Annotated in this window: 51 protein-coding genes and 3 tRNA genes (2 of these 54 only partly in view); 18 read left to right on the forward strand and 36 right to left on the reverse strand. The window is 56.9% G+C overall.

Features of this window, described 5'->3' with window-relative positions:
- Positions 1-393: the 3' portion of a 3-hydroxyisobutyrate dehydrogenase gene (mmsB, locus tag AC3Y7R_RS04525; RefSeq protein WP_490040813.1), read on the forward strand. It extends 480 nt beyond the left edge of the window; 393 of the gene's 873 nt are visible here — the last part of the coding sequence; the start codon falls outside the window, past its left edge; its stop codon occupies positions 391-393.
- A gap of 131 nt (positions 394-524) precedes the next feature.
- Here the strand turns inward: mmsB and AC3Y7R_RS04530 are convergent.
- From AC3Y7R_RS04530 to AC3Y7R_RS04540, 3 genes are all read right to left on the reverse strand, one after another.
- Positions 525-601 (reverse strand) — tRNA-Asp (locus AC3Y7R_RS04530).
- A gap of 35 nt (positions 602-636) precedes the next feature.
- Positions 637-713: transfer RNA gene (locus tag AC3Y7R_RS04535), tRNA-Asp, on the reverse strand.
- Positions 714-750: 37 nt separating this feature from the next.
- On the reverse strand, positions 751-1353 hold the full coding sequence (locus AC3Y7R_RS04540) for a GNAT family N-acetyltransferase (protein ID WP_490040814.1): 603 nt from the start codon (positions 1351-1353) through the stop codon (positions 751-753).
- 172 nt (positions 1354-1525) lie between these two features.
- Here AC3Y7R_RS04540 and AC3Y7R_RS04545 point away from each other — a divergent pair, with 172 nt between their 5' ends.
- The gene (locus AC3Y7R_RS04545) at positions 1526-2395 is read left to right on the forward strand and encodes a hypothetical protein (protein ID WP_490040815.1); all 870 of its coding nucleotides are present in this window, start codon (positions 1526-1528) and stop codon (positions 2393-2395) included.
- Positions 2396-2464: 69 nt separating this feature from the next.
- Here the strand turns inward: AC3Y7R_RS04545 and AC3Y7R_RS04550 are convergent.
- The 5 genes from AC3Y7R_RS04550 to AC3Y7R_RS04570 all read right to left on the reverse strand — a co-directional run bounded on the left by AC3Y7R_RS04550 (position 2465) and on the right by AC3Y7R_RS04570 (position 5874).
- A tRNA-Val gene (locus AC3Y7R_RS04550) sits at positions 2465-2540 on the reverse strand.
- A gap of 76 nt (positions 2541-2616) precedes the next feature.
- Entirely contained in the window at positions 2617-3198 is a 582-nt protein-coding gene (locus tag AC3Y7R_RS04555) for a histidine phosphatase family protein (RefSeq protein ID WP_490040816.1), read from the reverse strand.
- Positions 3199-3325: 127 nt separating this feature from the next.
- Positions 3326-3799 (reverse strand): HU family DNA-binding protein, encoded by a 474-nt coding sequence (locus AC3Y7R_RS04560; RefSeq protein ID WP_490040817.1) that lies wholly within the window; start codon positions 3797-3799, stop codon positions 3326-3328.
- 96 nt (positions 3800-3895) lie between these two features.
- Positions 3896-5086: a class I SAM-dependent methyltransferase gene (locus tag AC3Y7R_RS04565; protein ID WP_490040818.1), complete on the reverse strand. Its 1191-nt coding sequence runs from the start codon at positions 5084-5086 to the stop codon at positions 3896-3898.
- Entirely contained in the window at positions 5083-5874 is a 792-nt protein-coding gene (locus AC3Y7R_RS04570; protein WP_490040819.1) for a heme-dependent oxidative N-demethylase family protein, read from the reverse strand. The genes AC3Y7R_RS04565 and AC3Y7R_RS04570 overlap by 4 nt, the downstream gene beginning before the upstream one ends.
- Positions 5875-5973: 99 nt before the next feature.
- On the opposite strand from AC3Y7R_RS04570, the gene dddP reads away from it, so the two are divergent.
- Entirely contained in the window at positions 5974-7317 is a 1344-nt protein-coding gene (gene dddP / locus AC3Y7R_RS04575; RefSeq protein WP_490040820.1) for a dimethylsulfonioproprionate lyase DddP, read from the forward strand.
- A 104-nt stretch (positions 7318-7421) separates the two neighbouring features.
- Positions 7422-8630 carry a bifunctional alpha/beta hydrolase/OsmC family protein gene (locus tag AC3Y7R_RS04580; RefSeq protein ID WP_490040821.1) on the forward strand — a complete coding sequence of 403 codons (1209 nt, stop codon included), beginning with the start codon at positions 7422-7424 and terminating at the stop codon, positions 8628-8630.
- 60 nt (positions 8631-8690) lie between these two features.
- Here AC3Y7R_RS04580 and AC3Y7R_RS04585 read toward each other — a convergent pair whose 3' ends face one another.
- From AC3Y7R_RS04585 to AC3Y7R_RS04625, 9 genes are all read right to left on the reverse strand, one after another.
- Entirely contained in the window at positions 8691-9446 is a 756-nt protein-coding gene (locus tag AC3Y7R_RS04585; RefSeq protein ID WP_490040822.1) for a hypothetical protein, read from the reverse strand.
- Positions 9447-9518: 72 nt separating this feature from the next.
- Complete coding sequence (uvrA, locus tag AC3Y7R_RS04590) at positions 9519-12380, reverse strand: excinuclease ABC subunit UvrA (protein ID WP_490040980.1); 2862 nt, start codon at positions 12378-12380, stop codon at positions 9519-9521.
- Positions 12381-12461: 81 nt separating this feature from the next.
- Positions 12462-13619 (reverse strand): MFS transporter, encoded by a 1158-nt coding sequence (locus AC3Y7R_RS04595; RefSeq protein WP_490040823.1) that lies wholly within the window; start codon positions 13617-13619, stop codon positions 12462-12464.
- A 48-nt stretch (positions 13620-13667) separates the two neighbouring features.
- The gene (gene lpdA, locus AC3Y7R_RS04600) at positions 13668-15065 is read right to left on the reverse strand and encodes a dihydrolipoyl dehydrogenase (RefSeq protein WP_490040824.1); all 1398 of its coding nucleotides are present in this window, start codon (positions 15063-15065) and stop codon (positions 13668-13670) included.
- 112 nt (positions 15066-15177) lie between these two features.
- Positions 15178-15870, reverse strand: coding sequence for an SGNH/GDSL hydrolase family protein (locus tag AC3Y7R_RS04605; RefSeq protein WP_490040825.1), 693 nt, complete (start codon positions 15868-15870; stop codon positions 15178-15180).
- Between the two features lie 10 nt (positions 15871-15880).
- Positions 15881-16459 carry a DUF924 family protein gene (locus tag AC3Y7R_RS04610; protein ID WP_490040826.1) on the reverse strand — a complete coding sequence of 193 codons (579 nt, stop codon included), beginning with the start codon at positions 16457-16459 and terminating at the stop codon, positions 15881-15883.
- 87 nt (positions 16460-16546) lie between these two features.
- Positions 16547-17842, reverse strand: coding sequence for an MFS transporter (locus AC3Y7R_RS04615; protein ID WP_490040827.1), 1296 nt, complete (start codon positions 17840-17842; stop codon positions 16547-16549).
- Between the two features lie 106 nt (positions 17843-17948).
- A complete protein-coding gene (queA, locus tag AC3Y7R_RS04620; RefSeq protein ID WP_490040828.1) occupies positions 17949-18983 on the reverse strand; it encodes a tRNA preQ1(34) S-adenosylmethionine ribosyltransferase-isomerase QueA in 1035 nt (344 codons plus the stop codon).
- Between the two features lie 11 nt (positions 18984-18994).
- Positions 18995-22423, reverse strand: coding sequence for a YhdP family protein (locus AC3Y7R_RS04625; protein WP_490040829.1), 3429 nt, complete (start codon positions 22421-22423; stop codon positions 18995-18997).
- A 112-nt stretch (positions 22424-22535) separates the two neighbouring features.
- Between AC3Y7R_RS04625 and bcp the strand changes: the two genes are divergently transcribed.
- From bcp to AC3Y7R_RS04650, 5 genes are all read left to right on the forward strand, one after another.
- Positions 22536-22997 (forward strand): thioredoxin-dependent thiol peroxidase, encoded by a 462-nt coding sequence (gene bcp / locus AC3Y7R_RS04630; RefSeq protein ID WP_490040830.1) that lies wholly within the window; start codon positions 22536-22538, stop codon positions 22995-22997.
- Positions 22994-23812: a ferritin-like domain-containing protein gene (locus AC3Y7R_RS04635; RefSeq protein WP_490040831.1), complete on the forward strand. Its 819-nt coding sequence runs from the start codon at positions 22994-22996 to the stop codon at positions 23810-23812. Before bcp ends, AC3Y7R_RS04635 begins: the two co-directional genes overlap by 4 nt.
- Positions 23813-23986: 174 nt before the next feature.
- The gene (locus AC3Y7R_RS04640; protein WP_490040832.1) at positions 23987-25333 is read left to right on the forward strand and encodes a DUF5930 domain-containing protein; all 1347 of its coding nucleotides are present in this window, start codon (positions 23987-23989) and stop codon (positions 25331-25333) included.
- Complete coding sequence (locus AC3Y7R_RS04645; RefSeq protein WP_490040833.1) at positions 25323-25856, forward strand: bactofilin family protein; 534 nt, start codon at positions 25323-25325, stop codon at positions 25854-25856. The genes AC3Y7R_RS04640 and AC3Y7R_RS04645 overlap by 11 nt, the downstream gene beginning before the upstream one ends.
- 85 nt (positions 25857-25941) lie before the next feature.
- Positions 25942-27348, forward strand: a complete 1407-nt coding sequence (locus AC3Y7R_RS04650; RefSeq protein ID WP_490040834.1) for an MFS transporter — start codon at positions 25942-25944, stop codon at positions 27346-27348.
- 22 nt (positions 27349-27370) lie between these two features.
- On the opposite strand, the gene prfB is transcribed toward AC3Y7R_RS04650, so the two are convergent.
- The 4 genes from prfB to AC3Y7R_RS04670 form a co-directional block, all read right to left on the reverse strand.
- On the reverse strand, positions 27371-28498 hold the full coding sequence (gene prfB / locus AC3Y7R_RS04655; RefSeq protein WP_490040835.1) for a peptide chain release factor 2: 1128 nt from the start codon (positions 28496-28498) through the stop codon (positions 27371-27373).
- A 100-nt stretch (positions 28499-28598) separates the two neighbouring features.
- Positions 28599-31121 (reverse strand): penicillin-binding protein 1A, encoded by a 2523-nt coding sequence (locus AC3Y7R_RS04660; RefSeq protein ID WP_490040836.1) that lies wholly within the window; start codon positions 31119-31121, stop codon positions 28599-28601.
- Between the two features lie 121 nt (positions 31122-31242).
- The gene (locus tag AC3Y7R_RS04665; RefSeq protein WP_490040837.1) at positions 31243-32448 is read right to left on the reverse strand and encodes an N-acetylmuramoyl-L-alanine amidase; all 1206 of its coding nucleotides are present in this window, start codon (positions 32446-32448) and stop codon (positions 31243-31245) included.
- A 72-nt stretch (positions 32449-32520) separates the two neighbouring features.
- Positions 32521-33669 (reverse strand): pyridoxal phosphate-dependent aminotransferase, encoded by a 1149-nt coding sequence (locus AC3Y7R_RS04670; protein ID WP_490040981.1) that lies wholly within the window; start codon positions 33667-33669, stop codon positions 32521-32523.
- A gap of 81 nt (positions 33670-33750) precedes the next feature.
- On the opposite strand from AC3Y7R_RS04670, the gene AC3Y7R_RS04675 reads away from it, so the two are divergent.
- Positions 33751-35091, forward strand: a complete 1341-nt coding sequence (locus AC3Y7R_RS04675) for a M48 family metalloprotease (protein WP_490040838.1) — start codon at positions 33751-33753, stop codon at positions 35089-35091.
- A 68-nt stretch (positions 35092-35159) separates the two neighbouring features.
- Here AC3Y7R_RS04675 and AC3Y7R_RS04680 read toward each other — a convergent pair whose 3' ends face one another.
- The 10 genes from AC3Y7R_RS04680 to purC form a co-directional block, all read right to left on the reverse strand.
- A complete protein-coding gene (locus tag AC3Y7R_RS04680; RefSeq protein WP_490040839.1) occupies positions 35160-35846 on the reverse strand; it encodes a hypothetical protein in 687 nt (228 codons plus the stop codon).
- A gap of 294 nt (positions 35847-36140) precedes the next feature.
- On the reverse strand, positions 36141-39035 hold the full coding sequence (locus tag AC3Y7R_RS04685; RefSeq protein ID WP_490040840.1) for an Rne/Rng family ribonuclease: 2895 nt from the start codon (positions 39033-39035) through the stop codon (positions 36141-36143).
- Between the two features lie 454 nt (positions 39036-39489).
- A complete protein-coding gene (locus tag AC3Y7R_RS04690; RefSeq protein ID WP_490040841.1) occupies positions 39490-40224 on the reverse strand; it encodes a hypothetical protein in 735 nt (244 codons plus the stop codon).
- A gap of 17 nt (positions 40225-40241) precedes the next feature.
- Complete coding sequence (locus AC3Y7R_RS04695) at positions 40242-41573, reverse strand: sigma-54-dependent transcriptional regulator (RefSeq protein WP_490040842.1); 1332 nt, start codon at positions 41571-41573, stop codon at positions 40242-40244.
- Between the two features lie 27 nt (positions 41574-41600).
- Positions 41601-43451, reverse strand: a complete 1851-nt coding sequence (locus tag AC3Y7R_RS04700; RefSeq protein ID WP_490040843.1) for a sensor histidine kinase — start codon at positions 43449-43451, stop codon at positions 41601-41603.
- A gap of 53 nt (positions 43452-43504) precedes the next feature.
- Positions 43505-44173 (reverse strand): phosphoribosylformylglycinamidine synthase subunit PurQ, encoded by a 669-nt coding sequence (gene purQ / locus AC3Y7R_RS04705; RefSeq protein ID WP_490040844.1) that lies wholly within the window; start codon positions 44171-44173, stop codon positions 43505-43507.
- A 14-nt stretch (positions 44174-44187) separates the two neighbouring features.
- Positions 44188-45225, reverse strand: a complete 1038-nt coding sequence (locus tag AC3Y7R_RS04710; protein WP_490040845.1) for a zinc-dependent alcohol dehydrogenase family protein — start codon at positions 45223-45225, stop codon at positions 44188-44190.
- A complete protein-coding gene (purS, locus tag AC3Y7R_RS04715; RefSeq protein WP_490040846.1) occupies positions 45225-45455 on the reverse strand; it encodes a phosphoribosylformylglycinamidine synthase subunit PurS in 231 nt (76 codons plus the stop codon). The genes AC3Y7R_RS04710 and purS overlap by 1 nt, the downstream gene beginning before the upstream one ends.
- A gap of 13 nt (positions 45456-45468) precedes the next feature.
- Positions 45469-45840 carry a ribonuclease E inhibitor RraB gene (locus AC3Y7R_RS04720; RefSeq protein WP_490040847.1) on the reverse strand — a complete coding sequence of 124 codons (372 nt, stop codon included), beginning with the start codon at positions 45838-45840 and terminating at the stop codon, positions 45469-45471.
- A 12-nt stretch (positions 45841-45852) separates the two neighbouring features.
- Entirely contained in the window at positions 45853-46614 is a 762-nt protein-coding gene (gene purC, locus AC3Y7R_RS04725) for a phosphoribosylaminoimidazolesuccinocarboxamide synthase (protein WP_490040848.1), read from the reverse strand.
- 238 nt (positions 46615-46852) lie between these two features.
- Here purC and AC3Y7R_RS04730 point away from each other — a divergent pair, with 238 nt between their 5' ends.
- From AC3Y7R_RS04730 to bmt, 3 genes are all read left to right on the forward strand, one after another.
- Positions 46853-47167 carry a DUF1476 domain-containing protein gene (locus AC3Y7R_RS04730; RefSeq protein ID WP_490040849.1) on the forward strand — a complete coding sequence of 105 codons (315 nt, stop codon included), beginning with the start codon at positions 46853-46855 and terminating at the stop codon, positions 47165-47167.
- 171 nt (positions 47168-47338) lie between these two features.
- On the forward strand, positions 47339-49255 hold the full coding sequence (locus tag AC3Y7R_RS04735; RefSeq protein ID WP_490040850.1) for a phosphatidylglycerol lysyltransferase domain-containing protein: 1917 nt from the start codon (positions 47339-47341) through the stop codon (positions 49253-49255).
- A 28-nt stretch (positions 49256-49283) separates the two neighbouring features.
- Entirely contained in the window at positions 49284-50297 is a 1014-nt protein-coding gene (bmt, locus tag AC3Y7R_RS04740) for a betaine--homocysteine S-methyltransferase (protein ID WP_490040851.1), read from the forward strand.
- A gap of 12 nt (positions 50298-50309) precedes the next feature.
- Here bmt and AC3Y7R_RS04745 read toward each other — a convergent pair whose 3' ends face one another.
- Positions 50310-51416: a PA0069 family radical SAM protein gene (locus AC3Y7R_RS04745; RefSeq protein ID WP_490040852.1), complete on the reverse strand. Its 1107-nt coding sequence runs from the start codon at positions 51414-51416 to the stop codon at positions 50310-50312.
- Between the two features lie 156 nt (positions 51417-51572).
- Here AC3Y7R_RS04745 and AC3Y7R_RS04750 point away from each other — a divergent pair, with 156 nt between their 5' ends.
- The 4 genes from AC3Y7R_RS04750 (at position 51573) to AC3Y7R_RS04765 (ending at position 53858) form a co-directional block, all read left to right on the forward strand.
- Positions 51573-52277: a corrinoid protein gene (locus tag AC3Y7R_RS04750; RefSeq protein WP_490040853.1), complete on the forward strand. Its 705-nt coding sequence runs from the start codon at positions 51573-51575 to the stop codon at positions 52275-52277.
- Positions 52278-52394: 117 nt separating this feature from the next.
- Positions 52395-53015 (forward strand): glutathione S-transferase family protein, encoded by a 621-nt coding sequence (locus AC3Y7R_RS04755; protein WP_490040854.1) that lies wholly within the window; start codon positions 52395-52397, stop codon positions 53013-53015.
- Positions 53016-53035: 20 nt separating this feature from the next.
- Entirely contained in the window at positions 53036-53239 is a 204-nt protein-coding gene (locus tag AC3Y7R_RS04760; RefSeq protein WP_490040855.1) for a hypothetical protein, read from the forward strand.
- Entirely contained in the window at positions 53232-53858 is a 627-nt protein-coding gene (locus AC3Y7R_RS04765) for a DUF1638 domain-containing protein (RefSeq protein WP_490040982.1), read from the forward strand. Before AC3Y7R_RS04760 ends, AC3Y7R_RS04765 begins: the two co-directional genes overlap by 8 nt.
- On the opposite strand, the gene AC3Y7R_RS04770 is transcribed toward AC3Y7R_RS04765, so the two are convergent.
- Positions 53855-54265, reverse strand: a complete 411-nt coding sequence (locus AC3Y7R_RS04770) for a SufE family protein (RefSeq protein WP_490040856.1) — start codon at positions 54263-54265, stop codon at positions 53855-53857. The genes AC3Y7R_RS04765 and AC3Y7R_RS04770 overlap by 4 nt on opposite strands.
- A 136-nt stretch (positions 54266-54401) precedes the next feature.
- Between AC3Y7R_RS04770 and AC3Y7R_RS04775 the strand changes: the two genes are divergently transcribed.
- Positions 54402-54860, forward strand: a complete 459-nt coding sequence (locus tag AC3Y7R_RS04775) for a hypothetical protein (RefSeq protein ID WP_490040857.1) — start codon at positions 54402-54404, stop codon at positions 54858-54860.
- On the opposite strand, the gene rnd is transcribed toward AC3Y7R_RS04775, so the two are convergent.
- The 3 genes from rnd to purM all read right to left on the reverse strand — a co-directional run.
- The gene (rnd, locus tag AC3Y7R_RS04780; protein WP_490040983.1) at positions 54857-56017 is read right to left on the reverse strand and encodes a ribonuclease D; all 1161 of its coding nucleotides are present in this window, start codon (positions 56015-56017) and stop codon (positions 54857-54859) included. The two genes, AC3Y7R_RS04775 and rnd, sit on opposite strands and share 4 nt — an antisense overlap.
- Positions 56018-56129: 112 nt before the next feature.
- On the reverse strand, positions 56130-56720 hold the full coding sequence (purN, locus tag AC3Y7R_RS04785; protein WP_490040858.1) for a phosphoribosylglycinamide formyltransferase: 591 nt from the start codon (positions 56718-56720) through the stop codon (positions 56130-56132).
- Positions 56717-57671, reverse strand: the 3' portion of a protein-coding gene (gene purM, locus AC3Y7R_RS04790) for a phosphoribosylformylglycinamidine cyclo-ligase (RefSeq protein WP_490040859.1). The gene runs 98 nt beyond the window's last position; only the last 955 of its 1053 coding nucleotides appear in the window; the start codon falls outside the window, past its right edge; the stop codon is at positions 56717-56719. The genes purN and purM overlap by 4 nt, the downstream gene beginning before the upstream one ends.

Here is a 57671-nt window from a genome sequence, read left to right on the forward strand (position 1 = left end):
GCAAAAATATGTAACAACATGATCCTTGGCGTCACCATGGCCGTCACCTGCGAAGCCTTTGCACTCGCAGATAAACTTGGCCTTGATCGCCAGAAAATGTTCGACGTGGTCTCCACCTCATCAGGCTATAGCTGGTCGATGAACGTCTATTGCCCCGCTCCGGGCATTGGTCCCCAAAGCCCGGCCGATAACGACTACAAACCGGGATTCGCCGCCGACCTGATGCTCAAAGACCTGCGCCTCAGCCAGCAAGCCGCCGATACTGCGGATGCAGATACGCCAATGGGCGCACGCGCGACCGAACTCTATGCGCAATTTGTGGATGATGAAGATGGTGCGGGCCAAGATTTCTCAGCCTTATTGCCACGCTTCAAATCCAGACGCCGCTCTTAGGCATCACTGTTCTATAAATATCCTGGGGGTGTGGGGGCAACGCCCCCACGCATAAAGCGACTGCCAAAGGCAGGCGCAAACATCATGTGCCGAAGGCCCAATTCTAATAACAAGCAAACAAAAAGAGAAAGTGGCGCGGTTGACGGGACTCGAACCCGCGACCCCCGGCGTGACAGGCCGGTACTCTAACCAACTGAGCTACAACCGCGCATTACGTCTAATCTGGGCTTAAAAGTGCAGCGGTGGCGCGGTTGACGGGACTCGAACCCGCGACCCCCGGCGTGACAGGCCGGTACTCTAACCAACTGAGCTACAACCGCCCACTGCACGCCTAAACCCTTAGGCGTGAGGGAGGTATTATGGCCCCTCTCGCGCCCCGTCAAGCGGCGATAATGCCTGCCGAGCATTTTTCGACAATTCTCTGAGATCCGCCCAGCGAACTGGGTAACTTGTGACCTTATGGCCAAACATTTCATCCGGCCCCGCAGCCTCCTCAACGCCGCCCAGACGGCGATAAAAGCCCCGTGCACGCGCATTGCTGTCCAAAACGGTCAACCAAAGCCCCTGCTCGCGGCGTTCAATCAACTGATCCGCAAGAAACCCCATCAGCCCATCCGCAACACCAAGCCCGCGCGCCTCAGGCATTAGATGTAAATTATCCAGATATGGCATCTTTCTTGACCCGCCTTCTCTCCCCGGTTCATCATCTAAACGAACCGCAGCGAATCCCAACAAACGCCCCTCTGGCGAAAAAGCCCCGCAAAGCAAATCACGCGCCCGCAATCCACCAGACCAGCGCGCAGAAATATCGCGCGCCATCGGGGCCCCTAAGTACGCCGCAGGCAAAACATGCGCATAGGTGCCGCGCCAACTGAGCAAATGCAAAGCCCCCACAGCATCCAGATCACGCGCATCAAGCACCCGAAACTTGTGATCTACTGTTGAATTATCCCGAACCATTCGCCACCTCCCCGCACACCACCATGCACGCGCCATGAGGGAAAAGGCAAACCTGAACTGTGTGAAACAGACTTGTTGAGAGTGGTGCGACGTCAGCCGTCCTTGAATATCTGGTAGTGGTTCATCAGACTCGACATAGTGCACGGGTCTGGCGAACCAACTAGAGGACAATATGACAGAGATTGAACAAGCTAAGCGGTTTTCGCATTTGTATGTGTCACGCGACACTCCTCTAAAAGACAGCAAAAAGGCCCGTTACCGGATCGCGAAGCTACTCGAAAAAGAGTTTACTCAACTAAGTTCTAAGCAAAGAAGAAGTCATCATACGGATCATGCTGCGCAAGCCCAAAATCTACTCGAAAGTGAAATTGGGAGGCAGTTCCGATCAAATATCGGAGGTCGCATGTATCCATCTTGGACTGCCTACACGCAAAAGCTAGAGGCGGTAGACTTCCTTGATGCCATCACGGTGGTCGCCAGCTATCTACGCGAATGGAAGCCTGACCGTGAGGCTATTTTTGCAAGTGAGGCCAATCGAATATTTAATGAAGTGAACATGGCCTATAAAGTCGATAGTAAGGGCGGAATTCATCCACTTGTGGATGGTGCCTTCAGTGCAGCCATACAGTCAGCAATCGCAGCCTTGTCTGGCGAAAGATATACTGCCACCGCCGAACTAGTGGACGCCATAGACAAGAAATTGTTGCAGGACCCCGTAGACTACATCGGAGCAATCCGTGCGATTTTCGGCGCGAACGAGAACCTATTCAAATTGATGTTTGATGTCCCCCGGTTGGATGCCCGTACCGCTGGCGATAAGATTGGTCCGAAACAACAAGCGCAGTATGACGGGCACCCAACCCTTCAACGCGCCAGCGCAAAGGCTCTTGAGGGTTTCAAAGACTGGATAGACGCAGCGCACCACTACCGCCATGAACAAGGTGTTGAGTCGCCCTCTCAGCCCAATCAAGAAATTGGTATTCTGCTAGTCTCACAAGGATTAGGGTTCGTCAGATGGCTAGCGCAACTTGACGCGAGGTAACCGCAACATTCAAATAGCAATATTAAGAGATAAAATGATCTTAAGTATTTGAGTTGTTGTCAAAACCAATGGTGGGTCGTGAGAGGCTCGAACTCCCGACATCTTCGGTGTAAACGAAGCGCTCTACCAACTGAGCTAACGACCCGACTGGCGGTGCAATAGCGGACATTGGGATACCACCGCAACCCCAAACTGCCCCTCATGTGCACAGTTTTTATTTTTTATGACAGAACGGCCTGACGACCCTCATTTAGATGGAATACGATCCCCTGCCCGCCGGGCAAATCTACCATCGCTGACGTCGGCAACCCCAAAGCAACCACGCGTAGCATCCGCGAGGTTATTCCGTGTGTGATCAGCACTGAAGGCCCGCTGAGCGCCCCTAAGAAGCCCTCGCAGCGCCGGCGTAGAGCCGCGAAGCCTTCGCCGCCCTCGGCCTGCTCATAAAAGGCCAGCGGTCCGTCCACCGTCACCTTTGGATCGCCTTCTATTTGCAACTCGTCACGAACGCGGCCCTGCCAAGACCCCACATCAATTTCACAGAGTTGCGCGTCAGTTCTAATCTGAGGTCTGCTTTGTGAAAATATCTCAACCGCTGTGTGCAATGCGCGGGTTTGTGGGCTGGAAATCACCTCAAACCCTTTTAGATCAACGGCTTCCAATATGCGCCGTTGCACATGGGCTTGCGCAATTCCTTTTGCTGTCAAAGGTGAATGCAACCGCCCCTGCATCCGGCCAGAGGCGTTCCACTCGGTCTCGCCATGGCGTAAAATATACAGTTCCGGAATACTCGAAAGGCTCATATCCACCCCTAAAACAAACGACGCGCCCGACACGGAAAACCGAGGGGCGCGTGTAAAACTATGGCAGGCGGTAAGAGCTTTGTGAAGCGCTCACCACCAAGCTAATGCCCCATTGAGGCGGTGAGCGTTACGTTATTGGGGTCGCAAGGGCCGCTTTGGCTGGTGTTGCGACGGGGTCCTTCAACTTGGCCCGCATGACGACCAATTTGCCGTTCGGTGTATCTTTGGTGCGTGCAATCTTAATCTTGCCAAGCGGCGGCAGGGACAAGTCGCATTCTTCGCGCAAGGCTTGGGCCATGGCTTCCATTGTGGCCTCTAACGCGCGCCGCGCATCGCCCTTTTTCATCCCGCTGTTGGCAACCATACGCGCGACCATATCTTTCTTTGTCACCTCAACGCGGGCCTCAACATTAACGCGGGCCTCAACATTTGCGTCTGCCGGAGCTGCATTTGGGTTTCCGGCCGGGCTAGGAGCCGAAGCCTTGGCGGACATAACCGCCGGCTTTGGTGTTGTTTTGGCAGCCGCTTTTGGCGTGGTGCTGGCTGCTCGGGTCGTGGAGCGTTTGGATTTTTTGGTGCTCGACAGTGGTTTCATAGCCATTTTGCATTGTCCTGCATTAGTTTGGTTGATCAAATCCTATCAACTTCGCCCCCAGCCTGCCAGATGATTGTTTCGAAAATAGAAATAGTGTGGGGTTTACGTCAGCAAGCGCGAATAGAGCAAAAGCCCGTATTGCTCTAGTATACGTGATGTTTTGGGCCAAACTGACGCCCATGTCATCGCATCCAGCCCCGCCCCGGCCTTTAGCGCTGCAATGTCACGGTGCCCGTTAACCCCTGCAAGAATTGGGGCCGCCTGCTTGGGGATATCTACGCGATAAGCCGTCCCGTTCAGGGTCACTGGGATGTGCCCTTTCGATGCAACCGCGCGCGCCAAGGCCGCGCCTGCAACGCCTTTAAGATGGGGCACCGCACGGTCCCCCTTCCCTGCGACCAAAGGCTCCGCACCGATTGGGCGGGCGTAGATAACATGCGTTTTGATCGTCCCGTCCAGCTTTTCGGCCAAGGCCATCGCCGCCACATCTCCCAGCCCTTCTGGGCGCGGGGCGAACCGCTCCAAATCATATAAATAAGGCTGAGGCACACCGCACAGGGTCAGGCCTGCGGCCTCCAATGTTTGGGCAAGCTGGTCAATCGTGTAGGGCCGGTCCTGCGAGTGCAGCAACAGATCATAAAATCCGGCGTCGCTTTGCTTGTGATCCACCAGATGCGGGTTGCGCTTGAAGGGGTGGCCTTCTGGCAGCGCATCGAACATGGATTTTGCCATTGCCAATTGCTCGGACGGCGGCAGCCCCTTGGTCAATGCCCCGAAGGCTTGTTGCAAAGGATAGACACCGGAGCGCCCGTAAGGGGCGTAGACCATCAGCCCGATCCCGCCCTGCGGCGAGAGCGCCGATGCTAAAGCATCAAACCCCTGTTGTGGCTCGGGCAAATGGTGCAACACACCGCAGCAATCAATATAGTCAAACGGGCCATATTGCGCAGCATCCAACAGGCTTCCGGTCATGAATGTAATGTCTTTCAACCCACGCGCCGCCACGCGGGCCTCGGCCACATTTCGCGATGCCACCGACAAGTCAATATAAGTTATTTCATAGCGTTTTCGGGCAGTTGTGAGGGTTTGTGCAAGTTGAACAAGCGCGTCCCCCGTGCCGCCACCAGCCACAAGAATACGCGTTGCCTGCCCCCAGTCCCTTTGGCCGCCGAACAGGTGGTGGTCCAACTCCAGCGGGTGCGATGGGGAGCCTGTGATCAACCGCTTTGCCTCGTCCATCGGGTCACGCTCGGGGTATGGGTAGGCCTCGTACTGGGCTTTTACATCGCTCATTTCAACGCCTCTTCAGGGGATATCGGGTGCGCTCGCAGCCCCTCGGATTGCTCTTGCGTCAGGCTGCCCTCGCGGATCAAATAAGTATGGATGGAAAACACCACCGCTTGGGTCCGCGGCAAGCGGACCATGGATTGGCGTTCCGAGCGAATATAGCCCGCCTGCCCCTGTTCGCGCAGCAGATCCGAGCCTCGTTGCGGGTGGTGTAAATCCGGGTCGCCATAGAGTAGCGCGTTGCTGCGCACCAAGGGTTGCTCTACGCGAATAGCGCAGAACATGCGCTCCACACTGCGGGCAATTTTCTCGCTATACTCATCCACCGGCGCATGGATTGCCGTCAACGGCTTGCCAAATTTCTCGGACAACGCCCAGCTCGCGGGGAAGCACAGCAGCGCCCCCGTCAACAGATGCGCATCACCCCGTTTTTGGAGAATCAGGAAGTCTTCCTGAAATAGCTTTGAGAGTGTCTCGAAAGGATTTGAGAAATCCGGCCGCACCCGACGCCCGTCGGGACAGGTGATCGTCTCGCCACGCGTAAACTCTTGGGGTAAATTCGCCAGTGCGACGTCCAGCAATTCCTGCGCGGCCTCAAGACAATCCGGCTCCATTTGCAGCACAATATCGCGCTTTTCATCCAAGAGAGCCGCCTTGTAAGCCAACTGCCCCGTGTAGGCGTCATCGGTTTGCAACCAGTCCTCATAGCTTAGCGGCACAACCCCCGGCAGGCGGCGCGTGCGCTCCTCCATCCAAGGGGCAAATGGCAGATGGCTTTGCAAAATTGGCGTCATACCGCCTTAAACCATCCAAAATCGACATAATCCATGCCGTTTTCAAAACAGCCGCCGCTATTTTCGCCTCGCAGAGTGGACCCATCAGGGAGACACGATATGAATGAACATTATCGAGACCGCCGCAAAATTGACCCGACCAAAGGCCCGCGCCTTGGGGATGGGAACCTCAATGACAATGACCGCATCGAGATCGGGCCAACCCTATTGGCCTACACAGAGTGGGAGGACGCGGGGCTTGCCCTTCCAAACCTTGAGCGGATGCGCGAGTTTCGCTGGGCGCGGCTGACCCAACACATCGTCGAGCGCGATTGGGGCGGCTTGTTAATGTTTGACCCGCTCAACATTCGCTACGCGACCGACAGCACCAATATGCAACTTTGGAACACCCATAATCCGTTTCGCGCGGTGCTGATTTGTGCCGACGGTTATATGGTCATTTGGGACTATAAAAACTCGCCGTTTCTGTCGAAATTCAACCCATTGGTGCGCGAGCAACGCTCCGGTGCCGATCTGTTCTATTTTGACCGCGGCGATAAAATTGACGTGGCCGCGGATGTTTTTGCAACCCAAGTGCGCGACCTGATTGCCGAGCATGGCGGGGCCAATAAGCGGCTTGGCGTTGACAAGATCATGCTGCACGGGTTGCGCGCGCTGGAAGCCTCGGGGTTTGAGGTCATGCCCGGCGAGGAATGCACCGAAAAATCGCGTTCAATCAAGGGGGTGGATGAGATTTTAGCAATGCGCGCCGCCTGCCATTCCTGCGAAGTTGCGGTGCGTGAAATGGAGAATTTTGCCCGTATAAATGTGCCCAAGGGCCAGACCAGCGAAGACGATATCTGGGCCGTGCTGCATGCGGAAAACATCCGCCGTGGCGGCGAATGGATCGAGACGCGCCTGCTGTCTTCGGGGCAGCGCACGAACCCTTGGTTTCAAGAATGCGGCCCGCGTATCACCCAAAACAACGAGATCATCAGCTTTGACACCGATTTGATCGGAGCATACGGGATTTGTTGCGATATTTCGCGCAGTTGGTGGATCGGGGACCGCGCGCCGCCCCCCGAGATGGTTGACGCCATGAAACATGCCCATGAGCATATAATGGTGAATATGGAGATGCTTAAACCCGGCGTCTCGATCAACGAATTATCAGCCAATACACATGTTCTACACGACAAGTTTCAAGATCAAAAATACGGCTGCTTGATGCATGGCGTTGGGCTTTGTGACGAATGGCCCTTGGTCGCCTATCCGGGGAAACATGTGGCTGGGGCGTTTGATTATGTGCTGCAACCGGGCATGACCCTTTGCGTCGAGGCCTTGGTGGGCGAGGTCGGCGGAGGCTTCTCGATCAAGCTCGAGGATCAAGTGCTGATCACCGAGGATGGCTTTGAAAACCTAACGAAATACCCGTTTGACGCGGCCTTATTGGGCGAAACCTGACACAACCGCTCACCTTGACGTTACTTTTGGCCCCTCGGGCTTGTCGACTACAGGTTTGAGCGCCATTTTTATGGCCTACAGTATCGAGCAGGAGTCCGGCTGTCATGGGCATAAAACGCATCTCATTCACCGGCCACTCTGGCGGAACTTTAGCCGCGCGTCTGGACATGCCAGATGGACCGCATTTGGCCACCGCCTTGTTTGCCCATTGCTTTACATGCTCCAAGGATGTCCCCGCCTCAAAGCGTATATCAGAACGTCTGGCTCGTATGGGCATCGCCGTGATGCGGTTCGACTTCACCGGGTTGGGCCATTCCGAGGGGGAGTTCGAGAACACCACCTTCACCTCCAATGTCGACGATTTGGTCCTTGCTGCGGCACATCTTGGCAGCATCGGCATGGCCCCGAGCCTACTGATTGGCCACTCCTTGGGTGGCGCCGCAATCCTCAAGGCTGCCCCGCATATTTCCTCGGCCAAGGCGGTTGTAACCATCGGCGCGCCGTTCGATCCCGGTCATGTCACCCAAAACTTCGAAGGGGCCTTGCCTGATATAAAAGCCAAAGGCGTGGGCGAGGTCATGTTGGGGGGGCGCCCTATGCGCATAGGGCGCAAATTTGTGGAGGACGTCGCCGCCGAAAATTTGGTGGATACAATCACGGGGTTGCGCAAATCCTTGCTGGTATTACATGCCCCGCTCGACAAAACCGTTGGCATTGAAAGCGCCACACAGATTTTCACGCATGCCAAGCATCCGAAAAGCTTTGTCACCCTATGCGATGCCGATCACCTGATATCACGCCCCGAAGATGCCGAATATGCAGCCGATGTCATTAGCGCGTGGGCCTCTAAATATCTGGACCTTCGCCCGCCAGCACCCCCCGTTGGTGCACCGGAAGGCGTTGTGCGCGTCACAGAGGCAGACGCGGCAGGGTTTTTGCAAGATATCAATTCTGGCCCGACACATCACATCTACGCCGATGAGCCGCTGGCCTATGGCGGCACCAACAAAGGCATGTCGCCTTACGGGTTGCTATCGTCGGGGCTTGGGGCTTGCACTTCAATGACAATTCGCATGTATGCGCGGCGCAAGAAGTGGCCTCTGACCCGAGTTTGGGTGGACGTCACCCATAATGCGATGCACGCGCAAGATGCCAGCGGATCCTCACGGATTGATCACTTCAACCGTGAAATCCACCTTGAGGGGGATCTGGATGTGGCGCAGCGTGCACGCCTGCTAGAAATCGCCGATAAATGCCCTGTGCATAAAACACTGGAAAGCGGCGCGCTGGTAAAGACGGTTTTGGTCGATTAATACTACAAGGCTTCGAACAACCGTCTTCCCATGACCATAAGATCGCTGCTGCCCTTCGGATTACACGCTGATTCCGCAAAGGCGAGCCAAATCAGCGCGCAACCCATGGACATCTCGTTGAAGTTGAAAACGCTTCAGATCGAGGGAATCGCAAGGGTTTGAATTTGTGAAATTACCGGGCGCAGGCTCAGGCAACCATGGCCCCGATTCTGGTCCGGGGAATGGCGAATCAGGAAAATCTGGAGCAGCAGGCCCAGGAGATGGAGGTGTTCTATTGAGAGCTTCACAATCCAGCAAATCTTGATAAGCCTGAAAATCATCTCTCACAGCGCGCTGAAAATCTCTCATTAGCGCGCCACAATTGACATCCCCACTACCAGGTGGATTGTTGGGCGGTTCATTTCCCGGGAGGGCGCCATCGCCCCACCCTAAAAAAACAAGTATATCATCAATGATGCTCTGATTGTTTAATTCCGAGTTAACCATGGCCTCGATATATGCAGCTTCGAGCTTCCACTTTTGCGGGGTATCAGGGGTGATCTTCGTCAATAAGAGCACCCGAACAAGCCGCGCGAATGCTTTAGACAATGGTGGGGGCGTTGCTTTCTTACCGTAAACTTCCACGATAGCTTCATACAATACTACATGTGTGACCCATGGGAATTTACTATCTGTCGCCTTAGATAGCCACTTTTCCATCGAAGACATACGTTGAATAGCGAAATTATTTTTAGCCTTGGCCACAAAATTCTCCAAGTTTTTAGGGTCGTTAGCGAAACTACCAGCAAAGCAGTCATGCCTTGCCATCAGCCCCAAGGTACAACCGATCCCCATCACCCTAGGGCAGCATGGCATACAAGGCAAATTTGGATCGCCCGCTCCGCAATCTTACTCCGCCGCTATCGGCGCCTTTGGTTGCAGCATCGGTTTCAGGTAATGGCCGGTATAAGACCCCTCAGCCTCGGCCACTTTCTCGGGCGTTCCGGTCGCCACAATCTGGCCACCACCATCGCCGCCCTCGGGGCCGATGTCGATGATCCAATCGGCGGTTTTTACCACATCAAGATTGTGCTCGATCACGATCACCGTATTGCCCTGATCGACCAGCTCATGCAGCACTTCGAGCAGTTTTTTGACGTCCTCAAAATGCAGCCCCGTGGTTGGTTCATCAAGAATATACAGCGTGCGCCCCGTAGATCGTTTTGCCAATTCCTTGGACAGTTTCACCCGCTGCGCCTCGCCGCCCGACAGCGTTGTCGCCTGTTGGCCCACCTTGATATAGCCCAAACCAACGCGCATCAGCGCATCCATTTTCTCGCGAATAGAGGGCACCGCTTTAAAAAACTCTTGCGCGTCTTCGACGGTCATATTCAGCACGTCGGCGATGCTCTTACCCTTGAATTTAACCTCCAAAGTTTCGCGGTTGTAGCGCGCGCCCTTGCAGGTTTCGCATTCCACATAAACGTCGGGCAAGAAGTGCATCTCGATCTTGATCACCCCGTCCCCTTTGCAGGCCTCGCAGCGCCCGCCCTTCACGTTGAAGCTGAACCGCCCCGGTTTATAGCCGCGGGTCTTGGATTCGGGCATGCCCGCGAACCAATCCCGGATCGGGGTAAACGCGCCAGTATATGTCGCAGGGTTCGAGCGCGGCGTACGCCCGATGGCACGTTGATCAATGTCGATCACCTTATCGAGATGCTCCAGCCCTTTGATTGTCTCGCAGGGCGCAGGCGTCTGGCGCGCGCCGTTCAGCGTCATTGAAGCGGTCTTAAACAATGTCTCGATCGTCAGCGTAGACTTGCCACCACCAGAAACGCCCGTAACACAGACAAATTTACCCAGCGGGAAATCAACGGTGACATTTTGCAGATTGTTGCCCGTGGCTTTCACCACGGTCAGCTTTTTCTTGTTGCCTTTGCGACGATCTGGGCTGAACGGGATTTCCCGCACGCCTGTCAAATACTGTCCGGTAATGCTGTTCAAATCCGCAGCCACATGCGCGGGCGTCCCGTGCGAGACCACTTCGCCGCCATGCACGCCAGCACCGGGGCCGATGTCGAAAACATAATCCGCCTCGCGGATCGCTTCCTCGTCATGTTCCACCACGATCACGGTATTGCCTTGATCACGCAGGTTTTTTAGCGTCGTCAGCAAGCGGTCATTGTCGCGCTGGTGCAGCCCGATGGACGGCTCGTCCAGCACATAAAGCACGCCCGTCAGCCCCGAGCCGATCTGCGACGCCAGCCGGATGCGCTGACTTTCCCCGCCCGACAAGGTGCCGGAATTGCGCGACAGCGTTAGGTACTCAAGGCCCACGTTGTTCAAAAAGCCCAGCCGCTCGCGGATTTCTTTTAAAATTGCCTGAGCGATCTCATTCTTCTGCACGCTCAGCGAGGCCGGTACGTTTTCGCACCAATCAAACGCCTCTTTGATCGACATTTGCACCACTTGCCCCACATGAAGCCCGGCGATTTTCACCGCCAAAGCCTCGGCCCGCAAGCGGTAGCCATCGCACACACCACATTTGCGGTTGTTCTGATAGCGCTCAAATTCTTCACGGATCCAGTTGCTATCGGTTTCGCGGTAGCGGCGCTCCATGTTCGGAATAACGCCTTCAAAAGAACGTGTTACCTGATAAACACGGCCACCCTCATCGTATCGAAACGGGATTTCATCCTCACCTGATCCATATAGAAACACCTGCTGCACATACGCTGGTAGATCTTTCCATGGGGTCTTCATGTCGAACTCGTAATGCTTGGCGATGGCCTCGATTGTTTGCAAGAAATACGGTGACTTGCCCTTGCGCCATGGCGCCAATGCCCCGTCATAAAGCTGCAATGTCTGATCCGGCACCACGAGGCGTTCGTCGAAGAACAGCTCAACGCCCAAGCCGTCGCATTCCTGACAGGCCCCGAACGGCGCGTTGAACGAGAACAAGCGCGGCTCGATCTCGGGGATGGTGAAGCCGGACACCGGGCAGGCAAATTTCTCGGAAAATGTAATGCGTTCCGGCTCTCCCTCTTTCGGGGCCGTTTCCAAAATGGTGATCCCGTCAGCCAAATCCAGCGCCGTGCGAAAGCTGTCCGCAAGACGGGTCTCCAGGCCCTCACGGACCACGATCCGGTCCACAACCACATCAATGTCATGGCGGAATTTCTTGTCCAAAGTAGGTGGGCTGTCTAACTCGTAGAACTCACCATCAACTTTGATGCGCTGAAAGCCCTGCTTGGCCAACTCCATGAATTCCTTGCGGTATTCACCTTTCCGGTCGCGCACAATCGGGGCCAATAGGTAGCCGCGCACCCCCTGCTCCATCGCCATAACGCGGTCCACCATGTCTTGGACCTGTTGCGCCTCAATCGGCTTGCCCGTTGCGGGCGAGTACGGCGTGCCGACGCGGGCAAACAGCAGCCGCATGTAGTCGTAAATCTCGGTCACAGTGCCAACAGTCGAGCGCGGATTTTTCGACGTGGTTTTCTGCTCGATCGAGATCGCTGGCGACAGGCCCGAGATGTGATCCACATCGGGTTTTTGCATCATATCAAGGAACTGGCGCGCATAGGCCGACAGGCTTTCAACATAGCGCCGCTGGCCTTCCGCATAAATCGTATCGAACGCCAAAGATGACTTGCCCGACCCCGACAGCCCCGTGATCACCACCAATTGGTTGCGCGGTATGTCCACGTCAATGTTTTTGAGATTATGCTCGCGCGCGCCGCGCACTTCGATGTTCTTTAGCTCTGCCATATCGGCCCCCAATGTGGTGAGCACAGACATAGTATCTCCGCGCCCAAACGCCAAGGCAAAAATGAGAACATTACGCGAACCTTAACTATAACGTCGCGCCAAAGCCCAATGCGTCAGCGCGCCCAACGTCAGGGCCACGATGATCGGGAGCGCCAGTCCCGTCAGCCCAAACGGCAAGATCATCGCGGCAATCACAGGCGTTCCGAGGCTGTTGCCAAGGTTGCCCATCTGCGCCATCGCGCCATTGCTTTGCGCCCGCCCCTCCGCGCCCGGGTTCAACTCTGGCACTGCGGCAAAACTTGCCGATTGCACCAGCCCCATGGCCGCCGCCAACCCAAAGCACCACAGCTCGGTCCAAGGCAGCAACCAGACCGCCAACGCGAAGCCTGCGCCAGCCACAAATCCTAGCTGCACAACTTGGACCGCGCGCAGGTAGCGCAGCAGCCAAACACCTAATAACAATGACGTGGCAATGCTTACCAATGGCAGCGCGCCCATGACGGCGATGCGTGTTGGCGCGCTTAGGAATGGTGGCAAAAATGTTAACAGGCTGACGAAGCTAAACGTGTAGAACAGCCAACCCAAAGCAGGGGCGCTGATGTTGGCAGAACGGTAGATGCGCCCATGATCCCGGATCACTTGGCTAAGCGTCGGGATCACTTTACCTTTGTCGCCTAAATCTTTGGGGATACATAGTAAAACAGCTAAAGAACAAGCCCCCATAAAGCCAGAATGCACACCAAATAGCGCGCCTAATCCGTGGGTGGCAACGAATGGAATACCAAACCAGCCAAGCAAGGCAAAGGCCACACCAAAGAAGGTGCTCCAGAGCGTTAAGGTTAACCCACGGTGGCGATCTTCGCTGAGTTGCGCCATCAAAGTCGGGGCCGCAACGACAATACTCAAATGCGACATGCCCTCGATCACGCGGCTCGCGGCCAACCAACCAAAACCGGGCAAACTGGACTGGAACAGCGAGACAACCGCGCCGCCCAATAGCCCGCAAATCAACGTGCGCCGGAACCCAATGCGCGCCACGATCAACCCCGCGACAACGCCCAAAACGATGCCGACAACGCCGATAAGTGAAACCAAAAATCCGACGTTGGCACCCGCGTCGGGGTAAAACGCACTCAGGCTATCGTAAGTAACGCTGACTTTGCCGTATTGAGCCGCCGCCCCAAGGCCTGACAGCCAGAGGACCAAAACGGCCAACCAATTTGTACGAAGTGATTCCATGCGGTGACCATCTGCGCTTACGCAAGAATTGGCCACCGCAAAACTCGATCACATGTGAAGCGCACGCCCGTAGGCATCCAACACAGATTCGTGCATCATTTCCGACAGAGTTGGATGCGGGAAGACGGTGTTCATCAGGTCTTCTTCCGTGGTCTCCAACGCGCGACCGACAACATAGCCTTGGATCAGCTCGGTGACTTCCGTGCCGACCATATGCGCGCCCAACAATTCGCCTGTTTTCGCGTCGAAGATGGTTTTTACCATGCCTTCCGGCTCGCCCAATGCAATCGCTTTGCCGTTGCCGATGAAGGGGAAGCGGCCCACTTTGATCTCAAAGCCCGCCTCTTTTGCCTTGGCTTCTGTGTACCCGACCGACGCCACTTGCGGGTGGCAATATGTGCAGCCTGCAATCGCCTCAGCGCGCACAGGGTGAAGGTTTTTCCTGCCCGCAATCAACTCGGCCACGACCACACCCTCATGGGATGCTTTATGCGCCAACCAAGGCGCGCCGGCGATGTCCCCGATGGCATAAATGCCCTCGACACCCGTGCGGCAGAACGCGTCCACAACCACATGGGTCCGGTCGATTTTCACGCCAAGCGCCTCCAGACCAAGGCCCTCAACATTGCCGACGATCCCCACGGCGGAGATCACCGTATCAAATTCAGCCGTCTCGGTTTTGCCGTTGGACTCGATATGAGCCACGACTTTACCTTTGCCGCGATCAAGTTTCTTAACCATGGTTTTTTCCATGATCTTCATACCCTGCTTGACGAATTGCTTCTTAGCGAAGGCAGATATTTCCGCGTCCTCGACCGGCAGAACCCGGTCCATGACTTCAACCACGGTCGTGTCGCAGCCCAAGGTGTTATAGAAGCTGGCGAATTCAATCCCGATCGCGCCAGAGCCGATCACCAACAATTTCTTGGGCATCCGTTTCGGCGTCAAAGCGTGCTTATAGGTCCAAACCAGATCGCCATCGGCCTCAAGGCCCGGCAGCTCGCGCGCCCGTGCGCCGGTGGCAATAACAATATTCTTACCCGTCAGCTCTTCAGTGCCCTTGTCAGTTTTGACCGAGACTTTACCTTTGGCAGGGATCGTTGCCTCGCCCATAATAGTGGTGATTTTGTTTTTCTTCATCAAATGGCTGATGCCACCAGACAGTTGCGACGCCACACCGCGCGAGCGCTTTACAACAGCATCCAGATCATAGCTGATCCCTTCAGCCTTTAAGCCAAACTCTTTGGCGCGGTGCATCAAATGGAACACTTCCGAGGAGCGCAGCAACGCTTTGGTTGGAATGCAACCCCAATTCAGGCAGATACCGCCCATGTGCTCGCGCTCCACAATGGCCACGTCCAGTCCAAGCTGTGCGCCACGAATGGCAGCAACATAGCCGCCTGGGCCTGCGCCAATCACAATTAAATCATAGGTTTTAACGGCCATTTGTTCTCTCTCCCGGGTCGAGTTAAAAGTAGTTTAGCGTTAAACTACTTTTTTTAGGTGCAAAAAGCAACGTGCCTTTCTGCCCCTACGTCATGCGCCCCAAGCATAGCTGCTATCGGCGCGCTTGTTCAAAACTTTTCAGTGATCGCGCCAAAAATGTGCCCACCCGGCGTGTGCCTTTGCGCGACAGGTGGATGCCATCCAAGGCAAAATGGCTGCGATTGCTCGGATCAATTGCCGCTTTAGAGCCCACGAACTCAACGCCGCGCACCCGTTTGGCCAGAAGGCGTTGACGCCTCGCCAACTCGGTGACCTCATTGACGCATTTCGTGAATAAATTTGGGCGCTCGTTGCCCTTATAATAGGCCAACACAATTACCCGAGGTCCATCGCTGCGAATTTTCTTCACCAAATCGGGTAGAATTCCGGACTTTGCATCCGCAGAAATCAACTTGTTCAAAACTTTGTCACAGCGTCGGCAGCCGCATTTTACCAACAAGTCATTGGCCCCGCCGTTCACCACGACCCAGTTCCAATTGCCTTTACTGTACTGGGCTGAAATGACGCTACGCGGATTGCCTTCCGCCCCCGTCAGATACAGTTTGGCCCCCGAGGCACTGCGGTTTTCAACCCTACGCCCGCTGTCCTTGGCCAAAAAATGCGGAATGGAAGCCCCTTTGAAAGACTGCCACTCCAACATGCTATCCCCGATGACTAAGATGTCATCCTTAGCGCTCGCTGGCGCAGCAATAACGGCGGCGAATGACACACAGGCCACCGCCAGATAGCGCGATAAACTCTTCAAACTAACGTCCTTAACCTGCGGCTTGCAGTGCCTTCACCGTGGAGCCGTAACCGCCTTCATTCATGTATTGGCTCTCAACCTGCGTCGTGCGACGCGCAAGCGCCTCATTGCGATATGGAAAGCGGCCAAATTTACGAATAACTTCGCGGTGCGCCTGAGCATGGAGCAGATTTCCGCCCCCTTCATTCGGCATATGGGTCAAAAACAACCGCACGCTGCGTTCCTGATCAGTCACGCTTTCGGAGTGCATCAATGGCATATAGAAAAACTGGCGCGCAGGCCCGTCTATCTTCATGTCCCAGCCCTTACAAATCGCCGTTTTGGCCACAGAAAGCGCCAGCCGGTCCGAGGCAAAAGATTGCTCAGAGCCGCGAAACATATTTCTGGGAAACTGATCTGTCAGGACAATGTAGGCCAATACGCCGCTGGGATAAGTCATCCACAAAGACAGGCCGCCCTCCATGGCTTTTTGCCACGTCGGCTCGAAACGCTCCCGGATTTCGGCATCTAGGGCCTCTCCGCCTGCGTACCAACCTGCTTCGCCTTGCTCATCCAGCCAAAAAGCCAGAACCTCTTCGGGTGTCGACATGGCATTACCTCCCCTGCCGCTATCGCTTAGTATTAATAAATCGTTACAATCTGAGGCGCAGATCGCAAGCCTTTTTCGACACTATGGTTACCGTGTTGACTCTTCGGCAACATCTTCCGCCGCTTCGGCAATCTCTTCGGCGGCATCCGCATAGTATTCTTGGGCATATTCGACCATAACCGCCGTCGCGCCGTGGCCAACCGGGGCGTATGGAACGGCCTCGTAGTCATCCTCTTCCGCATAAATTGATGGGCGCCGTGTCATCCGGTAGGCCGCATAGCTCGCCATCACCGACATTGTCGCCACAAACACCAGCCAAAATCCAGACGGGCCGAATTGCGTCATCAGCCAGCCGGTCACAACCGGGCCGCCAATCGCCCCCAAGCCGTTCACAAAGATTAACCCGCCCGAGGCTCCGGCCATATCTTCGGCGCTGAGGTAGTCGTTGGTGTAGGCAATCAGCAGCGCATAGAGCGGGTTGGTCATGCCCCCGATCACAAACGAGCAGGCCAGCAAGGTCGGGAAATGCGTGCCAAAGAGAAATGCCAGAACCGCCGCAATCGCCGCCACAGCCGACACCCCAAGGATCAAAATGCGCCGGTCCATGCGGTCCGACATCCATCCGATGGGGAATTGCAGCACCATAGCACCAATGAAAATGGATGACACGAACACCGAGATTTCCGCCACGCTGAGGCCGATTTTGGTGCCATAAACCGCCGACATGCCAAATTGCGCCGAGAATGCCCCGCCCAGCAGCAACATTCCCATGGCCCCTAGTGGCGAGTTGGTAAACAGCTCGCGAAAGCTCATCTGGCGGGTCGTCTCGAAAGCGGGCGTTGGTGACACGGACAGCAAAATCGGCGCGAATGAAATCGACACCAAGACCGAGGGGATGATGAACAAGATATACCCGCCCGGATCAGCCACATTCAGCAAGCCTTGCGCCGCAACGATGCCCACCATTTGCACGATCATATAGAGCGATAGCGCCTGCCCCCGGGTCTCGTTCGACGAGGAATTGTTCAGCCAGCTTTCCGCCGTGACGTACACACCCGACAGGCTAAAGCCGATTATGACGCGCAAAACCACCCAAGCAACCGGATCAGTGACCGCAGGGTAGAGGATCAAAACCGCCGAGATGAACGATCCAAGTGCCGCGAAAACCCGTACATGCCCAACCCGCTGGATAAAATTTGGGGCCATGCGTGACCCGCCAAGAAAACCCAGAAAATAGCCCGATGTGATCAGTGATAATTCGTAGGTCGAGAACCCCTCGATCCCCCCCCGAATACCGATGAGCGAGCCTTGCAACCCGTTGCCCACCATCAACAGCATCATGCCAAGTAACAAGGCCCACGACGATTTAAAAACTTCAACCATGATTAATCCATACTCAGACTTAGCTCACACCTTGGATTCTGCGTATCTGAGGTTGCGCCACCGCGAAACCACGCCACCGACATGTGGGCGTCGCGAGCGGCAGTTTTTAGGGCAAAAGCAGCGAGGAATCCCCGTACGAGAAGAAGCGGTACTGTTGACTAATCGCGTGCGCATAAATTTCGCGTACCCGTTCCTGGCCCATCAACGCAGACACCAACATCATCAACGTAGATTTCGGTAGGTGAAAGTTGGTCATCAACGCATCCACAATCTGAAACTTAAAGCCGGGGTAGATAAAGATGTCGGTCTCACCCTGCCATGGCATCACTTTACCATCGTGGGCAGCGCTCTCGATCAGCCTTAGCGCGGTGGTACCAACCGCGATCACCCGCCCGCCACTGGCCTTTGCCCCGTTGATCATATCCGCTGCATCTAGCGTGACATCGCCCCATTCCGCGTGCATCTTATGGGTGGTCACATCCTCAACCTTCACGGGCAAAAACGTCCCCGCCCCCACATGCAAAGTCACATGGGCAAAGCGCACCCCTTTGGCGGCAAGACGGTCCAATAAGTCTTGGTCGAAATGCAACGAGGCGGTCGGGGCGGCTACGGCACCGGTGTGTTTGGCGAAAACGGTTTGGTAGTCGGTCTTGTCCTGCCCGTCGGCGGGCCGTTTGGCGGCAATATAGGGCGGCAGCGGCATTTGGCCCGCCTCGTTCAGCGCCGCATCAAAATCCGCGCCCTGCTTGTTAAATTCCAGCGTGGCTTGACCATTTTCGCGCGACACCACCGTGGCTTGCAGCCCGGCCGCGAAGGCAATCACCTCTGCGTCGCGCACCTTGCGCAGCGGTTTGATCAACGCGCGCCACTGCCCGCTTTGGGTTGGCGACAATAAAGTCACCTCCATCTTGGAGCGGTTCCCGTCGCGGTCGCGGTGGCCAAAAAGGCGGGCGGAAATAACCTTGGTATCATTGAGGACCAGCACATCGCCTGCCCCCAAATGATCAACCAAATCAGTCACAGTTTGATCCACAATCCGGTGCCGCGTCGCCACCAACATCTTGGAGGAGCTACGCGGCACCGCAGGGCGGGTCGCGATCAGCTGCTCGGGTAGATCAAAGTCAAAATCGCTTAAGTTCATGGCGCAGGCCTTTAGTTTTTCAGCTTTGGCGGGGCTTGGCGAAATATCTCGCGAAAGATGCCCGGCGTCAGTATCGACAGTGGGTTTACCCCCACCCTCGGCCCGTCAACAGAGCCTTTTAGCGTGTAATTAAAGCCAAACAGCCCTTCCCCCCTGCGCGGTGAAAACAGCGCGCCAAATAAGCCATTCACCGCATAAATTGGCGAAACCACGCCTCGCATATCCATTCGTCGGCTGCCTGTATTGTAAATTCCGTCCATGGTGATCCCCATTGAAGGCCCCACCGCAGACGAGCTTTTGAGCGTCACCCCGCCGGGCGTCAACAAGAAACGGGCCTGAGTGTTGGTGAACAAAATTCCCTCGCCCGTGAGCTGCTCCAGCAAGCCGATGACGCTCAGCGCAGACAATAGGTCCGCCAAGGCCGGTGCCTTTTTAACGCGGGTATTTTTGATCTTCAGCGACCCTTCAAACTGTCCAGCTTTGCCATTGGGTTGCAACGTCAGGGTCATATCCCCGCCGTTAGCATTGAGAAAAATACCCGACGCGGCGATCACACGACCGCCGTTGCTTGACTTAATGCGCACCGCAGGACCCTGCCCCGTGGGGATCACAGTACCGGTTATCGCAGCCTTGCCATTCAGGTTGGCCTTGAACGTCCCATCAATGCCCTTCTTGTTGCGAAAACTGCCTTTGAATTGGTCAAGCGCGATGCTGTCAGCGACGATAAGCCGGTCCAAAGCCAGCTCCAATGGTGGCCCTGCTGATGCCCCGCTCCCCCCGTTAGAAGTCACGCCAAACTTGCGAATATCAATGGTGCCGCCCTTGATCGACACCAACGGGCTGCGATTTACACCGCGCCCGATCAAATCAACACGCGAGTTTAATTTTCCAGCTATTTTAAAGGACTTAAACACTGCATTTTTCAACCCTCCACCCGGGTTCAAAGTAACAGTGCCCCGCGCCTTCAGGCCACCGGCGTTGATTTGGACGTCATTAACCTTTGGCGTCGCTCCTAGCGTCAGATCTAGCTTCAAAGACCCTTTGCTCGACTTCGGCTTGACCCAACTCAACGCAGGAATAGCCAGTCCAATGCCACGCAGGTTTGAGTTTAACGTCACCTCAGGAGCGGCCCCTTTGGCCAGTTTAATGTCAATATTTCCACGCCCCGAGCCCGTAACGCTCCCCTTCGGCAACCCGACATTGAACACTGACAATGTGCGTGGCGATAATTCGATTGTGCCGCTGACGGTGCTATTTTTTCCAGTCCCCGCACCGATTTTTCGTGCCCATAGAACATCCATCGGCAGCTTATCAATCGTGGCCTTGCCGCCGATGGAAAGTTGCCCGTCGCCCGCCAGAACTTCCATCAGGTCTGCCCGTAATTTATGCCCCTCAATCAAAGTGTCCGAGGCAACGCCGCGCACCTCGGCGGACACCACATAGCCCACATCTTTGATCTTTACTTTTTCCTTCAACGGAACGGTCAACCGCGTATTAATTTTGGCCACTCCAGTCGCCACATCCGTTTTGAGGTCGGATTTTGTCAGGAATTCAAACGGCTTTTCGTCAAGCAAGGACAGAGTTGCAGATAAGGGGCCATTCAGCGTCAAATCAAACACTCCCATGGCGGGTTTTGCGCGCATATCGGGGATTTCCATGACCGAGCCTGCCGCCTGCAATGCGCCCCCAACGGGGGCCGTCACATAGCCCTCTTGGAGCGACAGATTGAAGGTTTTCTCCGAGATCGAGGCGTATCCTCGCGCGCCCTCAACAGGAGGAAGTGTCTTTAAAAACTTAACCTTAGTCCCGCTAAAATCAAAACTCACGGCGGCTTTAAGTGGCTCATCGGGCACAATTCTTAGCGATGCGTGGACATGTTCGGCTTGCCCCTCACGGATGTTTTCAACCAGCCAGTGACGCGTCTTTTTCACCGCGTTCTCTGGCCAAAGCGACATCACCCGATCATGACTGATATTGTCAATTGCTGCGTCCAACGAGACACTCCAACCGGTAGGCAAAACGTCGACGGCCCCGAAGGCGCGCAGGTTCACCCCATCGCTGCGCAGGGTCAATTGCCCAATGTCGAGCTGCAACTCTGCGGGGCGATACCGCATGTCCAACTCACCCGTGCTAAAGGTCACCGGCGCTTCAAACAGCCCCTCCGGCGCCAGTCGCACATTGCTAAATCGTAATTGCCCCAGCAGAACTTGCGGAACACCCGCCTTAAAGTCACTCAGGTCGGCATGGCCCGTCGCATCCAGGCGTAATTCAGGTGCATCAAGGGTGATTTGGTCAAACAGCAGCCGCCCCGTCGCAGCCTCGTATCTAAGGTAGGTTTTTGCAGAGTTGAACGGCACTGGTTTGGCCTGCTCTGTTGGTCGCAAATGCCCCTGCGCGATGTCCAGCGTCCCGGCCAATCCGGCAACCTGCCCCTCTGGGTCAATATCGGCGCTCAAGGCCCCCGAGACAGGAGCGTCCAGTATGCTTAGAAAGTTCAGAGCGCCGACTTGTGACGCCAGATCACGCGCCCGTAAATTGGTAAATTTTCCCACCAATTTGGCGCCAGCTTCGCCTTTGGTTTTATCGGCAGAAAAGAACAGTCGTGCGGGCGGGCCAGCGGGTTGATCCAAGTCAATGGACACCGTTAATGCAATCGCCTTTGGTGCATTGGTTAGGTTCAACACCCCCCGCTCAACCGAGGTCACTTCGCCACTCCGCGCATCGGTGAGTTTTATCGACAGCTCCCCCGCTTTGACCTCTTCCAACTCCTCCATCCACGGCTCGGCCAACCATGTATCAATCTGGGTCAACACCTCTGCCATTGATCCCGCCTGCACCTGATCACCCCCGACTTGAGCACCAAAGGCCAAGGCAATTTTGCCATCCTTATCGCGGATCAAATCAATGCTGGCCCCCTCCACCTCCAATGTCTCCAACTTAAGCCGGCCCAAAAGTAACTCGGAGGTATCCAGTTTGGTTCGTAGCTTGGGGAGTGCAAGAATCAGTTGGCCGTCCGCATTGAACAGCTCCACTTGCGTCACGTCGACGGTTGGTCTGTAGGCGCTGTCCAAAAGGCCAAAAGAGACCGAGGAAAACTGAATTCTCTCCTTGGGAAGCTCGGCGTTGATCCGGGCCTCTAGCCGATCCACGGCCCAGTCGGGCAACTCAAGGCTGCGCCCCATGAGCGACAACGCAATTACCACGACCAAGAATGCGAGAGCGGTCAAAACCAACCCCGTGCCCGACCACATAAGCCCTTTGCGGGCCTTTTTGTGATGCTGGCGTTGGATCAGATGGGTCGGGGGGGGCGTGGATATCCCCTCCTCTTCAAGGTCATTCGCCTCTGGGGTCTCACTGTCCGCCTGCGCGTCCTCTGCCCCTTCGGCTTCGGCCTGAGGGGGAAGTTCATCGTCTGCGTTTTGCGTGGCGTCGTCGGCCATGCCACCTCATCTTTCAATCGTACATGCAATCGCTTGCGTTCAGGTCTTTACCTTTACATACAGCGACCTACCTTTGGCGACACATCAATTCTGCATCACGAGGACATCGCATATGATAAAGATTGGCGAATTGGCCCCCGATTTCACCCTGCCGCGCGACGGAGGCGACACTGTGACGCTATCCGCGCTGCGCCCCTCATGGGTGGTTTTGTATTTCTACCCGAAGGACAACACCCCCGGCTGCACCACGCAAGCCATCGCTTTCACCCAGCAATTGCAGGCTTTTAGGGATGCAGGCTGCGAGATCATCGGGGTCTCGAAAGACAGCGTCAAAAAGCACGACAACTTCCGCAACAAACATGATTTGGGCATTACCCTGGCCTCCGACGCCGAAGCGGACGTGTGCGAGCGCTACGGTGTGTGGAAAGAGAAAAGCATGTACGGCAAGACGTTTATGGGCATCGAGCGCTCGACGTTTTTGATCGGCACAGACGGAATGCTCTTACAAGAATGGCGCAAAGTTCGTGTTCCCAACCATGTCGAGGCGGTTCTAGACACAGTGAGGTCAGCATGACCTTAAGTCTGCGCGAGATGGCCGTCACCGTGCTGGAAACCGCTGATCCATGGGAGAAAACAGCGCTATCGCACAAGTTTGCTAAAGCGTGGCTCGCCGCGCGCGAAAGCGGTCAGGAGATCGAATTGGGTCGCGCCACGCCGCCTGATTTTCCTGCCCGCCCGGATCAGCCGGAACTCCTATCCCCGCGCGACGTGCCCCACCGCAAGCCCGGAACGCCAGAGGGCCGAATCGCCATGTTACATGCCATTGCGCATATCGAGTTGAACGCGGTGGACTTGCATTGGGACATCATCGCCCGCTTTCCCGACATAGATTTTCCCCTAGGGTTCTATGATGACTGGGTGCGCGCCGCTGACGATGAATCCAAGCATTTCAACCTGATGTCCGACCGCCTTAAACAACACGACAGCCACTATGGGGCCTTGCCCGCCCATGCAGGCATGTGGACCGCCGCCACGGATACGATGGACGACATTAAAGGCCGTCTTGCAGTGGTGCCAATGGTTCTTGAGGCGCGCGGGCTAGATGTAACGCCCGGAATAATCGGCCTGTTCAAACAAGCAAAAGACCACAGCACAGTTGAGGCACTGGAGGTTATTTACGCCGAGGAAGTCGCCCATGTGGCCTATGGCTCTAAATGGTTCCACTTTCTATGCGGGCGCGAAAACCTTGATCCGACCCCCACGTTTCACCGCTTGGTGCGACGCTATTTCCACGCGCCCTTGAAGCCGCCTTTTAATGAAGAAAAGCGAGCCGAAGCCGGAATTGCACCCGATTTTTATTGGCCATTGGCCGCCAAGCCAAGGACGTGACCTTAGGGACATCGGCGAAATACCGCCAAAATAAGCACAATTTCCTTTTGAGAGGTTTTTTTCTAGCCTTAATTGTTGCGCGGATTCAGCACAAAGTTTAAGCATCTTGAAGCCGTTGGTGTGGTGGGGACCACCTGATGGCGTTGACGACTGGGAAAACGGGACCGTAAAACAGTGAAAACACGTCTTTTCAATATTTTAGATCACGCGATTGGGCACAAGCTGCCCGAGCAGCGCCTATTTTTAAAATCAGAGGAAGGCACGCGGTTCATCCGCTTGCGCCCAACACTGCAAGCCGGGGTCATCATCGGCGGGGCCATCATCGCCTGTTGGACCTTCGTGGTCACCGCCATTTTCTTGATGGATACGATCAGCTCAGGCAACGCACGAGAGCAGGCTCAACGCGAAAGAGCCATCTATGAGGCACGCTTGAATGCCCTCTCCCGCGAACGCGACAGCCGTGCTGTTGAAGCCTCGGCCGCTCATGACCGGTTCTACGTGGCGCTGGAGCAAATTTCCAAAATGCAGTCGTCCTTGTTGGCCTCTGAGGATCGTCGCAACGAGCTGGAAACCGGCATCGAAGTCATCCAAACCACCCTGCGCCGCACCATGAAAGACCGTGACGCGGCCCGTGATGAATCTGAGGTTCTAACCGCGCAGTTGAACGCCGATGGGTCAACCGACGCACCGCTTCTTGCGCGCGCCAAGACCGTCGATGGATCGGTATCGTTCCTGACCGCCGCGCTGGAGAAAACTGCCGCCGAGCGTGACCAGATCGCCAAAGACGCGGAAGATGCGATCGGGATTGCCGATGATTTGCGCTTTACCCTCAAGATGAATGAGGATCGAAACAACCAAATCTTCACCCGTCTTGAAGAGGCCGTGACTGTCTCTCTGCAACCGCTCGACAAGATGTTTCGTGCCGCAGGCATGCCCACCGAGAGCATCCTGCGCGAAGTGCGTCGTGGCTATTCTGGCAAGGGTGGCCCGCTGCTGCCCGCCACTATGTCGACCTCTGGCGGCGGGACTGTTGCGGATCACACCTCCAAGCGCGCCAATCGGTTGCTCAAGGAGTTGGACCGCATCAACTTGTTCCGCATCGCCGCCGATAAATCGCCTGTGGCCATGCCGGTTAAATCTGCGTTCCGCTTCACCTCCCCTTTCGGCTATCGCCGTGATCCCAAAGGCGCAGGTCGTCGCATGCACGCAGGCGTTGATTTCGCCGGCGCGCGCGGCACAGCAATCTACGCAACCGCCGATGGCGTCGTCACTCATGCAGGCTGGCAATCAGGCTATGGCCGCCTCGTGAAGATCAAACACGCCTTCGGTATTGAGACCCGCTATGCCCATAACTCGAATATTCGTGTAAAAGTCGGCCAAAGGGTATCGCGTGGCGACCGTATTAGTGATATGGGAGCCACTGGCCGTGTCACCGGCACCCATCTTCACTACGAGGTTCGCCTCAACGGAACTCCGGTCAACCCGATGACCTATATCAAGGCAGGACGCGATGTTTTCTAAAAGTAAAATCAACGACCCAAGCGCTAAACCATCCGAGACCAGCTCGGCCCCGGCAAAGCCAGCCGCCCCGGCAGCACCAAAGCCTGACTTTGCGGCCTCGGCTCCTCGTCCCAAAGCCCCACCGTCAATTTTGTCGACTGATTTAACCGTCACCGGCAACATGAAAACGACTGGCGACATTCAGGTCGAAGGCACTGTGGAAGGCGATATTCGCGCCCATTTGCTGACAGTTGGTGAGACCGCAGTTATCCGTGGCGAGATCGTCGCCGATGATGTCGTGGTCAATGGCCGCGTCGTTGGTCGAGTGCGTGGCCTGAAGGTGCGTTTAACCTCTACTGCACGGGTGGAAGGCGACATCATCCATAAGACAATCGCAATTGAAAGCGGTGCGCATTTCGAGGGCTCTGTACAGCGCCAAGATGACCCGTTGAATACCGGCGGCAAAGGCATTCCGGGTGGCGCTCCAATGCCTGCGGCACCCTCGGCTCCGCCCGCAAGCACGCCTGAAAAACCTAAAAGCTAAAAGCATGGATGCTGTCGCGACTTTGAATCAGCACGGTTCAAAGTCGCTGCCTCTTTGTGCTCCACAAAGTCGGCCCTATCTTTTAGTGGCCGCCATTCTTGCGTCCTCACTCGGCTTTATTGATGGCTCGATCGTGGCAATCGCCTTGCCTGCTATTCGCGTGTCTTTGGAGGCAACCCTGCTCGAGGCACAGTGGGTTTCAAACGCCTACATGCTTACGCTCAGCGCCCTGATCCTAGTCGGTGGCGCCGCCGGAGACCGTTTCGGACTTGTGCGCGTCTTTGGGGGTGGGATCGCGTTATTTATGCTGGCTTCGGTGGCCTGCGCTTTCTCTCCCACCCCCAGTTTTCTAATTGCAGCCCGTGCGCTCCAAGGTTTGGCCGCCGCATTAATGGTACCTGGCTCACTGGCGCTTATTTCACGCACCTACCCCCCTGAAGATCGGGCCAAAGCAATCGGAATTTGGGCGGCATCGGCCGCTGTCACCTCCGCGCTTGGGCCGATCATCGGGGGCGTCGCTCTTAGCTTTGGCGGCCAAGAGGCTTGGCGCTATATTTTTGCGGTAAACCTGCCGTTAGGCACTCTGGCCCTCTATTTTCTACTGGCCAAAGTCACACAAGATCCTGGCCAACCTGAGCGTGGCCTTGATATCCCCGGAGCGCTGAGCGCCACCTTAGGATTGGGCTTATTCGCTTGGACCCTAAGCGGAATTAGCAGCGGTCAGGGCGCGTTACTATCAACAAATGGGGTGATAACCGGCGTAGCAGGCCTTGTTACACTTGCGATATTTTTGCGAATAGAGGCCCGCAGCGCCCATCCGATGATGCCTTTATCGCTGTTCAAAAACCAAAGTTTCTCGGCTGCAAATCTTGTGTCCTTTGGTATCTATTTTGCCTTCTCTGCTGTCCTGTTTTACTTGCCCATGCTGGTCATAGGAAGCTGGGGGAAAAGTGAGCTTGCAGCCTCCGCAGCCTATGCCCCGCTGTCAGTTTTTATCGCACTGCTGTCTGGACGTGCGGGGCAATTGGCCGGGCGCATTGGGCCAACGCCTCTTTTGGTAAGCGGCGCATTGGTGCTGGCCACCGGATATGCGGTGCTGGCTTTGATCATCCCGTCCCAGAGTTTTTGGGGTGCCCTGATGCCCGCCATGTGCCTACAGGGCATCGGCATGGGGTTGGTTGTGGCACCACTGTCCTCGGCAGTCATGGGGGCTGTTCCCCCGAACGCCACTGGCACGGCGTCAGGCATTAACAATGCAGTCACCCGAATGGCGAGCCTCATTGCTATCGCAGCCATGGGTAGCGTTGTTGCTGTCGTATATGGCATGGCGGATGGGCCTGCGAGCTATGGGGAGGTCATGATTGATCCCGCTCATGCTGCGGCCTCCAATGCAGCCTTTATAAGGGTCGCATGGGCCGCATCGGTTGTCTGTCTGCTGTCCGCTGTGATTGCTGCGCTTGGCAGCCAGTCGCCAGAGGTGGCGCACGACTAACCAGTTGCACCGCCCCGGCGTATCAGTCCTCGGACTGCGCCTCGGCACGCGACTTACCCGACACATCCAACGCCAACGTGGCAGCCATGAACCCGTCCAGAGCGCCGTCCAGCACCCCTTTGGTGTCAGAGGTCTCGTGGTTGGTGCGCAAGTCCTTCACCATCTGATAGGGCTGCAAAACATAGGACCGGATCTGGTTGCCCCACCCCGCGTCGCCCTTGTTCTCATGGGCCTCGTTCACTGCCGCATTCCGGCGATCCAGCTCCATCTGATAGAGCCTAGATTTCAGCGCCTTCATTGCAATATCACGGTTCTGGTGCTGCGACTTCTCGGAGCTGGTGACCACAATACCCGTCGGTAAGTGGGTGATCCGCACGGCCGAGTCTGTTGTGTTCACGTGCTGCCCCCCCGCCCCGGACGAGCGATACGTGTCGAGGCGGATGTCGGATTGGTTCACCTCGATCTCAATATTGTCATCGACCACCGGATAGACCCAGACCGAGCTAAACGAAGTGTGCCGCTTGGCCGCGCTATCGAACGGAGAGATACGCACCAAACGGTGCACGCCGCTCTCGGATTTCAGCCAGCCATAGGCGTTGTGGCCGCTAATTTTATAGGCAACGGATTTGATCCCCGCCTCGTCGCCCGCCGAGGTTGATTGCAACTCGACCTTATAGCCGCGCTTCTCGGCCCAGCGGACATACATGCGCGCCAGCATCGAGGCCCAGTCGCAACTTTCGGTGCCACCTGCGCCGGCGTTGATTTCTAGGAATGTGTCGTTGGCATCGGCCTCGCCGTTCAACAAAGCCTCCAACTCGGCGGCGGCGGATTGCTTGCGCAGGGCTGCCAGGCCGGCCTCGGCCTCGGCCACCACATCCGCGTCATCTTCCATCTCGCCCATCTCAATCAGCTCAATACTGTCGTCCAGATTTTGCTTCATCTCTGAATAGCTGTCGATGGCATCAACCAGTGATTGCCGCTCGCGCATCAGCTTTTGAGCCGCATCCGGATTGTCCCACAGATTTGGGTCCTCCACCCGCGCATCAAATTCTTCCAGCCGATACGGCGCCGTTTCCCAATCCATTCGCTGACGTAACAACGCCAGAGATTTCTCAATAGCATCCACGTTATTCTGAGCGTCTGCGCGCATAGGAAAATCCTGCAAATTTGGTTCAGGTCAAGGTGATAGGCCAGAGCCAGCCGTCACGCAAGCAAGCTCAGGTGATCGGCGTGATCCTACCGCAATAAGGCTAGTAAAGGCCGCCCGCACTCAGCGTACCAAAGTTGGCCCGTTTCGGGATAACCGCCTTCTTACCCGTCGAAGTCGTGACCTCTCTCACGGCTGTCACGTCGTCTTGCCCCCGCGAGAACAGGCTAAGGTTTGACCCCATGGCAAAGCCACCATCAATGATCGCGCCCAAGCCGTATGAGGGCTCTTCGCCGTCACGGAAATATTCGGTCACCACATGATCACCGGATGCATTCGCAGGCAAAACTGCGCCCGTGAAGCGGTCGATTTTTACAAAGTAGCCACCCGGTGGCACCTTGAATTTACCGCCGCCATATTTGGCCGTCGCTTTCTTCATATAGCTGTTGAACACTGGGCCACACATGCCACCGCCATAGGCCCCTTTCCCCATGGAGCGAGGTCGGTCAAAGCCGATATAGCACCCTGCCACGATGTTGGAGGTAAAGCCCACGAACCACACATCTTTCGCGTCATTGGTGGTGCCGGTTTTGCCCGCCGTCGGTACGCTCAGGTTAACCGTTCTGGCGGCGGTGCCGCGTTTCACCACGCCCTGCATCATCGAGGTCAATTGATAAGCAGTGATCGCATCCATGACCCGCTCGCGGCTGGAGGTGATCGTCGGGGAAAAATCCGGGTCCAGCGAGGCCAGTTGGCAATCCTCGCAGGTCCGCTTGTCGTGGCGATACACCGTGCGCCCCCAACGGTCCTGCACCCGGTCCACCAGCGTTGGCTCGACCCGCTCGCCGCCATTGGCAAACATCGCATAGGCCGTCACCATCCGCATAAGCGTGCTTTCCTGCGCGCCCAATGCGTTGGACAAAAACGGGTTCATATCATCGTAGACGCCAAAGCGCTCGGCGTAGCTGGCAACCGTATCCATGCCGATTTCCTGCGCCAGTCGAATGGTCATCAGGTTGCGCGATTGCACGATACCGGTGCGCACAGGCGTTGGGCCATAGAACTTGTTGGACGAATTTCGGGGCCGCCAAAGACCTTGCGGCGTATTCACTTCAATCGGCGCATCCACCACGATTGTGTTCGGGGCAAAGCCACTGTCCAGCGCGGCGGCATAGACGAATGGCTTGAAGCTGGAACCGGGCTGGCGCGTCGCCTGCGTGGCGCGGTTAAACACCGAGTGCTGATACGAGAACCCGCCCTGCATCGACAACACGCGGCCCGTGTTCACATCCATCGCCATAAAGCCGCCTTGGACCTCCGGGACTTGGCGCAGGGACCATGTGCCGTCATCGCGCGCGCGCACATGAACCACGTCGCCCACATCCAACAGGTTGTCCACATTGGCGAATTTCTTGCCCAGTTTGCCGTTCTCAAGCCGAGGGCGCGCCCATTTGACGTCTGCCCCTAAAATTGTGCCCGGATCAGTGACGCCCTGCACGCCGATGTTGGCGTTATTGCCGTCAAACGACAGCACGACAGCGGCTTTCCAGCCCTCGATATCGCGGGGGAATGTGGTGTCGGACAGGGCCTCTTTCCAGCCCTCGCCCGCCAAGTCTTCCGCCTCAACCTTGGCGCTCACGCGGCGGAACACACCCCGCCCCCGGTCGTATTTTTCCAGCGCTGCACGCAGGGATTTCGCCGCAACTTTCTGCAACTCACGGTCAACCGTGGCGCGAATGGTTAGCCCGCCCTCGAAAAATTCGTCCTTGCCAAAGTCCTTGGATAACTGGCGGCGAATTTCATCGGTAAAATAGTCGCGGCTGGGCAAATCCGACTTGAAATTTGTGTAAGTGCCGTCTTGCACCGTAGCCAAAGGTTTCGCCCGCGCGGCCGTATATTCCTCCATCGAAATATAGCCGTTTTCCTGCATCTCGCGCAGGACAAAATTGCGGCGGCCAATGGCGCGCTCGGCTTGGCGCACTGGGTGATAGCGCGACGGAGCCTTGGGGAGAACGGCCAGATACGCGGCCTCCTCAATCTTTAGATCGGCAAGCGTTTTGTTGAAATAGGTTTGCGCAGCGGCCGCCACACCAAAACTATTTTGGCCGAGGAAAATTTCATTCAAGTACAGCTCTAGGATCTTATCCTTGCTCAAGGTTCCCTCGATACGCGCGGCAAGGATCAGCTCTTTGATCTTACGCTCGGCCGAGCGGTCGCCGGACAGCAAGAAGTTCTTCATCACTTGTTGCGTAATAGTCGAGGCCCCGCGAAGGCGCCCGCCCCGTGCCGCATCAAACGCGGCCTTCGCCATGCCCAACGGATCATAGCCTTTGTGGGTATAGAAATACTTGTCTTCCGCCGAGATAAACGCCTGCTTTACGATGTCGGGAATTTGATCTGCGGGGGCAAACAGGCGGCGCTCGTGGGCAAATTCGTCGATCAATGTACCTTGGCCGGAATAAATGCGGCTAATGGTCGGCGGCGTGTATTGCGCCAGCTGATCGGTATCGGGCAGGTCGCGCGCATACATAAAGAAGATCGCGCCAATAAGCAGCGACACCGCCACAGTGCCGATACAAATCAGGCTGAAAACCGACCCGAAGAAAGATAAAATCATGCGCAGCAATTGCTCTGCCCCCAAATTCTCGTTGCACAGTATATAGGTGCCGCCACCGCGAAGGTCAAAACGCCTTGTCGGGGAAAGACGGCCAAAACCGGCCGATTTCGATCACGTTTCTTTGCCATTCTCATTGCCCCGCCGCAATCGCGGCATCTTCCAGCGCCCAAAGGTCCAGCCCATCAACGATTCCAGTCGCGGCTTGAGCGCGCCAAACCTGATCTTGCAGTCGGTCCAAATCTGACTGCGACGACATAAAGCCCAACTCAATCAGAACCGACGGAATATCTGGCGCTTTGAGCACCGAGAACCCGGCCTCTAGGCGGGGCCGCTTGTGCAGTTTGCCCAAAGTGTTGCGCAAACCACCGACCAAAGCATCCGCCAGCCGGTCTGTGCGCGGCGTGGTTTCGCGGCGCGCAAGGTCCATCAGCACGCCTGCAATCTGGTCATCTTGCGCGGTCAAATCCACGCCTGCCACAATGTCAGTGCGGTCTTGGCGCTCGGCCAGTTTGGCCGAAGCCTCGTCGGATGCCTCTGCGGATAAAGTGTAGATCGTTGTGCCTGTCGCGCGCCCTTCGGCCAAAGCATCCGCATGGAGCGACAAGAACACGCCCGCCCCTGCGGCACGCGCCAGCGACACCCGTTGGGGCAGCGACACAAAGCTGTCGTCCTCGCGGGTCATCACCACATCATAGCGCCCCGAACGCAGCAATTGCTCGCGCAGCTCGCGGGCGAATTGCAACATCAGATCCGCCTCATCAATGCCTTCACGCTGCGCGCCGGGGTCCACCCCCCCATGGCCGGGGTCAATCACAACTATCAAACGGGCGGGCGCATCACCGCTTTGGGTCTCATGCGTCCAAGTCTTCACCGACCTCGCAGTCACCGCCGCGCGTTTGGCAAACTCTTCCTCCGAGACGGGCGTCAGCCTAAGCGTCAGCACCGCGTCCCCGTCCACCGGATCAGGCACCATGCCGGCCTCGGAAACCTGCAACGGCTCGGATAATTCCAACACCAGCCGCGACCAGCCATCGCGGATAACCCCGGCGCGCAGCTCCACGATTTTATCCGAGTGGTCCAGCGCGCTCAGATCCGCCTCAAAGGCCACCTCGCGGAAATCCACCGCGATCCGGCGCGGCGCGTTTAGCAGTTGCACGCGGTAGGGCACCGCTTGGGTCAACGCCAGGGTCAGGGTCGTGCTGCCATAGCCGTCGACCACCTGTGACGCCGCCATATCGACGCGCGCCAAGGCCCGCAGCTCTTGCGCCGCAACGGGTGTGCCTGCCCCTGCCACGCACAGGAGGGCCGCTATTGCCATGGTGATCAGCCTGCTCATGACTGCCCTTTATTCTTTTTCATTCTTTTGCAGGCACCTTAACAGCAATCGCGTGTTGGGCGAAGACGTAATCTAGCTGCGCTTGGCTTTATAGCTGGCCATAAATTTGGTCAGTCGCGCCAACCCTTCAACAATATCGTCGGTGCCGCGCGCATAGGAAAACCGCAAGGTAGTATGGCCACGCACCGGATCGAAATCCAAGCCCGGAGTGACCGCCACCCCCGCTTGCTCCAATATTTCGGCGGCAAAGGCGAGGCTGTCGTTCGTCAACTCCGAGACATCGGCATAAATGTAGAACGCCCCGTCCGGTGGCGCGATTTTGTCGAACCCCGCTTGCGGCAAACCTTCCAACATCAAACGGCGGTTCTCGGTATAAGAGGACAGCATGGCCTCGGTCTCGGCGCGGCCATTCAAGGCCCCGATGGCCGCAACTTGGGCGGCGTGTGGCGCGCAGATGAACATGTTTTGCGCCAACCGCTCGATCCGGCGCACGTGATCTTCCGGCACCACCATCCAGCCCAACCGCCAGCCCGTCATGGAGAAATACTTCGAGAACGAGTTGATCACATAGACATCATCCGACAACTCCAGCGCCGAGACCGCCCGCCCCTCATATTGAACGCCGTGGTAGATTTCATCCGAGATGAACGCCACATCTTTGGCTTGGCAATCCGCGATCAACGTGCCCAAATCCGCCTTCGACAACATCGTCCCCGTCGGGTTTGCAGGCGAGGCTACGATCAAGCCTGCCAACTCCGCCTCTGGCAATTTCGGCACATGGCGCTCGGAAGCAAAGGTCGGAATGGCGTGGGGGGTCAGGCTTAATGCCTTGAGAATTTGCCGGTATGACGGATAGCCCGGCTCCGGCAGGCCAACCGCCTCTCCCGCCTCGAACAGGCTGGTGAATGCCAATACAAAAGCCGCCGAGGAGCCCGCCGTCACCACAACGCGCGCCGGGTCCAGATCAATGGCGTACCAGTCCTTGTACAGCGCCGCGATACCTTCGCGTAGCTCCGGCAAGCCCAGCGATACCGTGTAGCCAAGCGCGTCGTTTTCCATCGCTTGCGCCAAGGCCGCGCGGGCCGTTTTTGGCGCAGGCGTTCCCGGCTGGCCGACCTCCATGTGAATAATCGAGCGGCCAGCCTGCTCAAGACGGCGCGCCTGCTCCATCACATCCATAACAATAAAGGGATCGACCTCGCCACGGGTTGAACTTCGCATCATATCCTCGCAGGGTTGCGGTGTTTCGCGCTTCAAACCAGTCCCCGCCGCCGGGGTCAATCGCTGGAAAGGATTTTTGCCTTGAAACAGTTGCAAGTCGTATTGGTTGCTTTGGCCTTCTCGCTGCTCACCCTGCCCGCTTTTGCGATCGGGCTGATCCGCGACGCCGAGATTGAACAAGCCCTGAAACAACTGGCCAAACCAGTGCTGCAATCCGCCGGGTTTGGTGCTGGACGCATCCGCATTTTGGTGATCAATGACCGCTCGCTGAATGCATTTGTGGTCGATGCCAACCACATCTTTATCCACTCCGGCCTTATTATGAAACTCAAGCGTCCCGAGGCGTTGCAGGCGGTGATTGCCCATGAGCTGGCCCATATCGCCAATGGCCACCTGACGCGCCGCGCCACCAATGCGCGTGTGGCGGGGCGTGTGACGGCCATCGGCATGGCGCTTGCGGCGGCCGCGGCAGTTGCAGGCAATGGCGAGGCCGCAATTGGCCTTGCCGCAGGCACCGCCAGTTCTGCCGCGCGGCGCTTCTTTGCCCACACCCGCGCCGAGGAGGCCTCGGCGGATCAATCCGCCATGCGCTACATGGCGCGCGCAGGGCTCGACCCCGAGGCGATGACCGATATTTTGCAAATTTTTCGCGGCCAAGAGGCCCTGCGTCCCGGCCGCCAAGACCCCTACGCACTGACCCACCCGATGAGCCAGGACCGCCTGCGCGCGGTGAAGGGCTATGTCGCGGGCTTCAAAGGCCGGACCAAGCCGACCACGGCGCAATCTACCTATTGGTACGGGCGCATGTCGGCGAAACTATCGGGTTTTTTGCGCAACCCGCGCTATGTTTTACGCCGCCCCGAGAGCAAGGGAAAGGGCGAGATTGCCACCCTGCGCCGCGCCATCGCCTACCATAAAACCCCCAACCTGAAGAAAGCGCGCGTCGAGATGAACGCACTGCTAAAAATGCGCCCGCGTGATCCGTATTACCATGAATTAAAGGGGCAAATCCTGCTGGAGGGGCGTCAGTTCAATGGGGCCGTGGCGTCCTATAAGCAAGCCTTGGCGCTGGCCCCTCGCGAGCCCTTGATCGAGGCGGGGCTAGGCCGCGCGTTGCTGGCGCAAGGCTCAAAGGGGGCGATCAAACAAGCGCTGACCCTGCTGATCCGCGCCCGCTCTCGTGACCCCGGTGACCCGCAAATTCTGCGCAATCTGGCGCTCGCCCATGCCAAGAACGGCCAGAACGCCATGGCCTCGGTCGCCACGGCGGAACGCTACGCCGTACTGGGCCGCTTTAAGGATGCCGCACTCCACGCCAAACGCGCCTCGGGCGCCCTGCCGCGCGGTTCGTCCGGCTGGCTGCGCGCGCAAGATGTTTTGGCCGCAGCACAAGCCGCGCCGAAAAAGAAGAAACGCCGCTAATAGGCTGAACCTGAGCGCGCCATATCATGGCATGGATTCGGAGCGCCATTCGTTGGCGCCCCGAGCGTTTACTTGGATGCAGAGCAGGTTTGACCGCTCACGAAACAGGCAAAGGCCTTATGGTAGGGCTGCCCGATAATATCCTTACCCAGATGGGGAATGACCTCCTTCGAAATGGCCGTACTAACGGTGCTTGCGCCCATCTTCTCATCAACCGCAGCGACATGTGTCAGGATATCGCGCAGCTCCTTCAGCGCTTCGGGCGCGACTTTATGCGCCTTCTTACCGGTGTTGGTCCACATGTCATGCGGCCAGTATTTGGCAAGCGCTGCCCCCGTCCTCTCGGTGAGCTTTGCATCATTTTTGAAAATTTCAGCGACGCGAAGGGCATTTTCAGTCAAAACTGAATATAGTTTTTTACCGCGCTTGGTCGAGACAAGCTGGTCTTGAGTTTCCGCGAAGCTATTCAAAACGTGGGCGTTTACAGCTTTTGGAACGTTTGCACTGCTCATAGCCTGATAAGCAAAACAATTCGGCAACCCACCACACTGACAGTTGCAGGCCGCGCAACAACCTGAATCACTGAGCCCTCCGCTACAGCAGCTCATACAGTAAAAATCGCCATCACCACCAGAGCCTGGGCCTGGGCCATCTGGCGTCTCGGTTTCTGGAATATCCCAGTTAATTTGTGCTTGTACGTCAGAAATGGTAAAGGAAAATATGATAACGATTGCCGATATAAAAAAACGAAGCATTGGTTAACTCCTAATATATATTTTAAAAATAGATCGCTTATAAAAATTCACTGCGATCAAGTTAAACATACACAAAATGCCGATTTCCTCAATAAAAATACCATCCATCACTTCCGGAGGCGCAAAAAGCAGCACTCACACGCATCACAAATTGATGCATGGGGCAGACCTCAAAGAAGGTTTTTCCCTTGTCATTCGCCCGATTTCTTCACTCTAAATTGGGGCTTTCGCGCGCAGTCAAAAACAAAAAAGGCCGGGGGATTAGCCCGGCCTTTGTCGTTTATTCAAGAGGGTTTAGCGCCCTAAAGACCACCAACCTTTGCGTTTGGGCTTAGCGGCTTCCTCTGTGGTCGGGGCTGCGGCGTCCGCCTCGGCCTCGACTGGCTTTTTGGAGACCCGCGTGCGTGTCTTCTTGGGTTTTGCCGCAACGGGTGCTTCCTCAGTCACCGCTTCGACAACTGGCGCAGGCTCAACAACCTCAACAGCGGCTACTTTTGCAGGTTTAGCCTTCGTCGTTTTAGCCTTCTCTGGCTTGGCGTCAGCAGATTTTGCCGTTGCCGTTTTGGCCCGCGAAGCCCGCTTGCGAGGTGCCTTCTTAGGTTTTTCTTCAGCCACAACTTCAACTTCGGGAGCCTCTGTTGACGCGACCTCAACGACCGGAGCCTCTTCGAGCTTTTTCTTGGACCGCGAGCGGGTTCGTGTAGGCTTCTTCTTCGGAGCCTCATCAGAAACCACCTCGGGAGCGGCTTCAACGGCAGGCTCAGAAGCCGCAACTTCTGTCGGGGCTGCCTCGGTTGCCACGGCATCCACGCCAGCCTCTTCCGTTTTCGCCTTTGAGCGGGAGCGGCTGCGCGAGCGGGACCGTGATTTCGGCTTTTCGCCCTCTTCTGGTGCCACCTCTACCGATGGCGCTGCGTCTGTTGCAGGCTCAACGGCATCGGCGGATGCATTTTCGCCAGTACCCTCACCTTCGCCAGACACCCCATCTTCGGAGCGCTGCGCGGACGAGCGGGAGCGGCCACGGCCACCGCGCCGACGCCGGCGCTTTTTCTTCTTTGGGTTGCCGTTCTCATCAAGCTCGGGAGCTTCCACCTCCGTAGTCCTGACCTCAACCGCCTCAGTTTCGGCTTCTTCTACGGCTTCTTCCACATCCTCGATCTCGTCGATGTCGGACATGTCGATGCTATCCATCGAAACCACGTTCGCAGCCACAGGTTTAAGCACCCGCGTGGCAGTTTTGAACTTCTCAATGGTGTAGTCGGGGCTGACCAAATGCGCGTCGGCCTCTAGGCGCACGGACATGTTATAGCGGGTCTCGATCTGACCCAGATGCTCGCGCTTTTCGTTCATCAGATAGTTGATGACCGGGATTGGCGCTTTGAGCAGAACTTCCTTGGAGCGCTTGCGCGTGCCTTCTTCTTCCAACTGGCGCAAAATGGTCAGCGCAAGACTATCATCGGAGCGGATCAGGCCGGTGCCATGGCACGACGGACAAGGCTGCGTGCTGGCTTCCAACATGCCGGGACGCAGGCGTTGGCGCGACATCTCAAGCAGACCGAACCCCGAAATACGACCCACTTGAATGCGGGCGCGATCGGTTTTCAGCCGGTCTTTCAGCAGTTTTTCTACGGCGGTGTTATTGCGGCGCTCGTCCATGTCGATGAAGTCGATCACGATTAAGCCAGCAAGGTCACGCAGGCGCATCTGACGCGCCACTTCGGCGGCGGCTTCAAGGTTGGTTTTCAGCGCTGTTTGCTCGATCGAGCCTTCCTTAGTGGCGCGTCCAGAGTTCACATCCACGGCGACCAGCGCCTCTGTGGTGTCAATCACGATGTAGCCGCCCGAGGGCAGTTGCACGGTCGGGTTGAACATGCCGGACAGGTAGGATTCCACTTGGAAACGTGCGAACAGTGGCATCGGATCAACGTAGCGTTTCACGTTTTTGGCGTGGGACGGCATGATCATTTTCATGAAGTCCTTGGCCACGCGGTAACCCGCTTCGCCCTCGATAAACACCTCGTCGATGTCTTTGTTATAGAGGTCGCGGATCGAGCGTTTGATCAGATCGCCTTCCTCGTAAATCTGCGCCGGAGCAATAGATTTCAGGGTCAGTTCGCGGACCTGTTCCCACTGACGTTGCAGGTATTCGTAGTCGCGTTTGATCTCGGATTTAGTACGCTGAGCACCAGCGGTACGCACGATAAGGCCCGCCCCTGATGGCACGTCGATCTCATTGGCGATTTCTTTTAGCTTCTTGCGGTCGACAGCGTTGGTGATCTTGCGCGAAATGCCACCACCGCGTGCGGTGTTAGGCATCAAAACACAATAGCGGCCAGCCAGCGACAGATAGGTGGTCAGGGCCGCGCCTTTGTTGCCGCGCTCTTCTTTGACAACCTGCACCAGCAAAACTTGGCGAACTTTGATAACTTCTTGGATTTTGTAGCGTTTGGGACGGGGCTTGCGAGGTTGGCGGATTTCTTCCGTCACGTCCTCTTGAGCCACACTCTCGATGTTCTCGTCTTTCTCAGAGGCAGAGGCTTCTTCCTCGCCGTCCTCGTCACTTTCAGGTGTCTCAACCGCGTCGTTTTCACTGCCAGAGTCGACCTCTAGATCGACGACATCCATCCCCGAAATTGCCGGAGCTTTTTCCGCCTCTACGGCAGGTTCCTGCGGCGTGGCTTCAACCGCATCCACGGCCTCTGCTGTCGGCTCGGATGCATCGGTAACAGCCTCAGTCATGTCGGTGGCGGGCACGTCTACCGCATCGTCAGTCACGGGGTCTTTAACCTCTTCTGTGACCACGGCATCGTCGGTTTTGGCTTTTTGCGCGCGAGAACGCGAGCGGGAGCGAGAACGCGATTTCTTCTTCGGCTGCTCGTCCTCTTCAGCCTGCTGGCGCGCGTACTCGAGTTCTTCCTCAATCAGCGCTTGGCGGTCCGCCACGGGAATTTGGTAGTAGTCCGGGTGGACTTCTGAATAGGCGAGGAAGCCATGGCGGTTGCCGCCATAGTCCACAAAAGCCGCCTGAAGCGACGGCTCTACCCGCGTAACTTTTGCCAGATAAATATTGCCAGCTAGCTGGCGTTTGTTCTCAGATTCAAAGTCGAATTCCTCAACCTTGTTTCCGTTAGCAACCACAACACGCGTTTCTTCAGCGTGGGTGGCGTCGATAAGCATTTTCTTAGCCATGTTTTCCAATTGCATCTGGCCAACGCAACCACTGCCCCGGGGGGCGCGGATGAGTTGGCGGGATGACTTGTTCGGGCGAAGCTGAGCGCAGACCGGCGCACGAAACCATGCAGCGCGGGGGAGCCCACGCTACGTTTTTCTATGCTGTTCCTGTCGCGTCTCATCGCGTTCTTGTCTCCGACTTGGCCCCTTTTATTAAGGGTGCAAGCCTTACGAATGGTGCCACGGCGCATATTGCGCGCCAGCAGCGATGGCCCCAAGGGGCCGTCTATCCTGCGATGCTCAAACCTTGTGTTTTGTCATACGGGTTTAAACTACAGCGAAACTCTAACCGTTCCAACGCGCCTCAGTGGGGCACCGGACCGTATTCAACACATAGTATTGTTTACACAGCGATTACAATGAGCAATCGCCGTTTGCTGTGGATAACTTTTACGCGCGCCCTGCCCTGCCCCTAAAGGGCGCGCCCAAATTTAGCTAAATCAGCGATAATTTCGTCTACGCCGGGCATTTGCTTGGTTGCGCTAACCCTGCCCCAAAATGGGTATTGTGGAACTTCGGCTTGGATGTTGAAGCGTCGGAAAAGTACCTCTGCGGTAGCGATATCAAGCACGCCGCTTTCAGGGATACGCACCAAAAAGTGAATACCCTTCATGTTGTCGGGCCAATGCGGCAAACGGTAATCAGGCGTTGCTGCGACCTGCGCCAGCCGCCATGTCGGCGCCGAAATGAAGGCATATTGAAACGGAAACGGCTTAGAGCGATCCGCATCCTTGATCAAAGGCCAAAGGTCATGCGACGCCAAAACCTCGCTGGCGGACCATCCCAAGGAGCCAGCCAGATCGAACGTCTGAACCGACGTCACAAACGCGACCTCAGACAGGCAATCCTGCCGGCAGGTCAACCCCGCCTCATTACCCGGCTGCAAGTGTAAAAGCGCGCCCGGCTCCAACGCCCGCGTCGCGGAGTGCACCTCGTCTGGGGCAAAGGCGGCGATGTCTTTCTCCAGCTGCTTTCTCTCGAATGCCACGGGTATGCACGACACCCCAATAGCAATCGCGAGAGAGATGACCCAGCCAAACGGCACCTGAGACAGCACAAAAAACCGCAAGGCAGCCGCGAGGGCAAGCGTCATGGCAATCGGGACCAAGTAATACGCCACGTTCATCGCGGCATAGAAAAACCCCATCTTAACCCCCTTCGTGATCAGACATAATCGGCCCGTTGCAGCCCGTATTTCGCCATCTTCTCGTTCAAGGTCCGGCGCGGCAAACACAGCTCCTCCATAACGCTGGCGATCGAGCCTTTGTGGCGGCGCATCGTGTTGTCGATCAGCATCCGCTCGAATGCTTCCACGTATTCTTTCAACGGCTTACCCTCGGTAGTGACCACGGGTCCTAACTCATCGTTATCGGCCATCAGCAACGAGGCAATCGAGCCGGACCCCCGACGGTTTTGCAGCACCGCGCGCTCGGCGATGTTAATCAGTTGGCGCACGTTGCCCGGCCATGGGGCTTGCAACAATTGCGCGGCCTCTTGGGCGGAAACCTCTGGCGCGGATGTGCCGTATTCCTCGCCGAACTGCTCGCCGAAGCGGTTGAACAGTGTCAAGATATCTTCGCCACGCTGGCGCAGCGGCGGGATGGTGATGCGCATGGCCGCAAGGCGATAAAACAGGTCAGCACGGATCAGATCCTCGCAGGTTTTGCCCTGCTCCTGAGTGTTGCAAATCGCAATGATACGCGTCTCGGCCGGGGTGCCTTGCTCGTTGATTACTTGCAGCAGACGCGCCTGCAAACTCTCGGGCAGCGCCTCGATATCTTCCAGCACCAATGTGCCGCCGCGCGCTTGCTCGACCAGCGGCAACTCTTCGCCCTCATCCACCGGATCAAACAGCTTTTTGGCCAAGGAGGCCTCGTCAAAGGCGGCGCAACTCAGCGTCACAAACTTCTTACCCGCGCGCGGGCCAACGGCATGCAGCGCATGGGCGGTCAGGGTCTTACCAGTGCCGGTTTCGCCGTCGATCAGCACATGGCCATCCGCCTGCCCCAGATCAAGAATATCCTCGCGCAAGCGGTCCATCACCGGCGACGAGCCAATCAGTTTGCGCATCAAGGCAGCCCCATCTGACAACTCGCGGCGCAGGGCACGGTTATCCAGCGTCAGGCGGCGCGAAATGGTGGCACGCTTGGCCAATTGCGTCATGCGGTCGGGGTTGAACGGCTTCTCTAGAAAATCAAACGCGCCGACCCGCATCGCCTCCACGGCCATCGGTACATCCCCATGGCCCGTGATCATAATCACCGGCAGCGCGCTGTCTTGGCTCATCAGGCGTTTGAGAAATTGCATCCCATCCATGCCGGGCATTTTGATGTCGCTCACGACAATACCCGGATAATCATTTCCGATATTTTTCAAGGCATCTTCCGCACTGGAAAATGTCTCGGTATCGTAGCCCGACAGGGCAAGCCATTGGGAAATCGACTGGCGCATATCCTGCTCGTCGTCGACAATCGCTATCTTTAATGCATTGGCCATGTTGTGGCTCCTTTTCCTTAAATGCGCCTATTCGGCGGCCTCAATATTTTTGTCTAAATCACGATCCGATGGCAAAGGCTGCGGAGGCGCGGTCTTGATCGCCATATGCCCAAGCAATGGCAATTGCACCTCGAAGACCGCGCCACCAGCATGGCCATTTCGCGCGGTCAAACGCCCGCCCAGATCGGTGACAATACTTGACGAGATGGCAAGGCCCAGCCCCACCCCCTCGCCCGGTTGTTTCGTTGTATAGAACGGCTCGAACAGGTCGTTAAGATTGCTCAGCCCTTCGCCGTTATCGCGCACGCTTAGGACCGCCGTCTCGCCGGTGTTCAACAAGATTTCAACCTGCGGGCGCGCCATCCCTTTGGTGGCATCCAGCGCGTTGCGAAACAGATTGATGATGACCTGCTCCACACGGATACGGTCCCCCAGAACCACCACAGGCTCGTCCGGCAAGGTAGATATCACCCGGATCGAGCTACGCTTTAGTTGCGGCTCCATCATCGACAAGGCGCCGCGCACCGCATCGCGCAGATCAACAGGCTCCAGATCGTCGCTGCCTTTTCTAGCATAAGATTTAAGCTGGCGGGTGATTGCCCCCATCCGATCAATCAGGTCATCAATGCGCTGAAACGAGGCCTGTGCCTCATCTGGACGGCGCCGTTGCAACAACAACTTAGCCCCTGCAAGGTAGGTTTTCATCGCCGCCAACGGCTGGTTTAATTCATGGCTCACAGCGGCGGACATCTCGCCCAAGGCAGCCAGTTTTTGAGATTGAGCCAACGATTGCTCGGCCACTTCAAGGTTTTTCTGTACCTTTTGACGCTCGGCAATTGCGCGCCCCAAACGCAGGTTCAACGCCCGCAACTCTTCGCTCTCGCGCCGGAAAAACCCGGCCTGAGATTGCGCGCGGCGCGACAAGACATAAAACGTCACCGCCAGCAGGATCGCAAAGGCCATGATCTCGATGGCCAGCACACCGTTCACCCGCTCGCGCACGCTGGCATAGGTCGAAAACGAAGTGATCCGCCAGCCGCGAAACGCAACGCGACCGGTCATTTCCATCACCGCTTCGCCACGAAAGTATGAATCCGGCTGCTCAAGGTCGAAAAAGCCCCCCGTCGCCTCGAAAGCACGCGTCAAGGCGCTATCCGGGGTGCGATTCTCCAAGGCCTCCTCGATGCCAAGCCCACGCCAGCGCGGGTCAGTGGCAATCACAGTTTTGCCCTCCGAATTTGTCACCAGAACCGCCTCGGATGGCGAGCGCCAGCGGGTCTCGAATTGACGTAAATCCACGTCCACAACAATCACCCCGAGGCCCTGCTTCTCGGATTCAATTCGGCGGGCATAGGTGAAAATAAAGGCCCCACTTTCCAACTGCGTTGCGTTAAACACTGTCTCATTTGTGCGTAAAGCATCCACAAAATAAGGGGAATTTCGAAAGATCGCGCCCAACTCGTTGCGGTCAGCCGAGGCCACCACCACCCCGTCATGGTCAAACAATCGCAGACCTGCCGCGCCGATTTCTTCCGAGAATGAAATGAGCCGCCGCGAGGTGGCCGAGAAATCGTTTGAGCTCAGCGCCGCAATCATCACCGGGTCACGCGACAGCAACAACGGCACGACGCGGTTGCGTTGCAGCTCCGAGGTGATGGCGTTGGAATACAGCGCCAGCCGGATCTCGCCCCGGTTGCGCGTCGTCTCGGTGAAACGGTCAGTCAGCCATAGGTTGGAGACCCAAATGATCCCCACCGCCACCACGATCAACCCAAAGACCACACCGCGCACCCGCCACGTCGCCTTGCGCGAGGGGTGGCGTTTAGAGGGCTCCACCGTTGCGATATCGGTACTGCCGCTGGGAGGCGTTGTTTTCATGGCGCTAGACTATTGGAGTGGCCCGCCACTCTCAAGCATAGCTATCGGCGGAATTATGCCAGCACCAAAGCCTGCGCCAAGGATTTGAATATTCCCTGCCCCTGCGTGCCGCCATGCGCTGGTTCACACGCCCGCTCGGGGTGGGGCATCATCCCCAAAACACGGCGGTTTTCACTTAAAATCCCCGCAATACCGCCAGCAGACCCATTCGGATTGCCAACATAAGAGACGGCTACTCGATCCTCGTCACGCAACCGTGCGACCAAATCAGTGTCGGCGGAAAAACTCCCATCATGGTGCGCAATCGGGACGGTAATCTCGTCACCTTTGGTATAGGCGTTGGTAAACGGGCTATCCGCGCTCTCGACCTTTAAGCGCTGGTCGCGGCACACAAACTTCAACCCGGCATTGCGCATCAGCGCGCCGGGCAGCAGGCCCGTTTCGCACAAAACCTGAAAGCCGTTGCAAATGCCCAGCACATGGCCGCCCTTATGGGCAAAATCGACCACTGCGCGGCAAATCGGCGACTGTGCCGCAATCGCCCCGCAGCGCAGATAATCCCCGAACGAGAACCCGCCGGGGATGCCAATAATATCAAGCCCGCTCGGCAGGTCAGTGTCCTTATGCCAGACCATTGAGACCTCAAACCCCGCAAGGCGGAACCCTTCGGCCAAGTCGCGGTCGCAGTTAGAACCGGGGAAGACGATGACGGCAGCTTTCATGGCAAAACAGTCCTTTAGCTTAGAAAATCGGTGATAACAGCCACACCCGGAGGGGTCGGCCCGTTGAAGGCTGCAAGCTCCTGCGAGGTGCCTGACAGGCCAATTTCGCGGGCAATCAGCGGCGACATATCAATGCGTCCGCTGGTGATCAGCGCCAGAAGGCTCGGGTATTTCCACGGCGGCATGCCGCGCGTGCCATAGAGCGCCAGATTGCCCTGATAGACGGCACTCATGTTGATCTCCATCGTGGCGGTGTGCCCCACGGGCATGCCCACTTGAACGTGCCGGCCAAGCGGGCGCAGGCACTCAATCGAGGCGTTGGTGGTAATCGGCAAGCCAAGGGCTTCGACCGAAACATGCGCGCCCCCGCCAGTGATTTCCTTGATCTGCGCGGCCACATCCCCGCCTGTGGCATTCACCGCAGCTTCTGCGCCTAAACCTTTGGCGTGGATTAGTTTTTCCTCAACGATGTCAACAACGACCACGCGTGCGCCCATCGCAATGCCCAGCAACAAGGCCGACAATCCGACGCCGCCCGTGCCATGCACCGCCAGCCATTCGCCCGGTTGCAACGCCGCCCGTCCGGTCAGCGCATGCCACGCAGTGGTGACGCGGCAGCCAAGGCCCGCGGCCACTGTTGGCGATAGGGTTTGCGGCAGATATGTCAGGTTATGGTCAAACGGCACCGCCACATATTCCGCAAAAGCGCCCGGTTCTAAGAAGCCCGGCAAACGCTGGTTCGGGCAGGTGTTTTGGTCGCCTGTTTGGCATGATGGGCAGGTGCCACAGGCCAAAATAAACGGCGCGATCAGCTTGTCACCAAGCTTATGCGTGGCCAAAGGCCCTGCCTCCACCACTTCGCCGCAATACTCATGCCCGCCAATCTGGCCGGGTTTCACGCGTGGGTGTTCGCCCGTCCAGCCATGCCAGTCCGAGCGGCACACGCCACAGGCCATAACCTTAAGCACAACGCCATCTTTCGGGCAGTCCGGCTCCGCCACATCCTCAAGGGACAGCGGCGCATTATATTCGCGAAGAACGGCGGCGCGCATCACGACAACTCGATCGAGTAGCTCTCAATCACCGTGTTGGCGAGCAGCTTTTCACACATGTCTTTGACCGTCGCCTCAGAGGTGCCCTCCGCCAAATCCAACTCGATCACCTTGCCTTGGCGCACGCCTTCTACGCCCTCAAACCCCAATGTCCCAAGGGCATGGGCAATCGCCGCGCCTTGTGGATCTAGCACCCCGTTCTTAAGCATAACATGGATACGTGCTTTCATGGTCTTAGCTCCCTCAGCTTTTTAGGACGGCGCATTCCCAGCCGTCATAATCCCACCCAATAGCCGCAAATTCAATGCGCAGGGTGTCCGTTAGTTGGTCAAATTCAGCATCCGCCGGAGCAGCCTCATGCTCCCCCATAACGCCGCCACGAAATTGTGTGTCAGAAGCGCCCAAACCCGCGTCGCTGAACAGGTCCACCGCCGCGTGCATGCCAGTCGAGCTTGCATCATGCGGATAGGCAAAATGGCGCACATGGCGCTCCTGCGTGCCGTCGTCGCCTTGCTCCATGATCTGCGCAATGACCAGCTTGTTGGCCGCAGGGCTGCCCAGCTGCAACGGCTTTTTAAACCGCCCCAAAAAGGATTTGAGCAGGCGTAGAATCACAGCAACGGCTCCTTAGTTGATCAACGTGGGCTTGCCCATCTGCGGGGCGTTGTTTGGCAACACGCCAAGGCGGCGCGCAACTTCCGTGTAGGCATCAGCCAAATTGCCAAGGTCGCGGCGAAACACGTCTTTGTCGAGCTTCTCACCGGTTTCCATATCCCACAGGCGGCAGCTATCGGGGCTAATCTCATCGGCCACGATCAAGCGCTGGAAGTCGCCATCATATTGGCGACCGATCTCGATTTTAAAGTCGATCAGCTTGATGTTGACCCCGTACATAACCCCCGACATGAAGTCATTCACCCGCAGCGCCAGCGCCACGATATCGTCAAGGTCTTGCTGCGAGGCCCAGCCAAGCGCAATAATATATTCCTCTGGCACCAAAGGGTCACCCAAAGCATCATCCTTATAGGAAAACTCGACGATGGGGCGCGGCAGCGCGGTGCCCTCCTCCATGCCCAACCGCTTGGCCATGGATCCGGCAGCATAGTTGCGCACAATCACTTCCAGCGGGATGATTTCAACCGCGCGGATCAACTGCTCGCGCATATTGAGGCGTTTGATGAAATGCGTCGGCACACCGATTTGCTCAAGTCCGGTCATAAAGAACTCGCTCAGGCGATTGTTCAGGACACCTTTGCCTTCAATAATGCCGTGCTTCTCGGCGTTATTCGCGGTCGCATCATCTTTAAAGTACTGGATCAAGGTTCCCGGCTCGGGGCCCTCAAAAAGGGTCTTTGCCTTGCCATCATATATCTTTTTGCCGCGTGCCATGAGCATCTCCTGTGGCGCGGCGTCCCGCGCGGGGCCGGGACTCACGCCCCTCTTAGGCCGTGCCTATACGCCACCACGACGAGCCAGACAAGCGATGGCGCACATTGCTCAAGCATTACTCGAACATTGCAAACCCATAAGTTAAGCGCGGCAGATTATCCCGCATGGGCCAGCACCTCTTGCGTCGGGTCTCTGGCATGGGCATATCAGGGGCAACATACATCCATAGGAGCCTTCCATGTCCACTTTTGATGATCGCGAAAACGCTTTTGAATCCAAATTCGCCCATGACGCCGAGATGCAGTTCAAGGCCGAAGCCCGCCGCAACAAATTGCTGGGCCTTTGGGTTGCTGAGCTGCTTGGCAAATCTGACGATGAGGCCAGTGAATACGCGAAAGAGGTTATTCGCTCTGATTTTGAAGAAGCCGGTGATGAAGATGTTTACCGCAAAGTCGCAGGCGACTTGGGCAGCAAAGCCACTGAGGACGCTATTCGCGCCAAAATGGCCGAGTTCATGGCAATCGCCAAAGAGCAATTGATGAACGAGGTTTAAGCCTCTGAACTAGCTATAAATTTTGCGGTTGCCGGTGAAACATTCGGCGGCCGGTACAAATAAAAATACGGGTAGGTCAGAAAATATTTCTGTCGTATTTTATCTGTTAAATGTTTCGTGAAACCCATCCCTTAGACCCACCCTATGCAAGCTTATGCACGGGGTATTTAGGTGTCGAACGAAACTCGTATAAAGATCAGCCGCGGACGGATTCTGCGCCAATTGGGGTTGGTGGTGGCCTCTGTGATTGCGGTGGTGCTTTTGCATGACCAAATCGTGGATATTAACCCCGACGCCATTCTCGCTTTGTTTCAAGAATTCCCTGTTAGCATCTGGCTCGCCGCAGGAATTCTGACGGCTTTAAGCCTTGCCGCCGTCGGTGGGTATGACATTTTAGCCGCCCGATATTTACAAATTGAAATGCCAGATAAGTATGCATTTTCAGTAGGTTGGCGCTCCACTGCTATTGCGCAAACCTTGGGGTTTGGCCTATTCACCGGATCTTTAGTGCGCTGGAAACTGCTGGCGCATTTGCCTGATGTTACCCTCTGGCGCGCCACGCAAATGACCAGCTTGGTCACCGCCTGCTTTTTTGGCGGATGGGCCATCGTTGCCAGTTTTGCCGCGGTTTTAACTCCGGGGTTCTCGGATCAAGTCTGGTGGCTTGGGATGTTGGGCTTATGGCTCGCCTTTAGTCTTGCCGCCATGTCGCTACAATCCAGAGAATACCTTCCATTTCAACTCCCTCCCATACGGCTTATGACTCGCGCCACGGCATTGGCCGCCATCGACACGGCAGCGGCATGTGGAGTAATATATGCTTTTACTCCAGAGGGTTACATTTCTTTCTCACTGTTATACCCGGCATTCTTAATCGCCTATTGTGCAGGGATGGCATCTGGTGTTCCCGGTGGCGTCGGACCATTCGAGGTGTGCCTTTTGGCGATCTTGACCCCTGCGGATTCCACCCCTCTTTTGGCCGCTCTCTTGGCGTATCGGGCGGCATATTTCCTTGCTCCAGCCGTCGTTGCAGGTATCAGCCTCCTTGCCTCATCACGCAGGCCCGCACCTGCCAGCCGCACGACCCGCTCTGCCTTAGGCCTCCACATGCCACCAGAATCATGCCTTCTGGTCCAAGGTCAGTTATCCGTGATTGACACTCCGACTGGGGCCGCTCAGGCGTTGGGCAGAAAAACATCCAACACCGAGCTACATCTGCGCGACCCGTTCGGCGGGCCTGTTGCCCCCTTTCTGGCAAATCGTTTGCGAACCGCAAAGCGCGACTTTCGAGGTCTCCTTGTGTATAAATGCGGACAACAAGCGGCCCAGATCGGGGCCACTATCGGATTGAAACCCCATCAAATTGCAAGCGAAGCGGTTCTCGATGTCGAGAGCTTCACCCTGCAAACACCGAAGCGGTCTCAGTTGCGCAGAAAACTACGGGCCTGCACAAAAAAAGATGTGCAGGTTCGCACTGGCGCGGCCTCTCTCGTGCACATGCAAAATCTTGATAAAGTATGGCAGCACAAAAACGGTATTGCGCGCGGCTTTTCCATGGGCGTTTTCAGCCCCTCTTTGATCGCAAAGCAGGCTGTTTTCACGGCTTACAAACATAACACGCCTGTTGCATTCGTGACGTTTCACACCTCCGCTGACAAATGGGTTCTCGATATTATTCGCAGCGGGTCCGAGTGTCCGGACGGCACAATCCACGCGCTTATTTGCGCTGCTATTGAGGACGCGCGCTCTTGCAATGTTGCGCAAGTCTCTTTGTGCTCCGTTCCCCTTTACTTAGCTGATAATCCTGAATCCCAGTCGAAAACTTGGGTCGAGACTGTGATCAACTTCGCCTATAAACAGCAAAAAGGGGCCCATGGCCTCCAGCGGTTTAAGTCAAGTTTCGCCCCGGACTGGGAGCCACAGTTTATAGCGGCAGACAGCCTTGCGACCTTACTCATCGGCTCGGTAGAGCTTTACGGGTTAATCTATCGGCCCCCAGCATACACAAACAACACCTCTGAGCTTCATGATCATTATGATGATTATGAGTTTGCGTCACCGGCATTGGCGTGTGAAGAGGCGCGGTAATGGATTCTGTTTCGAGTTAGGCTTAAAAATGACCGCCAGCAATGCCCTCAGCCGCCTTTTAAACGACCGCGATTGGCTGCTTGCCGACGGGGCCACTGGGACGCAATTGTTTAATATGGGCCTCAGTTCCGGCGATGCGCCCGAATTGTGGAATGTCGATCATCCCGATCGCATTGCGCGTCTCTACCGCGATGCAGTGGAGGCCGGCTCCGATCTGTTCCTGACCAATTCTTTTGGCGGCAATGCCTCGCGTCTTAAACTGCATGACGCACAGGACCGCGTTTTCGAGCTTAACCGCTTGGCTGCCGAAATCGGGCGCGAGGTCGCAGATGCGGCCGGTCGTCCTATTATTGTGGCTGGCTCAATGGGGCCAACCGGCGACATCATGGTACCGATGGGCACCCTCACCCATGAGCTGGCCGTCGAGATGTTTCACGAGCAGGCCGAGGGCCTGAAAGCGGGTGGCGCAGATGTTTTATGGTCCGAGACCATATCCGCCCCCGAGGAGCTGAAAGCCGCCTCCGAGGCCGCCAAACTGGCGGATATGCCATGGTGCGCCACCATGAGTTTCGACACTGCTGGCCGCACGATGATGGGTCTGACGTCGACGGCTCTGTCTGCTTTGGCCGATCACCTGCCACTGACACCTGTGGCCTTTGGCGCCAATTGCGGCGTCGGCTCATCCGATTTGCTGCGCACGGTTTTGGGCTTTGACGGCACCAAATTACCGATTATCGCAAAAGGGAACGCGGGCATCCCAAAGTATCACGACGGGCATATCCACTATGACGGCACGCCCGAATTGATGGCGAACTATGCCTGCATGGCCCGTGACGCAGGCGCCACCATTATCGGCGGATGCTGTGGCACGACACCAGAGCACCTTCGTTCCATGCGCGAAGCTTTGGAGACGCGCCCGCGCAGCAAGCGCCCGACTTTGGCTATGATCGAAGAACAGATGGGCGGGTTCTCCTCTCCGAGCGATGGCACCGACGGCGGCGGCCCCGCCCCTCGCATTACGCGGCGACGCGCCCGCACATAAGGTCAGCGTCCGTCACAGTAACAAACTTAGCTGATCGCCTAGCCGCGCCGGTGGCGTAAATAAATCTACCCGCAACCGAGGCAAATCCTGGGTAAGCCCCAACCGCTTACACGCATTGTCAAACCTCCTTTCCAGAAGGTCCGCATGAACACCAGTTCCGCGCATACGTTGGCCAAATTCCGGGTCATAGTCCCGCCCGCCATGCATTTGGCGCACGCGGGCCATGACTTTTGCCGCCTGTCCGGGGACTTCCCGCTCCAGCCAGTTCTGGAACAATTCCGACACCTCTCGCGGCAGACGCAGGCTGACGAAATTCGCCGCTGTCGCCCCCGCATCTCGCGCGGCCAACAAGATCGCGTCCATCTCGTGATCGGTCAGGCCCGGGATCATTGGCGCCACGCTAACCCGCACGGGCACCCCGGCACGCGCCAGCGCCTCGATGGTTTTCAGCCGCCTTGCGGGCGCGGGCACGCGCGGCTCCATCTGGCGCGACAGCTTCGCATCAAGCGTGGTGACCGAAATCGAGGTGGAAACCAAGCCATCTGCCGCCATTTCCGCCAGAATATCAATGTCCCGTTCAATCAGGTTTCCCTTAGTTGTTATCGCGACAGGGTGCTGAAACCGCTGCAACACTTGCAGCACCTCCCGCATAATTCGCCGCGCCTTTTCAATCGGTTGATAGGCATCCGTGTTGGTGCCAATAGCCAAGACCTGCGCCTTATAGCTCTTGCGGCGCAGCTCTCGCTCCAAGGCTTGCGCCGCATTTGGACGCGCAATCAGGCGGGTTTCAAAATCAAGCCCGGGCGACAGGCCCAAAAAGGCATGGCTCGGGCGGGCATAGCAATAGATGCACCCATGCTCGCAGCCCCGATACGGGTTGAGCGAGCGGTCAAACGGCAAATCGGGCGAGGTATTTCGGCTAATGACCTGCCCCACCTGCTCGTCCGAAACCTCGGTGCGGCGCAGCGCAATCTCTTCCTCGCAATCGCTCCAACCATCATCAACGGCCTCGCGCGACAGTACCTCGAAACGACCAACCTCGTTTTGAGCCGTTCCGCGCCCCTTTGCCCGGCCATTCAACCGGTCCGATCCACTTGGTGCTGCATCCGGTTCCCTCATTGCGCCATGGTGGAACATAGAGAGAACATTTGCAACAGTAAGTCGGTGGCAGATAACACGGTGTCGCAAATTGTCGCGCTCGGGGATGCTGCGCATCGCATGAATTTACTATTACAAAACCACGACGCTTTGGCGCGTGCACAGGAGGCCTGACCTATGTCTGACCAAGAAGACGACATCATTCTATCGGAACTGAACGATGAAGAGCTTGTCGCGCAGATGTTTGACGACCTTTATGACGGCCTCAAAGAAGAGATCGAGGAAAGCGTCAACATCCTGCTCGAACGCAAATGGACGCCTTATGACATCCTGACCAAAGCGCTGGTCGGCGGCATGACAATCGTTGGCCATGACTTCCGCGACGGAATTTTATTCGTACCCGAGGTACTTTTGGCCGCGGGGGCGATGAAAGGCGGCATGTTCATCCTGAAGCCTTTGCTGGCGGAAACCGGCGCTCCGCGCGTTGGCAAGATAGTTATCGGCACGGTAAAGGGCGACATTCACGACATCGGTAAAAACCTTGTCGGCATGATGATGGAAGGTGCTGGTTTCGAGGTCGTGGACCTTGGCATCAACAATTCCGTCGAGGCTTATTTCGCGGCCATGGAGAGCGAGGAGCCAGACATTCTTGGCATGTCCGCCCTGCTGACCACGACCATGCCCTACATGAAAGTCGTGATCGACACGATGATCGAGAAAGGCATTCGCGACGATTATACCGTTTTGGTCGGGGGCGCGCCGTTGAACGAAGAATTCGGCAAGGCCATTGGTGCCGATGCCTATTGCCGCGACGCCGCTGTGGCCGTTGAGACTGCGAAAGAGTTTATGGAGCGCAAGCACAACCAACTTGCCGCCGGCTAACATCTTGCCAAGATCGTGATACCTAACGGGCCTCTCAAGGCCCGTTTTTTATGGAGACCGCTTGACCTGCCTTCCCTGCCCGCGCACCCTTTGGGCGACTGCAAAGGATTGATCACTATGACACAGCTTCGCCTGCATATCGCCAAAGGCACCATCGCGCTGGCCTCGCATATTGCGATGCTGGAAACGGGTCTGGATTTCGAGCCGGTATTTGTTGACTTTAAGGCCGGGGCGCAAACCAAGCCCGACTACCTCGCGCTCAACCCCAAGGGGCGTGTTCCTGCGCTGGAGACTGCACATGGCATACTGACCGAAACTTCGGCCATTTTGCACTATATATCTGCCCTTTCACCGGATACCGGCCTGTCGCCAACCACGGATTGGGACAAGGCCAAAGTGGAAGAAATGCACCTCTACCTCGCCTCGACCGTTCATGTGAACCACGCCCATAAGCTGCGCGGAACGCGGTGGGCCGATGATGCCGCCAGCCATGGGGCCATGCGCGCCAAAGTGGCCGAGAACATGACGCAGAGCACCGCCCTGATCGAGCAAACCTACCTCAAAGGCCCCTTTGTGCTTGGCGCGGCCTATAGCACCGCCGACATATACCTCTACACCATCGCGCGCTGGCTTGCGGGGGATGGGGTCGATCTGGCCGCATTTCCCAAACTTCGGGCGCATATGGCGTTGATGGAGGCCCGCCCGGCGGTGCAATCCGCCTTGGCACTCCATACATAGCACCTAAAGGAGGACCAATCATGCCGTTTACTCGCCTCGCCCTGATCTTGTGCTACGTTATGGTGGCCGCCGGGCTGACCGTGTTCATAGCTTCGCAACTGCACCCTCAAGCACAGGGCGCGGGCCAGTCTGCGCAGACTATCCCTGCCCTTATGCCTTTGGTGATGCTGGCAGGGCTGTTGATCCGCGCCTTGCACAAAAGGCTTGGGCGTGACGATACCTAGCGACATAACCTTGCGTGATGAGGGGCTTGCTCCGGCAGGCCCTGCGCGCGTTTTGCTGCTGGCATGTGGGGCCTTGGCGCGCGAGATCATCGCGCTCATAAAGGCCAATGGATGGGATCACATGACCCTCGCCTGCCTGCCTGCCATCTACCATAACACACCCGAAAAAATCACCCCCGCCCTGCGTGAAGCCGTGGCCAAATACCGCGATAGCTACGACCAAATCCTGATCATATATGCCGATTGCGGCACCGGGGGGCTGCTACAAGTGGCTTGCGACGAGATGGGGGTGGAGATGATCCAAGGCCCGCATTGCTACAGCTTTTTCGAGGGCAATGATGTGTTCGCCGCGCGCGACGAGTTCACGGCATTCTATCTCACGGATTTTCTGGTGCGCCAGTTCGATGCCTTCGTAACCAAACCCCTAGGGCTGGACCGCCACCCCGAGCTTCGCGACATGTACTTCGGCAATTATGAGAAACTGGTCTATCAGGCACAAACCCGCGACGACGCACTGGAGGCGAAGGCCAAGGACTGCGCCAAGGCGCTTGGGCTGGCCTATGAATACCGCTTTACTGGCTATGGCGATCTGGAAAAAACCATCGCAACGAAAGCCTAAACGGCGGCTGCGGCCACTTGGCGCAAGCGCTCGACCATCGCACGAACCCCGTTGGAGCGCTGTGCCGACAGGTGTTCATTCAACCCCAAACGGCCCAATTCGGCCACGGCGTCCACCTTGCCGATCTCGGCCACAGGCAGGCCCGAATACAAGCCCTTCAGCACCGCAATCAGCCCGCGCACAATCATCGCGTCACTTTCACCGTCAAATGTCAGTACGCCATCCTCGATCTTGGGATGCAACCACACCTGACTGGCACAGCCATCCACCTTGGTGGCGGGCACTTTCAGCGCACCGTCGAGCGGGGCCATCCCCTTGCCCATGTCGATCACATGGCGGTAGCGGTCCTCCCAATCATCGAGAAATTCAAAGGTCTCTACGATGTCTTCAAACGCCTCTTGCGCCATGGTTTGAGCCCTTTCAACATGCCTCATGCTGCAAATAACCTGCAGGTGATTGCGCGTCCAGTGCAGGCCGGACTTTTCAAGCCGTCGATCATGCGTTACTCCATTGGGAAACAAGGCGCAGGCAGGGACCATAGCAATGAAACGCAGTATTTTGGCAACTTTGGCAATTTGCCTGACCGTGGGTGCATGCGGAACCATCCGCGATTCGCGCATTAACCCCTTTAATTGGTTCGGGCGTGACCGCTCCGAGCAAACCGTTGTCACGGAAGAAGCCTTCTTGCGCGACCCTCGCCCCTTTGTGGCCGAGGTGGTGTCGCTGCGGATTGACCCAACGCCCGAGGGTGCCATCATCCGCGTCGTGGGCCTGCCACAAATTCAGGGCTATTGGGGGGCAGAACTGCTTGAGGTCGATAAAGACGATCTCAGCACGCTAACCTACGAGTTCCGCGTGACCCCGCCGCAATATAAGACCCGCCAAAGCACCAAGCGCTCGCGCGAGATCGTTGTGGCGCGCGCGATTTCCACCAGTCGTTTGGACAAAGTGCGCGTGGTCACGGTCATCGGCCAAGGCAATCGCCGGGCCGTTCGCCGCTAAAGCTCTATAATCTTTACGGAAGTTCCGCTGCACGACAGGGCCAATTCGCCGTCGCACAACCGCAATGCATCGCGGCCAAAGACCTCTGCACGCCAGCCGCTCAAGGCCAGACCATCGCGCTGACCCAAAGCAATATCATCCAGATCAGAGGCCGTCGCGATCAGTTTTTGGGCGATCCCGACCTCTTCAGCTTTGGCTTTCAGCATCACCCGCAACAAATCCGCGAGCGCCGAATTCATCGCCGAGCGGTCACGCGCGGCAGGCACTTTCGGCATATTATCGGGTGGGCAGGCGACCCCTTTGGCAATCGCCGCCAAAATACCTTCCGCAATCGCGCCTTTACGCGCCTCGCGCAGCAGCAGTCGCGATTTACCCAAATCACCCTCGTGTTTCGGCTTGGTCGAGGCCAACTCCAGCAACGCATCATCTTTAAAAACGCGGTTGCGTGGCACATTGCGTGTTTTCGCATGGATTTCGCGGAATTTGGCCAGTTCACGCACAATTGCCAAGAACTTCGGCGCGTTAGAGCGGACTTTCACCCGTTTCCACGCTTTGTCAGGATCAACCACATAGGTTTCCGGCGCGCGCAGCACGGCCATTTCTTCCTCGACCCATGGCTTGCGGTTGGTCCGCTCCAGCCGCTTGGCGAGGTATTCATAAATATCGCGCAAATGGGTCACATCGGCCAGCGCATACATCCGTTGCGCGTCGCTGAGCGGGCGGCGTGACCAATCAGTAAAGCGTGAAGATTTATCCACGCTCGACTTGGCAATTTTGCGCACCAACGTCTCATAGCCGACCTGTTCGCCAAAATCACACACCATGGCGGCGACTTGCGTATCGAACAGCGGCACGGGGATCACCCCGCCCTCAACGTAGAAAATTTCCAGATCTTGGCGTGCGGCATGGAACACCTTCACCACGCTCTCGTCGCGAAACAGATCATAGAGCGGTTCCAGCGACATATCCGCACCGGCAATCGGGTCCACAAGCACCGCATCATTGCGGTCGTCACCGGGTACGGCAAGCTGGATCAAACACAGTTTGGCGTAATAGGTGCGCTCACGCAGGAACTCCGTATCTACAGTAACATAGGGAAATCCCTTGGCGCGGTCGCAGTAGGCGGCCAGTTCCTCGGTGGTGGTGATGGTAATGATGTTGGCTGGCATAAGGCTCTTCGGGTAATCGGTTGATGTTGCTGTTCTTTGTAGACCGCCCCCGTGGCCTAACCCCTCATAGGCGCTTTAGGCGCAAAAGGGAAGAACTGGATCAACCCAGCTCCAACAGCCCCGTATTGCCACCTGCAAAGCGGCGCAAAACAGCCGGATAAAGCTTGTGTTCTTGCACCAAAATCTTTGCGGATAACGTGTCTACACTCTCGCCCGCATCAATTTTCACCCGTGCCTGCCCAAGGATCGGGCCGTCATCCAACTCTGGCGTCACAACATGAACCGAGCACCCGGCCTCTGCATCCCCAGCCTCCAGCGCACGCGCATGAGTGTTAAGACCCTTGTATTTTGGCAGCAGAGACGGGTGGATATTGAGCATCCGCCCGGCATAACGCCCCACAAATTTCGGCGTCAGCACGCGCATGAACCCTGCGAGGCAAATAATATCAGGCCCGACCGCATCCAGCAGTTTGATCAACTCGGCCTCAAATGCCTCGCGGTTGCGCCCAAATGGGCGGTGGTCCACAGCGGCCACCGTAATTCCGCGATCAGCCGCGCGCTCAAGGCCTTTGGCCTTGGGGTCATTTGAGAGCACCAGAACTGGCCGCGCAGGATGATCCCCCGTCATGCTGTCGCACAGCGCCAACATATTGGACCCCCCGCCCGAGACCAGAATGGCGACCTTTTTCAAAGCAGGCGGCCTGTGTAGCGCACACCCTCGCCCGCACTCACCGAGCCGATGCGCAGCACCGTTTCGCCCGCGTCTTGTAACAGGGCTGTCAGCGTCTCAGCCGCGCTTGCGTCCACCGCCAGAACCATGCCGATGCCCGAGTTGAAGGTCTTCAACATTTCGGCCTCGGCAATGCCAGCCACACCTGCCATCCACTTGAAAACACCCGGCAATTCCCATGCGCCCAAGTTGATATCCACCCCAAGACCTTCGGGCAGAACCCGTGGCATATTCTCGGTCAAGCCGCCGCCGGTGATATGGGCCAGCGCGTGAACGCCCCCTGCCCCGATCGCCGCCAATGCCGGTTTCACATAAAGGCGCGTTGGTGTCAGCAAGGCCTCGCCTAGCGATTTATCCTGTGCAAACGGGGCCGCATCCCCCCAGCCAAGGCCCGAGGCCTCGACCACTTTGCGCACCAAAGAATAGCCGTTGGAGTGCACCCCATCAGACGCCAATCCCAGTAAAACATCGCCCGCAACCACGCCAGCAGGCAGCGCCGTGCCACGCTCCATCGCACCGACCGAGAAGCCCGCGAGGTCGAAATCACCCGCGTCATACATGCCCGGCATCTCGGCTGTCTCGCCGCCGATCAGCGCGCAACCCGAAGCCGCACAGCCCGCAGCGATGCCGTTGATGATCGTCGTCGCATCATCGAGGTCCAGCTTGCCCGTGGCGAAATAGTCGAGGAATAACAATGGCTCCGCCCCTTGGCAGACCAGATCATTGACGCACATCGCGACCAGATCAACGCCGATGGTGTCAAAATGGCCTGTGTCGATGGCAATGCGCAATTTGGTGCCAACACCGTCGGTCGCAGAGACCAAAATCGGGTCTTTGAAGCCTGCATCTTTCAGGTCGAACAAAGCGCCGAAACCGCCCAAGCCCTCCATCACACCAGAGCGTTTGGTGGCC

The sequence above is a fragment of the Litoreibacter sp. genome (genome assembly GCF_058136045.1).

Bases quoted from the DNA above. Each gene is read 5' to 3' on its own strand.
- AC3Y7R_RS04540 (WP_490040814.1), bottom strand. From the start codon at position 1,353: ATGGTTCGGGATAATTCAACAGTAGATCACAAGTTTCGGGTGCTTGAT.
- AC3Y7R_RS04545 (WP_490040815.1), top strand. From the start codon at position 1,526: ATGACAGAGATTGAACAAGCTAAGCGGTTTTCGCATTTGTATGTGTCA.
- AC3Y7R_RS04555 (WP_490040816.1), bottom strand. From the start codon at position 3,198: ATGAGCCTTTCGAGTATTCCGGAACTGTATATTTTACGCCATGGCGAG.
- AC3Y7R_RS04560 (WP_490040817.1), bottom strand. From the start codon at position 3,799: ATGGCTATGAAACCACTGTCGAGCACCAAAAAATCCAAACGCTCCACG.
- AC3Y7R_RS04565 (WP_490040818.1), bottom strand. From the start codon at position 5,086: ATGAGCGATGTAAAAGCCCAGTACGAGGCCTACCCATACCCCGAGCGT.
- AC3Y7R_RS04570 (WP_490040819.1), bottom strand. From the start codon at position 5,874: ATGACGCCAATTTTGCAAAGCCATCTGCCATTTGCCCCTTGGATGGAG.
- dddP (WP_490040820.1), top strand. From the start codon at position 5,974: ATGAATGAACATTATCGAGACCGCCGCAAAATTGACCCGACCAAAGGC.
- AC3Y7R_RS04580 (WP_490040821.1), top strand. From the start codon at position 7,422: ATGGGCATAAAACGCATCTCATTCACCGGCCACTCTGGCGGAACTTTA.
- uvrA (WP_490040980.1), bottom strand. From the start codon at position 12,380: ATGGCAGAGCTAAAGAACATCGAAGTGCGCGGCGCGCGCGAGCATAAT.
- AC3Y7R_RS04595 (WP_490040823.1), bottom strand. From the start codon at position 13,619: ATGGAATCACTTCGTACAAATTGGTTGGCCGTTTTGGTCCTCTGGCTG.
- lpdA (WP_490040824.1), bottom strand. From the start codon at position 15,065: ATGGCCGTTAAAACCTATGATTTAATTGTGATTGGCGCAGGCCCAGGC.
- AC3Y7R_RS04610 (WP_490040826.1), bottom strand. From the start codon at position 16,459: ATGTCGACACCCGAAGAGGTTCTGGCTTTTTGGCTGGATGAGCAAGGC.
- AC3Y7R_RS04615 (WP_490040827.1), bottom strand. From the start codon at position 17,842: ATGGTTGAAGTTTTTAAATCGTCGTGGGCCTTGTTACTTGGCATGATG.
- queA (WP_490040828.1), bottom strand. From the start codon at position 18,983: ATGAACTTAAGCGATTTTGACTTTGATCTACCCGAGCAGCTGATCGCG.
- AC3Y7R_RS04625 (WP_490040829.1), bottom strand. From the start codon at position 22,423: ATGGCCGACGACGCCACGCAAAACGCAGACGATGAACTTCCCCCTCAG.
- bcp (WP_490040830.1), top strand. From the start codon at position 22,536: ATGATAAAGATTGGCGAATTGGCCCCCGATTTCACCCTGCCGCGCGAC.
- AC3Y7R_RS04635 (WP_490040831.1), top strand. From the start codon at position 22,994: ATGACCTTAAGTCTGCGCGAGATGGCCGTCACCGTGCTGGAAACCGCT.
- AC3Y7R_RS04645 (WP_490040833.1), top strand. From the start codon at position 25,323: ATGTTTTCTAAAAGTAAAATCAACGACCCAAGCGCTAAACCATCCGAG.
- prfB (WP_490040835.1), bottom strand. From the start codon at position 28,498: ATGCGCGCAGACGCTCAGAATAACGTGGATGCTATTGAGAAATCTCTG.
- AC3Y7R_RS04665 (WP_490040837.1), bottom strand. From the start codon at position 32,448: ATGAGCAGGCTGATCACCATGGCAATAGCGGCCCTCCTGTGCGTGGCA.
- AC3Y7R_RS04670 (WP_490040981.1), bottom strand. From the start codon at position 33,669: ATGCGAAGTTCAACCCGTGGCGAGGTCGATCCCTTTATTGTTATGGAT.
- AC3Y7R_RS04680 (WP_490040839.1), bottom strand. From the start codon at position 35,846: ATGCTTCGTTTTTTTATATCGGCAATCGTTATCATATTTTCCTTTACC.
- AC3Y7R_RS04685 (WP_490040840.1), bottom strand. From the start codon at position 39,035: ATGGCTAAGAAAATGCTTATCGACGCCACCCACGCTGAAGAAACGCGT.
- AC3Y7R_RS04690 (WP_490040841.1), bottom strand. From the start codon at position 40,224: ATGGGGTTTTTCTATGCCGCGATGAACGTGGCGTATTACTTGGTCCCG.
- AC3Y7R_RS04695 (WP_490040842.1), bottom strand. From the start codon at position 41,573: ATGGCCAATGCATTAAAGATAGCGATTGTCGACGACGAGCAGGATATG.
- AC3Y7R_RS04700 (WP_490040843.1), bottom strand. From the start codon at position 43,451: ATGAAAACAACGCCTCCCAGCGGCAGTACCGATATCGCAACGGTGGAG.
- purQ (WP_490040844.1), bottom strand. From the start codon at position 44,173: ATGAAAGCTGCCGTCATCGTCTTCCCCGGTTCTAACTGCGACCGCGAC.
- AC3Y7R_RS04710 (WP_490040845.1), bottom strand. From the start codon at position 45,225: ATGCGCGCCGCCGTTCTTCGCGAATATAATGCGCCGCTGTCCCTTGAG.
- purS (WP_490040846.1), bottom strand. From the start codon at position 45,455: ATGAAAGCACGTATCCATGTTATGCTTAAGAACGGGGTGCTAGATCCA.
- purC (WP_490040848.1), bottom strand. From the start codon at position 46,614: ATGGCACGCGGCAAAAAGATATATGATGGCAAGGCAAAGACCCTTTTT.
- AC3Y7R_RS04730 (WP_490040849.1), top strand. From the start codon at position 46,853: ATGTCCACTTTTGATGATCGCGAAAACGCTTTTGAATCCAAATTCGCC.
- bmt (WP_490040851.1), top strand. From the start codon at position 49,284: ATGACCGCCAGCAATGCCCTCAGCCGCCTTTTAAACGACCGCGATTGG.
- AC3Y7R_RS04745 (WP_490040852.1), bottom strand. From the start codon at position 51,416: ATGAGGGAACCGGATGCAGCACCAAGTGGATCGGACCGGTTGAATGGC.
- AC3Y7R_RS04750 (WP_490040853.1), top strand. From the start codon at position 51,573: ATGTCTGACCAAGAAGACGACATCATTCTATCGGAACTGAACGATGAA.
- AC3Y7R_RS04755 (WP_490040854.1), top strand. From the start codon at position 52,395: ATGACACAGCTTCGCCTGCATATCGCCAAAGGCACCATCGCGCTGGCC.
- AC3Y7R_RS04760 (WP_490040855.1), top strand. From the start codon at position 53,036: ATGCCGTTTACTCGCCTCGCCCTGATCTTGTGCTACGTTATGGTGGCC.
- AC3Y7R_RS04770 (WP_490040856.1), bottom strand. From the start codon at position 54,265: ATGGCGCAAGAGGCGTTTGAAGACATCGTAGAGACCTTTGAATTTCTC.
- AC3Y7R_RS04775 (WP_490040857.1), top strand. From the start codon at position 54,402: ATGAAACGCAGTATTTTGGCAACTTTGGCAATTTGCCTGACCGTGGGT.